Genomic DNA, 57,137 nt, shown 5'->3' with positions numbered 1-57,137 from the left:
CGGGCGGCCTGGCCGCGCGCCGGGAGCTCCTTGCCCTCGGTGGTGAAGGAGGACAGCGTCGTCCCGTTCGCACAGACCAGGTTCTTGCCGTCCAGCATCGGGGCGCCCCAGCCCCCGGCACCCTGGCGCGGCTCACCGGTGGCGGCGGCCTTCCACAGCTCGTCCCCGGTGACCATCCTGTGGGCCGTCAGGGTGCGGCCGCCGAGGAAAACGGTGTAGTCGATGTCGCCGGGGGTCTTGAACTCGACGACGAGCGGGTCGATGGCGGAGGTCGCCTGACCCTCGATCTCCCAGGTCTTGGTCCCGGAGAACCTGGAGAACGCGCGCACGGTGCCTTCGGCCCCGAACACGACGAGCGTGGCGCCTCCCACGGCGGCCCGGGGCCCCGCGCCCGCGACGGCGGTGGCCGGCAGCGGCACCGTCCACTTCACCGTCCGCAGCTTCAGGTCGATCGCGCGCAGTCGGCCGCCCTGGGTCACCACGTAGACGCACTCCTCGTCCGCGGTCAGGATCCGGCCGACCTCCGCGCCCGGCATCGACCACTGGAGCTTGCCCGTGGAGGCCTCGTGGACGCGCAGCGCCCCGTGCGCGTCCGCAGCGGCGAACAGCGGCTCCTCCAACGCGAGGAGGCCGGCCGCCGGTGCGATGTCGGCCATGCGCCACTTCTCCCGGCCGTCGCGCGTCAGCCGGGCCGCCAGGCCGCCGTCCTTCGAGGCGAACATGACCACGTCGCGCAGCGACAGGGGGGTCAGGGTCGTGCCGTTCTCCGGCTTCGCCGCCACCGGCAGCGGACCCCACAGCGGTTCGGGGGCCTTCCCCGACTGCGCGGCGGACAGCGGCAGCGGCTCCGCGCCGCCGGCCAGCCCGGGCACGTTCGGGGCCCGCTCCTCGCCGCGCAGCAGCCACCAGGCCCCGGCGCCGCCGCCCGCGGCCAGGACCCCGCCCGCGGCCAGCGAGATCCGCAGCAGCCGCCTGCGGGAGGGGCCGGTTCCGGGCTCCTGTACGAGGAGGGTGGCCTGCCGCTCGGCCTCGGTGCCGCGGCGGGCGATGTCCTTGGCGAGCGGCCCCGTACGCCACACCCGGTCGGCGCCGCGCGGCGGGGCGAAGGCGCCGGCGATCTGCTCGGGCGTCGGGCGGTAGGCGGGGTCCTTGGCGAGGCAGGGCGCGATCAGCGCGCGCAGGTCGTCGGGAACACCGCCGAGTTGGGGCTCGCCGTGCACCACCTCGTACTGGACGGCCGCCACGTGCGTCCCGTCGAAGGCGCGCCGCCCGGTCGCCGCGTAGGCGAGCACCGCGCCCAGCGAGAACACGTCCGCGGCCGGGCCCACCCGCCGGCCGAGCACCTGCTCGGGGGCCCCGTAGCCGGGGGTGACCGGGACCTGGCCGGTGGTGGTGAGCGTCAGCCCGTGCTCGGGGCGCGCGATGCCGAAGTCGATGACGCGCGGCCCCGCCGCGGTGAGGACGATGTTGGCGGGCTTCAGGTCGCGGTGGACCAGCCCGGCCGCGTGGATGTCCCGGAGGGTGGCGGCGAGGGAGGCGGCGAGGGCGCGCATGCCGTCCGGGTCGAAGGGCCCGTACCGCTGGACGGCGTCGTCGAGGGTGGGTCCGGACAGGAACTCGGTGGCGATCCAGGGCCGGTTGCCGTCCTCGCTGTGCGCGTTCAGGACGCGGGCGACGCCGGGGCTGGTGACGGCCTGGGCGGTGTGTGCCTCGCGGACGAAGCGCTGGGCGAGGTTCGGGTCGTGGGCGAGCTCCGGCAGCAGCACCTTGACCGCCGCGGTCCGGCCGTCCGCGTCCCGCCCGAAGTAGACCTTGCCCATGCCGCCGGCGCCGAGCACGCCGAGGAGGCGGTACGGGCCCAGCCGGACCGGGTCGCCGTGGCCGAGGGGTTCCATGGGTGCTGCTTCCTGTCTGGGCCCGGCCGTCAGCGTTCGACGGGCAGGCCGGTCGGTTCCTTGATGCGCTTCATGATGATCTGCGAATTGACCTCGGTGACCCCCGAGAGGGCCGTCAGCTGCTCGATCCACAGGCGTTCGTACGCGCGCAGATCCGCGACGGCGATGCGCAGCAGGCAGCCCGGGCTGCCGAACAGGCGGTAGGCCTCGATGACGTCGGGGATGTCCTGGAGGGCGGCCTCGAAGGCCTCGACGGCGGCCCGGTCGCGGCGCACCTCCACCGAGACGAGCACCTCGAAGCCGCGGCCCACCGCCTCGGGGGAGATCACGGCGCGGTAGCCCTGGATCACCCCGTCCTGTTCCAGTTGGCGGACCCGGCGCATGCAGGGGGAGGGGGTGAGCCCCACGCGCTGGGCGAGCTCCTGGTTGCTGAGGCGCCCGTCCGCCTGGAGCTCGCGCAAGATATCCCGGTCAATGGCATCCATCACGCAATTATCACCCATCGAATGTTACGAGACGGGTCAAAGACGCAATCGCATTGCGCGTAGATCTCCCTATCATTGCTGCTTTCAGCACATACGTACGAGGGAAGGGCGGCCACGGCCATGGGACGGATCGTCGTCATCAGCACCGGTGGGACGATAGCCAGCCGCTGGCAGGGCTCCGGCTTCGCGGCGGACGCCGACGGCAGCGAGGTCATGGCCACGGCGCCGCTGCCCGAGGGCATCACCGTCGAGCTGGTGGACCTGTTCAGCGTGAACAGCCCCCGGCTGACCACCGCCCACCAGCTCACGCTGCTGCGCACCGTGCACGAGGTGCTCGCCGACCCGGACGTCGACGGCATCGTCGTCACGCACGGCACCGACACCCTCGAGGAGTCGGCCTTCCTCGTCGACCTGCACCACCACGACCCGCGCTCCGTCGTGTTCACGGGCTCCCAGCGGCCCATGGGCACCGCCGACGGGGACGGGCCGGGCAACCTCTACGACGCGCTGCTCACCGCCGCCACCACGCGCGGGCTGGGCGTGCTGATCGCCTTCGCGGGCCGGGTGCACGCCGCGCGCGGCACGGTGAAGACGCAGGCCGTGGCGCTGGACGCGTTCGCCGATCCCTCCAAGGAACTGTTCGGGAAGATCGGCTTCGGCAAGGTCACCGTCCTGCGCGAACCGCAGCGGCCCGAGCCGCTCCCGCTGCCGGCGATGCCGGAACTCCCGCCGCGCGTGGACGTGGTGGTGCACCACGCCGACGGCGACCCGGTGCTGCTGAACGCCGCCGTCGAAGCCGGCGCGCGCGGCGTCGTCCTGGTCGGGACGGGCGCGGGCAACGCCACCCCGGAGATCGTGGACGCCGTCAAGGCGGCCGTCGGACGCGGCGTGCTGGTCGCGCTGACCACGCGCGTCGTGGCCGGGCCGGTCACCGAGATCTACACGCACGGCGGCGCGGTCGACCTGGTCGCGGCCGGCGCCGTGCCGACGGGGACGCTCCGGGCCGGCCAGGCGCGCATCGCCGTCCTCTCCGCCCTCCTGGGCAGCGACGACCCGGCGGAACAGACCCGGCTGCTGCACCAGACCCTCTCCGCCACCGGATCGGTACTGGTCGAGGCGTAGGCCCGAACGCGGTTGTCGGGGCGGCGCGGCGCTGACAAGATCCGCGCCATGCACACCTTCACCGCGCCCGACGGCACCGAGCTCGCCTATCACGTCACCGGCGAAGGCCCCCCGCTCATCTGCCTGCCGGGCGGGCCCATGCTCGCCTCCTCCTACCTGGAGGAGCTGGGCGGACTGTCCGCGCACCGGCAGCTGATCCGGCTGGACCTGCGGGGCACCGGAAGCTCCGGCATACCGCAGGACCCGGCGAGCTACCGCTGCGACCGGCTCGTCGACGACGTGGAGGCCCTGCGGGAGCACCTCGGTCTCGACCACCTCGACCTGCTGGCGCACTCGGCCGGCGCGAACCTCGCCGCGCTCTACGCCGCCCGCCACCCGCGGCGCATCGGCCGGATGGCGCTGATCACCCCGAGCGTCTTCGCCGTCGGCATCGAGGTCACCGGCGAGATGCGGCTGCGGGCCGCGCGGCGGCACTCCCACCAGCCGTGGTTCGCCAAGGCCTACGCCGCCCTCGAAGCCATCCTGGCCGGACACCCGACCCCGGAGAACTGGAACGCGATCGAGCCGTTCTCGCACGGCCGTTGGGACGCCGCGGCCCAGACCCGCAAGGAGGCCGAGGACGCCCTGCGGAACAACGAGGCCGCGGCCGTCTACGGCAGCGAGGGCGCCTACGACCCGGCCGCCACCCGGGCCGCGCTCGAAGAGTTCGACCGGCCCGTCCTGCTGCTCGCCGGCAAGAGCGACCTGGGCGCCGTGCCGGAGGTCGTGGCCCGCTACGCGGAGCTGTTCCAGGACCCCCGGCTGGTCGTGCAGCGCCGCGCCGGGCACTTCCCGTGGCGCGACGACCCGGCGGCCTTCACCGCCGAGGTCGTTCAGTTCCTGGGCTGACCCGACGCGAAGGCCGCCAGGATCCGGTCCGCCGCCGAGGTGGCGGTGGTGGCGCCGGCCCGGACCGACTCCTCCAGGGCCGGCGCGAGATCCCGTACGGCAGGGTCCGCCCGCAGCCGCTCCAGCAGCTCGTCGCGGACCATCGACCAGGTCCACTCCACCTGCTGGGCCGCCCGCTTCGCCGCCAGCCGGCCGCCCGCGTCCAGCAGGGTCCGGTGCTGTTCGAGGCGGTTCCACACCTCGTCCAGCCCGGCCGACTCCCGGGCGCTGCACGTCAGGACCGGCGGGGTCCACGCCGCGTCGGCGGGGTGCATCAGGCGCAGCGCGCCCGACAGTTCACGGGCCGCCGCCTTCGCGTCGCGCTCGTGCGGGCCGTCCGCCTTGTTCACCGCCAGGACGTCGGCCAGCTCCAGGACGCCCTTCTTGATGCCCTGCAACTGGTCGCCCGTACGGGCCAGGGAGAGCAGCAGGAAGGAGTCCACCATCCCCGCCACCGTGGTCTCCGACTGGCCCACTCCGACCGTCTCGACGAGGACCACGTCGTAGCCCGCCGCCTCCATGACGATCATCGATTCCCGGGTGGCCTTCGCGACCCCGCCCAGCGTCCCCGCCGAAGGCGAGGGCCGCACGAAGGCCGCCGGGTCCACCGAGAGCCGCTCCATCCGCGTCTTGTCGCCGAGGATGGAGCCGCCCGTACGCGTGGAGGAGGGGTCCACGGCCAGGACCGCGACCCGGTGGCCCAGCCCGGTCAGCATCGTGCCGAACGCGTCGATGAAGGTGGACTTCCCCACGCCCGGCACACCGCTGATGCCGATCCGGCGCGCGTTCCCCGCGTGCGGGAGGAGCTCGGTCAACAGCCGCTGGGCCAGCGCCCGGTGGTCCGCCCGGGTGGACTCGACGAGGGTGATGGCGCGCGCTATGTGCGCGCGCTTCCCGTCGAGCACGCCCTTCACGTACACGTCGATGTCGATCTTCGGGGGCATGCTCCCGGCCGCCTACAGCTCGTGGCCCAGGTCCGCGGCGAGCCGCGTCACCAGGTCGTGGGCCGCGTCCGGGATGACCGTTCCGGGCGGGAACACCGCCGTCGCGCCCATCTCCAGCAGCGTGGGGACATCGGCCGGCGGGATGACCCCGCCCACCACGATCATGATGTCCTCACGGCCCTCCTCCGCCAACTGCTCGCGCAGCGCCGGTACGAGGGTCAGGTGGCCGGCCGCCAGCGACGAGACGCCCACCACGTGGACGTCCGCCTCGACGGCCTGGCGGGCCACCTCCGCCGGGGTCTGGAACAGCGGGCCGACGTCCACGTCGAAGCCCAGGTCGGCGAAGGCCGTCGCGATCACCTTCTGGCCGCGGTCGTGCCCGTCCTGGCCCATCTTGGCGACCAGGATGCGCGGACGGCGCCCTTCCGCCTCCTCGAACCGGTCGACGAGGGCACGGGTGCGCTCCACGGACGGGGACTCGCCTGCTTCGGTGCGGTACACACCCGAGATCGTACGGATCTGGCTCGCGTGCCGCCCGTACACCTTCTCCAGTGCGTCGGAGATCTCACCGACGGTGGCCTTGGCGCGCGCCGCGTCCACCGCCAGCGCGAGCAGGTTGCCCTCGCCGCTCGCGGCCGCGTTCGTCAGCGCCCGCAGGGTGTCCTGCGTGACCGCCTCGTCGCGCTCCTCGCGCAGCCGCCGCAGCTTGGCGATCTGCTGCGCGCGCACCGAGGAGTTGTCGACCTTGAGGACCTCGATCGCCTCGTCGTTCTCCACGCGGTACTTGTTCACGCCGATCACCGGCTGGCGGCCCGAGTCGATCCGGGCCTGCGTACGGGCCGCGGCCTCCTCCACGCGCAGCTTCGGGATGCCCGCGTCGATGGCCTGCGCCATACCGCCCGCCGCCTCGACCTCCTCGATGTGCTGCCAGGCCCGCCGCGCCAGGTCGTAGGTCAGCTTCTCGACGTACGCGCTGCCGCCCCACGGGTCGATCGACCGGCAGGTCCCCGACTCCTGCTGGAGCAGCAGCTGGGTGTTGCGGGCGATGCGCGCCGAGAAGTCCGTCGGCAGCGCGAGCGCCTCGTCGAGGGCGTTGGTGTGCAGCGACTGGGTGTGGCCCTGGGTCGCCGCCATCGCCTCGATGCACGTGCGCGTCACGTTGTTGAAGACGTCCTGCGCGGTCAGCGACCAGCCCGAGGTCTGCGAATGGGTGCGCAGCGACAGCGACTTGGCGTTCTTCGGATCGAACTGCTTCACCAGGCGCGCCCACAGCAGGCGGGCCGCGCGCAGCTTCGCGACCTCCATGAAGAAGTTCATGCCGATCGCCCAGAAGAACGACAGGCGCGGCGCGAACGCGTCCACGTCCAGCCCCACCGCCTGCCCGGCGCGCAGGTACTCCACACCGTCCGCGAGGGTGTACGCCAGCTCCAGGTCGGCCGTGGCACCGGCCTCCTGGATGTGGTAGCCCGAGATGGAGATCGAGTTGTACCGCGGCATCTTCTGCGAGGTGAACGCGAAGATGTCGGAGATGATCCGCATCGAGGGCTTGGGCGGGTAGATGTAGGTGTTGCGGACCATGAACTCCTTGAGGATGTCGTTCTGGATGGTCCCGGCGAGCTTGTCGGGGGAGACGCCCTGCTCCTCCGCCGCCACGATGTACAGGGCGAGGACCGGCAGCACCGCGCCGTTCATCGTCATCGACACCGACATCTTGTCCAGCGGGATCCCGTCGAACAGCTGCCGCATGTCGTAGATCGAGTCGATCGCCACGCCCGCCATGCCGACGTCACCGGTGACGCGCGGGTGGTCGCTGTCGTAGCCGCGGTGCGTCGGCAGGTCGAAGGCCACCGACAGGCCCTTCTGGCCGGAGGCCAGGTTGCGCCGGTAGAAGGCGTTCGACTCCTCGGCCGTGGAGAAGCCGGCGTACTGCCGGATCGTCCAGGGTTGGTTGACGTACATCGTCGGGTACGGGCCGCGCAGGTACGGGGCCACGCCCGGGTACGTCTGAAGGAAGTCCAGGCCCTCGGTGTCCCGGCCGGTGTACAGCGGCTTGACGCCGATGCCCTCCGGGGTCTCCCACAGCAGGTCCGCGGCGGCGGTGCCGGTGGACTCCTTCACCGAGGAACGCCACTGGTCCTCGGAGACGCCGGCGGAGGCGGCGGGTCCGAGCGCGAGCTCGGAGAAATCGGGGATGCTCATGCGGGCACTCCCATCCGGTCGAGTACGGAGGACAGCACGGCGACGGCGTCACAGCCGGCGAAGACGTACTCGTCCACGGAGGCTTCCGCGGTGCCGGGCCGGCCGGCGAGGAACACGGTCGTGGCGCCGGCCGCGCGCAGCGCCCCGGCGACCGCCGCGGCCTGCTCCTCGTAGAGCGCGTCGCTGGAGCACAGCACGGCCATGCCGTCGGCGCCGCTCGCGGCGTAGGCCGCGGCGGCCGTCTCCGCGTCCACGGAAACGGGGTCGTGCACGGGCTCTATGCCGCCCGCCTGGAAGAGGTTCGAGGCGAAGGTGGCCCGCGCGGTGTGCGCGGCCGCCGGGCCCAGCGCGGCCAGGAAGATCCTCGGCCGGGCGCCGGTCGCCGCCAGGTGGGCGTCGCTCCGGGCGCGCAGCGCCTCGTAGGCCTCGTCGCGCCGGACGCGGGGCAGCCCGCCCGCGGGCGCCGCCGGGGCGGGCTCGCGTACGACCGGCTTCTCCGACAGCAGCGGGAACTCGCTGACCCCGGTGATCGGTTCGCGGCGCTTGGCCAGCTTCTTCGAGCGCTCGGCCCAGGTGGCGGCGAGCCGCTCGGCGACCAGCCCGGAACGCAGCGCGCCGGCCATGCCGCCGGCCTTCTCGACCGTACGGAAGAACTCCCAGGCGGCGTGCGCCAGTTCGTCGGTCAGCCGCTCGACGTAGTACGAGCCGCCCGCCGGGTCGATCACGCGGGCCAGGTGCGACTCCTCCAGCAGGATGGTGGAGGTGTTGCGGGCGATGCGGCGCGCGAAGGCGTCCGGCAGGCCCAGCTCGTGGTCGAAGGGGAGCACGGTGACCGAGTCCGCGCCGCCCACACCCGCGGCCATGCAGGCCACGGTGGTGCGCAGCATGTTCACCCACGGGTCGCGGCGGGTCATCATCACCGGCGAGGTCACCGCGTGCTGGAGCTGGGCACCCGCCTCCGGGGCCCCCGAGGCCTCGGCGATACGGGCCCACAGACGGCGCGCGGCGCGGAACTTCGCGATGGTGAGGAACTGGTCGGCCGTGGCCGCGTAGCGGAACTCCAGCTGCCCGAGGGCCGCTTCGACGCCCAGCCCCGCTCCGGTCAGCGCGCGCAGGTAGGCGACACCGGTGGCCAGGGACAGCCCCAGCTCCTCGGCGGCGCTGCCTCCGGCCTCGTGGTACGGCAGGGCGTCCACGGTCAGGGCGCGGATCCCGGGCCACCCGGCGGCGGCCTCCCGGGCCAGCTCCACGGCGCCGGCGAGCTCCAGCTCCTCGCCCGTCCGGGCCTCGTGGCCCAGCGGGTCGGCACCGAGCGAGGCGCGGGCCGCCGCGGGGGCGACCTGGCGCTCGGAGTACTGCGCGAGCAACGCCCGCGCGGCCTGCGCGTATTCGGCCCCGGCGTCCAGCGAGACCGGGGCGAGGTCGAGGTAGACCCCCTCCAGCGCCCGGGCGAGGCCGTCGACGGGGATCCCGCCCCGGCCCACGGTGAGCCACAGGGAGGTGACCCCGTTCTCGAGATCGGCGAGGGCCGCCTCGTTCACGCGTACGGGATCGGAGCCCGCGAGGCGCTGGCGCACGTCCCAGCCGTTCGCGGTGGTGCCTTCCGGCCTGCCACCCCGAACGAAGGGGGCGAAGCCGGGAAAACCGGTGTCGGGAGCCGACCCGTCGGGCGGCGCGGTGTACAGCGGGCGGGTGGTGAGCCCGTCCTCGAGCGGGGTGGACAAAGCGTCTTCTGCGGCCTCGCCGGAGGCTTCCTTGCCCGACTTGCGCAGTACGCCTTCTACAAGGCGCTGCCACTGCTCATGCGTCGCGTCAGGGAACTCGGCGGCCAGGGAGAGCCCGTCGTCAGGCAGGACCGTCATGGCTCGAATGCTAGGGGGGCCGCTCAGGCGGGCACCATACCGCCGGGTGTGATCTCGCCCTCTCATGACATACTAAAAGGATCACGGAATACCCGGCTGAGCAGCACCGTTGCGGCTGCTTCCGGGAGTACGGCCGGACCGGCGTGCGGGGTCACGATCCGCTCCGGGTCGTCGCAGACGTGGGAGAGCGCCGTCGCGGCGCCCCGGATCTCCTCCAGGTACCGCTCGTCCAGAACGCTCGCCAGCTCGGTCACGACCATGACCGCCGGATTGAAGACATCCAACAGAAGGGCCGCCGCGCGGCCCACGGCGCGGGCGCGCTCGCGCAGCAGCCCGTCGGCCCGCGGGTCGCCGGTGGCGGCCGCGTCCACGAGCAGGTTGACGGACGGGTCCGGCACTATCCCGCGGCGCACGGCCTCGGCGCCGAGCGCCAGGTCGGAGGCGGTCGCCTGGAGGCAGCCCGTACGTCCGCACGCGCAGGGGGTCTGAGAACCGGGCACCGGCAGGTGGGCCACGTCCCCGGCGGCCGCGCCCGGGCCCTGGTGGAGGGTCCCCTCGATCCCGAAGGCGGCGTCGACGACATTGCCGATGAAGAGGTGCACCAGGCTGCGGCGGGCCTCCGGCCGGCCGAAGAGGATCTCGGCACGCGCGACGGCCCGGGCGTGGTTGTCGACCCGCACCGGCAGCCCGCCGAGCGCGGCGGACAGCTCGGCGCCGAGCGGCTTCTGCCGCCAGTGCAGTGCGGGGTGGTGCACGACGACCCCCTCGTCGGGGCGGACCCACCCGCCGAGGGCGGCGCCGACCCCGAGGAGGGGGCGCCGGGGGGTTCCGAACTCGCGTAGGAACCGGCCGAGTTGGCCGGCGATCTCGGCGGGCAGTCCGGCCGGGGGGAGGCCGTCGTGCGGGAACGACCGCCGGGCGAGCAGGTGCCCGCGCAGGTCGACGAGGCTGAAGGTCGAGGACGGCACTCCGATGTGCAGCCCGGCGACGACGGGCCCGCCGACGGCGCCGGTGTGCAGGTCCAGGGGGATCCGCGGCCGCCCCACCCCGCCGCCGGGACCGGGCAGCTCGCGCAACAGCCCGCTGCGGAGCAGCGCGGTCGCCTGCCGGGACACGGCGGCGGGACTCAGCCCCGACAGCCCCGCGATGTCGCTGCGGGCGACCGGGCCGTGATCCAGCACGGTCCGCAGCACGGCGGAGGCGTTGGCGGCCGCCCGCCGGTCACCGGTCATACGCGTCACGGGGTCTCCTCGGGGGCGGGGGGCATGCCCCGATCATGCCGGTCCCCTGCCCGGCCCCCTGCGGGGTGCTCGGCGTGGTGTCAACTCCCGCCCCCCGAACCCCCGCTCCTCGAACGCCAGGCGGCGCTGCAGATGCCGGGTGCGGCGCCGTGTCCTGGGGCTCCGCCCCAGACCCCGCTCCTCAAACGCCGGAGAGGCTGGTTTTGCCTCCGGCGGCGCCTCAATCGCCGGCGAGGCTGATTCTTCGCTCCTGCCGTCCGTTTGACGCGGCAAGATGGGCCAGAGGGCAATGCCACCCCCCAGCCAGCACGTCGAGGCTCCCCTACCGAGCCCACCCAGCCCCCCGCCGGACCCACCCAGCCCCCCGGCGGACCCATCCGGCTCCGCCGGGCACAACCAGCCCCGCCGGGCACATCCAGCCCCGCCGGCGTTTGAGGCGCGGGGTGCGGGGCGGAGCCCCGGTCTTGTGGCCGCACATGGGGGCTGAGGGCGGGCACATCCAGCCTCGCCGGCGTTTGAGGCGCGGGGTCTGGGGCGGAGCCCCAGGGGGGTCCGGGGCGGTGGCCCCGGTTTCGGGAAGGGGCGGGGTGGGGGAGTGGGCGCCCCGCAGGGGCCGGACGTGGCGGGCGCGTTGCACGACCGTGAAATCCAGCCACGGCTTTCGGCCGCGGAACAAGCCGGCAGGAGCCCGGGATTCCGAGAAACCGGCAGGTCGGAGCCGTGGCCCCACCCCGGACAGGGGTTCGGAGCCGCCCCCCACCCGGGGGTTGACCGCACCCGGCACCGCTGACAGGCTCCGCGTCATGACCGCGAACGAACTCCTCGCCCCGCGGCTCCACACCCCCGGCCTCCGCACCGCGCCGGGCGCGTGTCCGGGCCGCTGTCCGGCCGTCTCGCGCCGAGCCTGAGCACAGCTCCGCAGCCACCGCGCCACTGAGCCGCCGGGCCGCGCCGCCCCACCCGCGCACCGCACGACGCCGCCCCTCCGGGCCGACCGGGGGGCCTCCGCGCCCCCGGTCCTCGCCCCGTCGCCAGTGGCGCGTCGTCGCGCCCCCGCACCCCGTCCGCATCCGCGTACCTCCATTTCTTCCGCTGCGGAAATAACCCTGCAGCCCTGCCCAGGGAGCCCCCATGGCCACCGCAACGCCCACCGCCCACACCCTCACCGTGACCAAGATCGGCGGCCGCATCGGCGCCGAGATCGGCGGCGTACGGCTCGGCGGCGATCTCGCCGCCGAGACCGTCGCCGGGATCCGGGCCGCCCTCCTCGCCCACAAGGTCGTCTTCTTCCGCGGCCAGGACCACCTCGACGAGGCCTCCCACGAGGCCTTCGCCCAGCTCCTCGGCACCCCGGTCGCGCACCCCACCGTCCCCTCCGCGGACGGCCGTTACGCCCTCGGCATCGACTCCCACCACGGCGCCCGCGCCAACCAGTGGCACACCGACGTCACCTTCGTCCCCGCCTACCCCGCCTTCTCCATCCTGCGCGCCGTCACCATCCCCCCGTACGGCGGCAACACCCTCTGGGCCAACACCGCCACCGCCTACAGCAACCTCCCCGCCCCCCTCCGGACCCTCGCCGACGGCCTGCGCGCCGTCCACTCCAACGAGTACGACTACGCCGCCCTCAAGCCCGACGCCCTGCCCGAGGCCCTGGCCCAGTACCGCGAGGTGTTCACCTCCACCAAGTTCCTCACCGAACACCCGGTGGTCCGCGTCCACCCCGAGACCGGCGAACGGACCCTGCTGCTCGGGAACTTCGTCCAGCGCATCGACGGCTTCACCGGCCGCGACTCCCGCGTCCTCCAGGACCTCTTCCAGGCCCACATCGAGAGCCCCGAGAACACCGTCCGCTGGCAGTGGCGGGCCGGCGACGTCGCGATCTGGGACAACCGCGCCACCCAGCACTACGGCGTCGACGACTCCGACGACCACGAGCGCACCCTGCGCCGCGTCACCGTCGACGGCGACGTCCCGGTCGGCCCCGACGGCGAGCCCTCCCGCCTGCTCAGCCCGGAGGCCGTCCCGGACCCCGCCTTCGGCATCGCCTCGGGCGCGTCGACCACCGAGTCCTGACCGGCCCGCGCGGCCGGGGCCCCGCCCGGGCCCCGGCCGGGCCCCGGGCCCCCGGCCCCCCGAACCGACACCCGTACGAAGCCCCAGGAGCCCCCGTGCCCCAGCTGCTCGCCGTCACCGGCAGCCCCTCCACCCACTCCCGTACCGCCGTCGTCGCCGATCACGTGCTGCGCCGCCTCTCCCACGCCGGCTTCGACACGGCCCACCTCGCCGTCCGCGAGCTGCCCACCGCCGACCTCCTCTCCGCCCGGCGCGGCGAGCCGGAGATCCGCCGGGCACTCGAAGCCGTCGCCGCCGCCGACGGCCTGGTCATCGCGACCCCGGTCTACAAGGCCTCGTACACCGGCCTGCTCAAGGCCTTCCTCGACCTGCTCCCGCAGGACGGCCTGGCCGGCAAAACGGTTCTGCCCCTGGCCACCGGCGGCAGCCTCGCCCATGTCCTGACCCTCGACTACGCCCTGCGCCCCGTCCTCTCCGCCCTCGGCGCCCGGCACGTCACCGCCGGCCGCTTCGTCCTCGACTCCTCCGTCGAACGCGGATCCGGCCCCGACCGGCTGCGGCCCGAGGCGGAGCTCGACCTCTTCCAGGCCGTCGACGAGTTCGCGGACGCCCTGCGCGCCGCGAACGCCACCGCCACCGCCCTCACCGCCACCCCGTAACGCAGCCCGCCCCCCGAGACCCACACCCAGCCAAGGACCCGTCATGCCCGCAGCACGCCTCTCCACCTCCACCTCCCGACGCCAGTTCCTGACCCTGCTCGGCATCTCGGCGGCCGCGGTGAGCTGCGGCACGGCCACCGCCACCGGCGGCGGATCCGGCGCGGGATCCGGCTCGCAGATCAAGACCCTCAAGTACCAGGGCTCGGTCGGCCAGGTCTCGCTGCCCGAACTCGCCGCGGATCTCGGCTACTTCGAGGACGTCAAGCTCGAATGGGTCGGCAACACCACCAGCGGCCCGCAGGACATCCAGACCGCCGCCACCGGCCAGACCCACTTCGGCAGCGCCTTCAACGGCGCGGTCATCAAGCTCGCCGCGGGCAAGGCCCCGATCAAGGCCGTCATCTCCTCGTACGGCTCCGACCAGTACTCCTACGCCGGCTACTTCGTCCTCGAGGACAGCCCGATCCGCTCCGCCCGCGACCTGATCGGCAAGAAGGTCGGCATGAACACCCTGGGCGCCCACTACCAGGCCCTGCTCGACACCTACCTCAGCCGCAACGGCCTCTCCAAGGCGGACGCCGCCAAGGTCGAACCCCTGGTCATACCGCCCGTCAACACCGAACAGGCGCTGCGCGCCAAGCAGATCGAGGTCGGGGTGCTCACCGGCATCCTGCGCGACAAGGCCGTCGCCTCCGGCGGCATCCGCCCGCTGTTCACCGACGTCGAGCTGCTCGGTCCGTTCAGCGCGGGCACGTACATCATGACCGAGCGCTTCATCAAGCAGAACCCGGACACCGTACGGACCTTCACGACCGGCGTGGCCAAGGCCATCGAGTGGTCCCGCACCACCCCGCGCGAGGAGGTCGTCGCCCGCATGACGGAGATCGTCAAGAAGCGCGGCCGCAACGAGGACACCACCGCCCTGCAGTACTGGCGGTCGTACGGGATCGCCGAGACGGGCGGCCGGATTCCCGACAAGGAGTTCCAGCTCTGGCTCGACTGGCTCGGCGAGCGCGGCGAGATCAAGCCGGGGCAGTTCAAGCCGTCCGACCTCTACACCAACGAGTTCAACGCGTACGGAAAGGGATGACGGCCGCCATGGCGAAGATCGTGTTCGACGGAGTGGTCAAGAACTTCGGGGACTTCACCGCCCTGGACGGCATCGACCTGGAGATCGGGGCGGGGGAGTTCGTGGTCGTCGTGGGCCCCAGCGGCTGCGGCAAGTCCACCCTCCTCGACCTCCTCGGCGGGCTGTCGGCCCCGACGGCCGGGCGGATCCTGCTCGACGGCAAGCCGGTCACCGGGCCGGGGCTGGACCGGGGCATCGTCTTCCAGCAGTACGCGCTGCTGCCGTGGCGCACCGCCCAGGGGAACGTCGAGTTCGGACTGGAGGCCACGGGCGTGCCGCGGCGGCAACGTGCCGCCCGGGCACGGGAGTTCCTGGACCTCGTCGGCCTGACCGGCTTCGAGGACCGGCACCCGCACCAGCTGTCCGGCGGCATGCGCCAGCGCGTGGCCATCGCGCGCTCGTTGGCCTACGACCCGGACGTGCTGCTGATGGACGAGCCGTTCGCCGCGCTCGACGCACAGACCCGGGAGTCCCTCCAGGACGAGCTGCGGCGCATCTGGCAGAGCACCGGCAAGACCGTCGTGTTCATCACGCACGGCATCGAGGAGGCGGTCTACCTCGGGCAGCGGGTGGCCGTCATGACCTCCCGTCCCGGCCGGGTCAAGGAGGTCGTCCCCGTCTCCTTCGGCGACCGCGACGGACTGCTGGGGGAGGCCCTGCGGTCCAGCCCGGAGTTCGCCCGCTACCGGCACGAGATCTGGAACCTCCTCCACGACGAGGTGGCCCGCGCCCAGCAACTGGAGAAGGAGGCGGCAGCCGCATGACCACCGGAACCGACACCCCGACCCTGACCACCCCCAACCCGCCCCCGGCCACCGCCGAGTACGCGGGAGCCCCCGCCGAGCCGATCCCGCCCACCGTCGAGCCGAGCCCCGCCGCTGCCGACCCGTCCCCGGCCGTTGCCGGCCCGGCCCCGGCCACGGGCAGGTCCGCCCCGCCCACCGGCGAGCCGAGCCCCGCCGCTGCCGGCCCGTCCCCGGGCGTTGCCAGCCCGGCCCAGGGCACGGGCAGGTCCGCCCCGCCCACCGGCGAGCCGAGCTCCGCCGCTGCCGGCCCGTCCTCGGCCGCTGCCGAGGCGGCCCAGGGCACGGACAGGTCCACCGACGAGCCGGGCTCCGCCGCTGCCGGCACGGCTCTGGCTGCCGACGAGCGGGCCTCGGCCCCCGCGCCGACCGCGGTGTCCGGCGCGGTGGGCGTCCGTACGAAGGCCGCGGCGCGCGGCGTCGTACGCGTACTGAAGGGCGTCGTCCTGCGGACCGCCGCGGTGCTCGCGCTCGTCGCCCTCTGGGAGATCGCCCCCCGCGCGGGTCTGGTCGACGCCACCTTCCTGCCGCCCATCAGCGAGGTGGCCGTCGCCTGGTGGGAGCTGGCCGGTGACGGCCAGCTCGCCGACCACACCCAGGCCAGCCTGATCCGCTCCCTCGGCGGCTTCGCGATCGCCGTGGCCGTCGCCGTCCCGCTGGGCCTGCTCATCGGCTGGTACCGGCCCCTCGCCGACTTCCTCGGCCCGCTGCTGGAGGTCTTCCGCAACACCGCCGCCCTCGCGCTGCTCCCGGTCTTCGTCCTCCTTCTCGGCATCGGCGAGACCTCGAAGGTGTCGATCGTCGTCTACGCCTGCCTCTGGCCCGTGCTCCTCAACACCATCAGCGCCGTACGGAACGCCGACCCCACCCTGGTCCGGCTCGCCCGGTCGATGGACCTGTCCACGCCCCGTCTGTTCCAGAAGGTGATCCTCCCGGCCTCCGTCCCGGCGATCTTCACCGGCATCCGGCTCGCCGGCGCGGTCTCGATCCTCGTTCTCGTGGCCGCCGAGATGATCGGCGCGAAGGCGGGGCTCGGCTATCTGATCAACGCCTCGCAGTTCAACTTCGCGATCCCGCAGATGTACGCGGGCATCATCACGATCTCCGCGATCGGCGTCGCCTTCAACCAGCTCCTCGTCACCGTGGAACGCCGCCTCAGCCTCTGGCGCGTGCCGGCGGCCTGACGGCGCGGCTTAGGGATCGGGGCTCCGCCCCGCACCCCGCGCCTCAATCGCCGGCGGGGCTGGATTTTGCTCCCCTCGGCTGTCGGGTGCGGCTTACGGATCGGGGTTCCGCCCCGGACCCCGCGCCTCAATCGCCGGCGGGGCTGGATTTGCCCCGCGCCTCGATCGCCGGCGGAGCCGGATCGGCCCCCGTACGACCACCGAAACCCCGCGCGGAGCGCTCCGCGCGTCCATCGACCCCAGGAAACGCCATGCCCGCACCCCGGACCCTCCACCTCAACGCCTTCCTCATGAACGCCGGACACCACGACGCCGCCTGGCGCCACCCCGGCAGCAGCCCCGAGCGCGTCACCGACCTGCGCTACTTCCAGGAGCTGGCCCGGCTCGCGGAACGCGGCCGGCTCGACTCCATCTTCTTCGCCGACGGCCTCGCCCTCTGGGGCAAGGCCCGCTACAACGCCCTCGGCGGCTTCGAGCCGCTCACCCTGCTCTCCGCGATCGCCGCCGTCACCGAGCACATCGGGCTCATCGCCACCGTCTCCACCACCTTCAACGAGCCCTACAACCTCGCCCGCAAGTTCGCCTCCCTCGACCACATCAGCGGCGGCCGCGCCGGCTGGAACATCGTGACCTCCGGCACCCTCGACGAGGCCCGCAACTTCAACCGCGAGGAGCACCTGGAGCACAGCCTCCGCTACGACCGGGCCCGCGAGTTCCTCGACGTCGCCACCAAGCTCTGGGACAGCTGGGAGGACGACGCGATCGTCCTCGACAAGGAGCACGGCATCTACGCCGACACCGACAAGCTTCACCCCGCCGCCCACCGAGGCGAGTACTTCGGCGTCGCAGGCCCCCTCAACGTGCCGCGCTCCCCGCAGGGGTACCCGCTGCTCGTGCAGGCGGGATCCTCCGAGTCCGGAAAGGAGTTCGCGGCCCAGTACGCCGAGGCCGTCTTCACCGCCCAGCAGACCCTCGCCGACGGCCAGACCTTCTACAAGGACCTCAAGTCCCGCCTGGCCAGGTTCGGCCGCGCCGAGAGCGACCTGCTCGTCCTGCCCGGCATCGCCCCCGTCATCGGCTCCACCGAGGCCGAGGCGAAGGCCCTGGAGCAGGAGCTCACCGACCTCCAGGTCCCGGAGTACGGCCTCGCCCAGCTCTCCGGCATGCTGGGCGTGGACCTCACCGGGCTGCCCCTCGACGGCCCGCTGCCGGACCTGCCCGAAGAGCGCGACATCAACGGCAACAAGAGCCGTTTCACCCTCGTCGCCGAGCTCGCCCGCCGCGACGGCCTCACCCTGCGCGAGCTGATCGCCCGCCTCGGCGCCGGCCGCGGCCACCGGGTCTTCGCCGGCACCCCCGAGCAGATCGCCGACCAGCTGGAGGAGTGGTTCACGCAAGGGGCCGCCGACGGCTTCAACATCATGGCCCCCGTACTGCCCACCGGCCTCGCCGACTTCGTCGACCACGTCGTGCCGATCCTCCAGCGGCGCGGCCTCTTCCGCACCGAGTACACCGGCTCCACCCTCCGCGAGAACTACGGCCTGCCGCGGCCGGCCAACCGCCACACCCGGGAGACCGTATGAGCGATCACCTGGCCGACGTCCTCGTCGTCGGCGGCGGCCCGGCCGCCACCTGGGCCGCCCTCAAGGCGGCCGGGGCCGGGGCCTCCGTCGTCCTCGCCGACAAGGGCTACTGCGGTACGAGCGGCGCCACCGCCGCCGGAGGCACCGGTGTCTGGTACGTCCCGCCCGAGCCCGCCGCCCGCGAGGCCGCCATGGCGAGCCGCGAGGGCCTCGGCGGGTACCTGGCCGACCGCCGCTGGATGACCCGCGTCCTCGACGAGACCTACGAGCGCGTCAACGAGCTGGCCGGCGAGGGCCGTTACCCCTTCCCCACCGGACCCGACGGCAAGCCGCTCCGCAACGGCCTCCAGGGGCCCGAGTACATGCGGCGGATGCGCATCCGCATCCGCCGCGCCGGGGTGCGGATCCTGGACCACAGCCCGGTCACCGAGCTGCTCGCCGACGCGGACGGCGCCGTCGCGGGCGCCGCCGGCTACCGCCGCCAGGCCGGCGGTCCCTACCGGGTCCGGGCCGGCGCGGTGGTCCTTGCCACCGGCGGCTGCGCCTTCCTCAGCGGGGCGCTCGGCACCCACACCAACACGGGGGACGGCGCGCTCTTCGCCGCTGAGGCGGGCGCGGAGCTGTCCGGCATGGAGTTCTCCAACGCCTACGGGATCGCCCCCGAGGGCACCTCCGTCACGAAGACGGCCTTCTACTCCTTCGCCACCTTCTACCAGGAGGACGGCCGGGTCCTGGAGGGCGCCGCCAGCCAGGGCGGCCGCTCGGTCATCGCCCGCGAACTCCTCACCGGCGCCAAGGTGTACGCCCGCCTCGACCGCGCCGACGAGCCGGCCCGGGCCGCCATGCGCCGGGCCCAGCCCAACTTCTTCCTCCCCTTCGACCGCCTCGGCATCGACCCCTTCACCGACCGCTTCTCCGTCACCCTGCTCGCCGAGGGCACCGTCCGCGGCACCGGCGGCATCCGCATCACCGGCGACGACTGCGCCACCGGTGTCCCCGGCCTGTACGCCGCCGGGGACGCCGCCACCCGCGAGGAGATCTGCGGCGGCTTCACCGGAGGCGGCAGCCACAACGCCGCCTGGGCCATCTCCTCGGGCAGCTGGGCAGGCCGGGGCGCGGCCCTCCACGCCCTCTCCCTGGGCTCCGGCCGGGCGGCACACCGCGCGCTGACCCCCACCGGGGGCGCCGGGCTGCGGCCCACAGGCACCCCCGGCCGGGCCGGCGGGCACCGGGACGCCGTGGCCCTCGTACAGGCGCAGGTGCTCCCGTACGACAGGAACTACCTGCGCCACGGCACGGTGCTGGCGCAGTCCCTGCGGACCCTCGACGCGGCCTGGGCCGAACTGCGCACCTCCCTGTACGGGGACGGCGCGGAGCAGGTCCGGGCGCGGCAGGCCGCGGCGATGACGGCGCACGCGCGCTGGATGTACGCGGCCGCGCTGGCCCGGCCGGAGTCCCGGGGGATGGCCCGGCGCCTGGACCATCCGGCGCAGGACCCGGCCCTGCACCACCGGATCACGGTGGGCGGCCTGGACCGGGTGTGGACCCGGCCCGAGCGCCGGACGGAGGTGGCGGCGTGATCGAACTGGTGTCGGCGGAGCGCTGCATCGCCTGCGACAAGTGCGTCGAGGTGTGCCCGACCAACGTGTTCGAGCGGGGGCCCGAGGGCATCCCGCTGCTCGCCCGGCAGGAGGACTGCCAGACCTGCTTCCTGTGCGAGGCCAACTGCCCGGTGGACGCGCTGTTCGTGTCCCCGCTGACCCGGCCGGTGCCGGAGGATCCGGCCGTACGGGACGAGGCCGGGCTGGCGGACCGAGGGCTGCTCGGGAGCTACCGGCGCGAGATCGGCTGGGGCGAGGGGCGTACGCCCGGATCGCTGCGGGCGGTCGGCCCGTCCCTGGCGCCGGCGGCGGCGCCGATCACCTCGTGAGCGCGGGGGCGGACCGCTACGGACCGCCCCCGCACCCTTTTCGTCAGACCGTTCAGACCGTCAGGACGATCTTGCCGCGGGTGCGGCCCGTGGCGCTCAGCTCCCAGGCCCTGGCCGCCTCGGCGAGCGGCAGCGCGTGCTCGACGTTGACGGTGAGGCGGCCCGTGTCGGCCAGCTCCGCCAGGAAGGTCAGGTCGGCGGTGTCGGGGCGCACCCACAGCTGGTGCGCGCCCTTGGCGGCGGCCTCGTAGTCGGCGATGGAGACGACCCGGTGGCGCTCCTTGACCAGGGTCTGGAGGACCTCGACGACGTTGTCCCCGTAGAAGTCCAGGCCCGCGTCCACCCCTTCGGGCGCCAGCTCGCGGATGCGGTCGGCCATGCCCTCCCCGTACAGGACCGGTTCGGCGCCGAGCGAGCGCAGGTAGTCGTGGTTGTGGGCGCCGGCCGTGCCGATGACGCGCAGGCCGAGGGCGACCGCTATCTGCACGCCGAAGGAGCCCGTGCCGCCCGCCGCGGAGTGGATGACGACGGTCTCGCCGGCCTTGAGGCCCACGCGGGTGAGCGACTGGTAGGCGGACAGCCCGGCCAGCGGGATGCCGGCGGCCTGCTCGAAGGTCAGCTCGCGGGGCTTGCGGGCCAGGGTCCGAACGGGGGCGGAGACCAGCTCGGCGTAGGTGCCGAGCTCCACCCACTCCTTGCGGACGTAGCCGTACACCTCGTCGCCGACGGCGTAGTCGAAGGTGTCCGGCCCGACCGCCTCGACGACACCGGCGACGTCCCAGCCGGGTATGACCGGGTATCGCACTTCGAGGATGGGGTCGAGGTAGCCGGCGGCGAGCTTCCAGTCCACCGGGTTGACCCCGGCCGCCTTGACGCGGACGAGGACCTCGCCGGGGCCCACCTTGGGGTCCGGGGTGTCAACCAGCGTGAGATTGTCGGCAGTTCCGTATGCGCTGTACGCGATGGCCTTCATGATCGGCATAGTACCCCTACCCCGTACCCCCATGTCCACGGGATCCGCTCAGGCGGGCAGGGTGTTGCGGTGCGAGCGCCGCCGGGCCGCGCTGAAGAGCGCCTGGATCTGGGCGCCCGACTGCTCGACGTCGTCGAGCGGCGAGGGGAAGGGCAGCCGCACGTCGCGGTGGCCGCGCCGCTCCTCCAGCCGCAGGGTGATCCCGTACCGGTCCATGGCCACCGGCAGCGCGCGGACGACCGTCGCGGCGGGCAGCGGGTGGACCAGGCGCAGCAGCAGGGTGACGAGGTCCGCGTGGTCGTCGAGGAGGTGCGTGAGCATGCCCGCCTCGTACGGGGCCAGTGGGTCGGGGCGGGCCGCGTCCAGCTCTTCGAGGCCGACGTACGCGATGCCGTCCGCGGTCTCGAGGACGGCCCGGCCGAACTCCACGCAGGTGGAATCGGCCGCGTCGTCGACGTACGGGGTCAGCAGGCGGCCCAGCAGGGTGACGCGGGCGCGCACCCGGTCCCGAACGGGAGTGGGGGCGACGTCGGTGAACTCCAGCCGGATCGCGGGCCGCTCCTCGGCGTCGCCGCCGGGCTCGGCGGGGTGCAGGTGGAGGCGGCCCATCGGGTCCGTGCCGTCGAGGTGGCGCACCTCGGTGCGCAGGCCGTCGGTGACCACGGTCAGGGAGTGGGCGGCGGCCAGGACCGAACGGACCCGCTCGGCGTCGGTGGGGCGGACGGGCCGGGCGGTGGGGGCAGGGGCGGGGGCACCGGACATGCGCATGCGGATCTCTCCATCGTCCCGAAGTGCGGGCGGCTTAGTTAGGTATGCCTAACCTAACCTATTCCGCTCGTGGGGAGTAGGGCGGGCCGGTCCGGGACCGCTCGTGTCGTTGTTGGGCTGAACGGGTGAAACGAGAGAGGATGGGGGGATGCACATGAAGCGCACGGCCGAGGCGGCCCGGTGAGCAGGTACGACGTCACCGACGAACAGTGGGAGGGGCTCGCGCAGGTGGTCCCCCTGCGCAGTCGCAACGAATGGCCCTCCCGGGTGGACCACCGCACGATCCCCGCGGCGTCCGGCACGTCGGCGGCGGCCGAGCAGCGGCGCTTCGTGGTGCTCCGGGTCCAGATCTTCGCCGACGCGCGGGAGGTGGCGGAGTACCTGATCGCGCAGATCCCGGTGCTGCTCGATCTGACGGGCGCGGACAGCGAAGTGGCCAAGCGGATCCTCGACTTCAGCAGCGGCGTGGTCTTCGGACTCGGCAGCGGAATGCACCGGGTGGACCGCAACGTCTTCCTGCTGGCGCCCGTCGGGACCGAGGTCGAGGGGATCGCGGCCGCGGCCGTCCCCCGATCGTAGGAAGGTCCCGCCGCCGGAACGGTTCGCCGGCCCCGCACGGGGTCCGGTGACCCGTACCGTCCGGCGCATGAACCCCCAGCCCGAAGCTGCCCTGTTACCCGCCGCCCCCGAAACCGCCGGGCTCCGCCCGCCCGGACCGTCCCCCGCGGCCTCCGCCGTGCCGGCGCAGGCCGGGCCCGGGAGGCCCGCCGACTCCGCAGGGCCCGCCCGGCGGACGCGACACCGGCCCGTCGTCACCGAGTTGCGGCTCTCCGCCTTCGGGCCCCACCGCGGCGCGGCCTTCCGGCTGGGGGAGGTTACCCTCTTCGCCGGGCCGAGCGGCAGCGGCAAGTCCCAGGCCCTGGCCGCCTACGAGGCGCTGGCCGTACTGGGGTCCGGGGCCACCCTGGAGCGGGCCTTCCCCGACCCGGGCCTGCGCGTCCCCGAGCTCGCCGTCCCCGACGCCGGGCGGCGGCGCGGATTCCGCATCGGCTGTACAGTCGACGGCCCCGCCGGTCCCGTCCGCCTCGACCTCGCCGTCCAGGCCGAGCCCGCTCTGCGGATCGTCGGCGAACGGCTCTCGCAGGACGGGCAGGTCCTGCTCACCACCGCCCTGCGCGACCCCGCCCGCCCCTCCGTACAGGCGGCCTGGCTGACCGGCGGCGCCACCGGGGTCACCAGGGCCCCTCTCCCCGACGACCGGCTCGGCACCGCCCTGCTCCCGCTCCGCGTCGCCGGGGCCACCCCCGGCCAGCGGCAGGTCCTGGCAGCCGCCGAGCAGGTGGTCGTGGCCCTGCGCTCGGTGTTCCCCTGCGACCCCGACCCGGAGCGGATGCGCCGCCCCGTCCCGCCGGGGGAGGGCCGGCTGCGGGGCGACTGCGCCAACCTGGCCGACGTACTGCGCCGGACCCGCCACGAATGCGGCACCCGGCACGGGCTGCTGGCCGCGGCGGCCCGGACCGGCTGCGCCGGCCCCGTCACCGCCCTGGAGGTACGGGCCCCCGCGGGCGGACCCGTCACGGCGGTGCTGGAGCGCGGCCCCGCCCGGCCCGCCACGGAACTGGCCCGCCTCGGCGCGGGCGAACTCCGCTTCCTCGCGCTGGCCCTGGTCCTGCTGACCGGCCCCGGGGTGCTCGCCATGGACCCGGCCGCCGAACTGCTCTCCGCGCAGCAGGCGCTGACGGTGCTGGCCGACGGCCTCGACCGCGGCCTGGACCGGCGCCAGGGCGCGGAACTGCTGCGCCTGGCCCAGCTGGCCGGGGCGCACGGCCACATCCGGCTGGTGGCGGCGGTGGGGGAGGACCTCGCGGACCTCGCCCGAGGCCTCCCGGGCGTCACGGTGGTAGACCTGACCCATGGACGAGGCGAACGAGGCGAACGAGGCGAACGAGCCGGACAAGGCGAGCGGGCCGGGCGGAGCGCCTGACGCGCACGGCGAGCGGCTGGACCAACTCCAGCGGCGGCTCGCCGATTTCGCGGCGGCGCGCGGCTGGGAGCCGTACCACACGCCCAAGAACCTGGCGGCGGCGCTGAGCGTGGAGGCGGCCGAACTGGTCGAGATCTTCCAGTGGCTGACCCCGGAACAGTCGGCGGCGGTCATGGAGGAGCCGGAGACGGCCCATCGCGTGACCGACGAGGTGGCGGACGTACTCGCGTATCTGCTGCAGTTCTGTGAGGTTCTCGGGGTGGATGTGCTGGATGCGCTCGCCGCGAAGATCGAGAGGAACGAGGTCCGCTTCCCGGTGACGGGCCCTCAGGCACCGAATCGTCACTCTTCGGAGTGATGGACACTTCCACAATCACGTTTGTGTCCACATTTTCCGAATACCCCTGGCTTTACTGACTCGTTGCCCTCACTCTGGGTAGTGGTGAGAACGGCGGGATGTCGTGCGGACGGGGGACGGCATATGGATGCGGTACGGCTCATCGCGGCCGGCCGGCACGCGCTGGCACAGAGCGGGGCTGCGTGGGACATCGTGGGCGAGGCCTGGCAGGCCCAGGCGCTCGCGCAGGGCGTCGGGGGCTATCTGGCGGTCACCGGGCCGCCGGAGCTCAGATCGGAGGCGAGGGGACTGGGGGAAGCGGGCAGCAGAGGCTGCGGTGTCATCGACAGGGCGGCCCTGCGCGGAGAGGGCAGCGCGCCCGAGTATCCGCCGCGGGCGGCCCGGCTGACGGAGGTGTCGGATGTCCGCCAGGCGCTGCTCGGACTCCAGGCGCTCCTCGGCGAAGTGGGCATAGCCCTGGTCGGGGTGGCCTGCGGGACGGACGAGGAGGCCCTGTACTGGCAGTGCATAGAGTCGATCGACGCGGCGGACGAGTCGAGCGACCGGGTACGGGCGCTCCTGCGCCGGATGGCCGTGCGCGAGCGGGGTTCCGCCTCGGGCGTGGCCTGAGCGGGGCGGTAGGAGGGTCCCGCCGCGCGCGACGGGACCCGCACGGTCAGTACGACCGGTAGGAGGGGCGCTCGCCCTCGACGGCGGTGGTGGCGGTGTCCGGGGTGCCGGGAGCGCGGTCCGTGGAGGACTGGAGGTCGGCGTCGAGCTGCGAGAGGTCGGCGTTCAGCGCCGCCATCAGCTCTTCCATCTGCTGGAGCAGGCCCTTCGGCGCGCTGCCCTGGGCGGGTGCCGCGGACTCCTGGCGTGCATGGTCGTGCGCTGCCTGTCCGGTCTGTCCGTCCTGTCGGCAGGTCTCCGGCACGGACTCATGGGACATGGCGGCCTCCTCGGCCCTGGCCCTTCCGGTGCGGAAGGGGGCGGTGAACGCACCGGCGAAGGGCCGCCGGCGCGCGGGCCGGGCGGTCCGGCTCCGTCCGAGCCAACGATCCCCATCCGGGCTGGTCACTGGCGGGGCCTGCGGTGGACCGCCCGGTTGACGCAGATTCACCCGGCCGGGGTGGGACGCGGGCGCCTCCCCGAGGCGGTCCGGCGAGGCAGGATGGGTACATGGATCTTCGCATTTTCACCGAGCCCCAGCAGGGCGCGAGCTACGACACCCTCCTGACCGTCGCCAAGGCCACCGAGGACCTGGGCTTCGATGCGTTCTTCCGCTCCGACCACTACCTGAAGATGGGCTCGGCCGACGGCCTGCCCGGTCCCACCGACGCCTGGATCACCCTCGCGGGCCTGGCCCGCGAGACCCGCCGGATCCGGCTGGGCACGCTGATGACGGCCGGGACCTTCCGGCTGCCCGGAGTCCTCGCCATCCAGGTGGCCCAGGTTGACCAGATGTCCGGCGGCCGGATCGAACTCGGCCTGGGCGCGGGCTGGTTCGAGGAGGAGCACAAGGCGTACGGCATCCCCTTCCCGGCGGAGCGGATGGCCCGCCTGGAGGAGCAGCTGGCCGTCATCACCGGCCTGTGGGCCACCGAGGCCGGCGCCACGTTCGACTACGCGGGCACCCACTACCGGGTGGAGAACTCGCCCGCGCTCCCCAAGCCCCTCCAGGCCAAGGTGCCCGTCCTCGTCGGCGGCCACGGAGCCCGGCGCACCCCGCGGCTCGCCGCGCGGTACGCGGACGAGTTCAACATGCCGTTCGCGTCGATCGCCGACAGCCAGCGCCAGTTCGGCCGGGTCCGGGAGGCCGCCGAGGAGACCGGGCGCAAGGCCGACGACCTCGTCTACTCCAACGCCCTCGTGGTCTGCGTGGGCAAGGACGACGCCGAGGTGGCCCGCCGGGCCGCCGCCATCGGCCGGGACGTGGACGAGCTCAAGGCCAACGGCCTGGCCGGCTCCCCGGCCGAGGTCGTGGACAAGATCGGCGCCTACGAGGCCATCGGCTCCTCCCGCGTCTACCTCCAGCTGCTCGACCTCGACGACCTGGGCCACCTGGAGCTGATCTCGGCCCAGGTGCTCTCCCAGCTCGGCTGAGCCGGGAGCCCGCACCGATGCCTCGCGCGTCCGGCCCGCTCGCCGAAGCCCTGTCCCGCAGGACCGTGCTCCTGGACGGCGGGCTGAGCAACCAGCTCGCCGAGCAGGGCTGCGACCTGTCCGGCGGCCTCTGGACGGCCCGGGTGCTCGCCGAGCGCCCGGACCAGGTGGAGGCCGCCCACACGGCGTACGCACGGGCCGGCGCCGAGGTGCTGATCACCGCCAGCTACCAGATCGGCTACGAGGCCTTCGCCGCCCACGGCCACGACCGCGCCGCCACCACCGCCCTGCTGCGCCGCAGCGTCGCGCTCGCCGCCCGTGCCGCCGACGCCGCCGACCACGAGGTGTGGGTGGCCGCCTCCGTGGGCCCGTACGGCGCGGTCCTCGCGGACGGCTCCGAGTACCGCGGCCGCTACGGCCTGGGCGTGCGCGAGCTCGCCGCCTTCCACCGGCCCCGCGTCGAGGCCCTGCTCGCCGCGGGCCCCGACGTCCTCGCCCTGGAGACCGTTCCCGACCCGGACGAGGCCGAGGCCCTGCTCACCGTCCTCGCGGAGACGGGCGCCCCGGCCTGGCTGAGCTACACCGTCGCCGGCGGACGCACCCGCTCCGGTGCGCCCCTCGCCGGGGCCTTCGCCCTCGCCGCGGGGTCCGCGCAGGTCATCGCCGTCGGTGTCAACTGCTGCGACCCGGGGGACGTCCTGCCCGCCCTCGAAGCCGCGGCCGCCACCACCGGCAAGCCGCTCCTGGCCTACCCCAACGACGGCTCGATCTGGGACGCGACCACCGCCACCTGGCACACCCCCGCCACCCCGCCCCCCTGGCCCACCGAAGCCTGGCAGCGCACCGGCGCCCGCCTCATCGGGGGCTGCTGCCGCATCGGCCCCGACCGGATCGCGGAACTGGCCCGGGAGCGCGGCGAATCGATCATGTGACGTGACGTCAACTCTGGCCATTCGTAGGCGAGTTCCAGTCAAAGGCCGCCCCTTCCGCAGTCGGGGCGGCTGACAGGAGCCACCCGTGAGGGCACGATGCTCCGACACTGGACGGGGGTCGAGATGAGCGCTGCCGAAATCGGAACGGAACTCGAAGACCAGGCTGGCCCAGGGGGCCAGGAAGACGAGGCCGGAGCGGAACTGGCGCTGCGCGTCTTCCACGGGGACGAGCGCTGGGGCTGGGAGTTCGTCCAGCCACCCGAACCGCCGCCCCACCCCGAGGCCCAGAACCCGCCCGTGTACAAAGAGCCCTCCGACGCCGAGGTGCGCTCCGCGCAGGAGCGGGTCACAGGCGGCCGCAACACCACGGGCTTCGGCTGCCTGACCCTGATCGCGGGCGGCGCGGCGTACGCGGGCGCCGGTGCGGGCGGTGGGGCCGTCGCCGTGCTCCTCATCATCGTTCTGATCGTCGCGACCTCGCCCAACTCCAGGCTGCGAGCCGCGCGGCGCCGCCTGCAGTCCGACCGGGAACGCGCCCAGCGCGACTACGAGGAGCGCAGGCAGGCCTGGCAGAACCGGCTCGACGCCCACCGCGCCGAACACCTGCGCCACAACGAGACGCTGGACACCTGGTTCCCGATCTCCCTCGCCTCCGGCCCCAGCCGGATCGACGTCTTCGGCGGCACCGGCAACGGCTGGGCCAGCCTCCTCGCCACTCTGGGCGGACCGATCCTCGGCGGCGGCCGGCCGGTCGTCGTCCTGGACCTCACCCAGCAGGCAGTGGCCCTGGAACTGGCCGGTCTGGCCGCCCGGCGCGGGGTGAGCGTCGGCCACGTACCCATGCCCGGCGCGCTGCTCGGCATGGACCTGCGCGAGGAGTTCACCTCGGAGGAGCTGGCGGAGACGCTGGCGGAAGCGCTGGCGACCATGCGCCCGCCCGGCGCGGACATCGACCTCCACACCATCGACGTCGACGTGGTCCAGACCGTCACCGACCTGCTCGAAGGACCGGTCACCCTGGCCCGCCTCGCCGCCGGACTGCGCGTCCTGCTCCGCGTCTACGACGCGGACCCGCAGGCACCGGGCCCCCTCAGCCCCTCCGAGATCGAGTCGATCACCCGGGCCATCGACCTCGTCGGCCAGGGCGAACGCGTCCAGAACGAGCTCCGCTACGTACGGGCCCAGACCGAACTGCTGACGAAGGCGGAGGCGGCCGGCACCCCCGACACGCCCGCGGCCGCCTGGTGGAAGCCCGGCAGCCTGACCGTCGTCACGACCGAGGACCACGTCCACCGGCGCAAGGACCTCACCGACCGCTTCGTCTTCTTCCGGCTGCTCCACAGCCTGCGCAAGCGCGCGGTCACCGCCGACTCGGGCACGCTCGTCGTCGCAGGGGCCGACCACCTGGGCCGCGAGGCCCTCGAAACGATGGCACGCCAGGCGCGGACCGCGGGCGTCCGGCTGGTCTTCCTCCTGGAACACCTGCGGGAGGCGGCCGTCCAGGTCGCCGGCGGATCCGACAGCGCGACCGTGTTCATGCGCATGGGCAACGGCGAGGAGGCCAAGGCCGCCGCCCAGTTCATCGGCCAGGACCACAAATTCCTCGTGAACCAGCTCACCCGACAGGTCGGCGAGACCCTCACCGAGGGCCGCGGCACCAGCTACACCTACCAGCGGGGCGTCTCCGACACCGACGGGTTCAACCGGGGCGGCTCCTCCGGCTGGAGCGGCCTGAGCCACAACTCGGGCAGAACCTGGGGCACCTCGCGGTCCACCACCACCTCCCTCTCCCGCAGTTGGCAGGACTCCACCAACACCTCCACCGCCCGCTCCACCACCAACGGCGAGAACCTGAGCAGGGTCTACGAATTCACCGTCGAACCCACCCAACTCCAGGCCCTGCCCCCCACCGGACTCCTTCTGGTCGAGACCGGGCCGCACGGCCGCCGGGTCGTGTTCGGCGACTGCAACCCCGGCATCAGCCTCCTGCCCCGGCGGGCGTCGCAGCCCCGCGCGAGCCTGACGTGACACCGGCTGACGGAGCCCTGGCCGGGCCCGCTGCGCTCTATGCCCACCGCTTCCACCGGCTGCTCACCGTGCCTCGCAGGCCCGAGGTCCTGCACGCGGAAGACCGTACGGCCGCGCAGCTCACCGCGGCGGTCACCGCCGCCCACGCGGTGCTCGGCCACCACGCGGAAGGCGGCCCGACGGGGCTCGCCGCCGCCTGGATACGCCCCGGCCCGCACCGGCCCATGCACTTCCTCGTCGGCGGAGCCCCCTACTTCCCGCCCGCCGGGGACGAACCCCGCACGGCTGCGGAACGCCCGCTGAGCTACCCGCCCGGGGCCACCGCCCGGGACGTCCCGCCCGGCGACGCCGCCGTACTGCTGGAGGGGATGGACCACTGGCTGCCCTGCCTCGGCTCCCACGACGCGCTGCGCATGGGCGACGACGAGCGCGCCCTCCCGACGGAACGCCGCGGCTCGTTCGACGACGCCGTGGCCCACCTGCCGGACGCCTTCGCCTGGCTGGTCCTGGCCGAGCCCGTCCCGTACGAGCGCCTGGAACAGGAGCGTGCCGCCCTGTCCGTGCAGCTTCCGCGGCTACGCCAGCGGGAGAACTCCGCCGCGGACCGGGTGGCGGCCGAACGGGCCGAGGCTCGCTACCGCGAACTGACGCGGGCGCTGGCCACCGGCGTGTGGAACGTACGCGTCCTGGTCGGCGGCCGACGGCCCGAGTCGGCGCTCGCCTCGGCGGCGCTCCTGTGCGGCTCTGGCGACCTCGACGACCTGCCGTACGTCCTCGTACCGGCGCGGCGCCCCGTGTCGCTGGCCGAGGCACTGACCGCCGCCCACCCGGACGGCCCCGCACCGCCGGGTGCCTCGCCCTTCATCGCCCCCGCCGAACTCGTAGCCGCCCTCGCCCGCCCCCCGGCGCGGGAACTGCCCGGAATCCGCACGGTGGCCCCCAACCGCTTCGACGTCACGGCCGACGACGCGGGCGCGGGCTCCGACGGTTTCCTGGTCGGTGACATCCTCGACGAGTCGCTCTCCGTCGCCGGCTCCCTGCACGTCTCCCGCTCCACCCTCAACCGGCACGCCTTCGTGTGCGGGGCCACCGGCTCGGGCAAGTCCCAGACCGTCCGCTCCCTGCTCACCGCCCTGTCCACCCACGAACGCCCCGTCCCCTGGCTGGCGGTGGAGCCCGCCAAGGCCGAATACGCGCGGATGGCGGGCCGCCTGGCAGCCGCGGACGGCCCCGAGCGCACCCGGCGGGTCACCGTGATCCGGCCCGGCGACGTGGACGTCGCCCCCGCCTCCCTCAACCCGCTGGAGCCCGAGCCCGGCTTCCCGCTGCAAAGCCACGTCGACCTCGTACGGGCCCTGTTCCTCGCGGCGTTCGAGGGGCACGAGCCCTTCCCGCAGGTCCTCGCGCGTGCGCTGACCCAGTGCTACACCAACGCCGGGTGGGACCTCGTCACCGGCGAGCCGCGCCCCGCCCACAAGCCGAAGTTCCTGCTCGCCGAGCCCGACCGGCCGCGCACCGCCGCCTACCCCGCCCTCGGAGACCTCCAGGCCACCGCTCAGCGGGTGGTGGAGACCATCGGCTACGGCAGGGAGGTCACAGCCGATGTCCGCGGTTTCGTCGACGTCCGGCTCGGCTCCCTGCGCGAGGGCACCCCCGGCCGGTTCTTCGAGGGCGGCCACCCGCTCGACATCGCCGGGCTGCTCGCCGGCAACGTCGTCCTCGAGCTGGAGACCATCACCAACGACCAGGACAAGGCCTTCCTGATCGGCGCCGTCCTCATCCGCGTCGTGGAGCACCTGCGCGTCCACCACGGCGCGGGCGGAGTGCCGCTGCGGCACGTGCTGGTGGTGGAGGAGGCGCACCGACTGCTGAAGAACGTGGAGGACGGTCCGGCGGCGGCAGCAGTCGAACTGTTCGCCTCACTGCTCGCGGAGATCCGCGCGTACGGCGAGGGCGTGGTGATCGTCGAGCAGATCCCCAGCAAGATCCTGCCCGACGTGATCAAGAACAGTGCGCTCAAGATCATGCACCGGCTGCCCGCAGCGGACGACCGGCAGGCGGTCGGCGCCACGATGAACCTCCAGGAAGACCAGAGCGAGAACGTCGTAGCCCTGCGTCCGGGCCGCGCGGCGGTCGCCGCCGACGGCATGGACCGTCCGGTCCTGGCCGCCGTTCCCTACGGCGAACACGACGAGTCGGCTGCCGACGCCGGCACCGCACCGCCATTGCTGGCCGCACGCAGCCCACTGTGCGGCGAGGCCTGCCGCCGCAGCCCGTGCACCCTGCGCACGATGAACGAAGCCCGGCACCGTTCCGACATCCCGCACGCCCTGCTCTGGGCGGAGGCCGCAGCCGCCGCACTCGCCATGGGCATGCCCGCGCCCGAGCCCTCCGGGGAGCTGCGCACCAGCCTGACCCGGTGGCCCGCGCGCGACCTCGACTGCGCCCTGGTCTACATGGTGGAGCGGGCGGTCGCTGCCCGCGAGCCGCTGATGCGGGACGAAGTCGACCCGGGCGACTTCGCGGCGCGACTGTCGGCCGTGCTCCACGCGGACCTGGCCGGCACCCCGCCGCCGGCGGACGACCCGCGCCGCTACGCCTACGCCAACTACCGCTTCCGGGACGTGCTGGAGGTCATCCACCACGCCCGCCGCGCCCGTCCGGACGGCCCGCACACCTATCCGGACCATGCCCCCGACTGGGCGGCCCGCGGCCTGGTCCTGACCGGTACCACGCCGACGGACCACTTCACCCAGATCGCCGCGCTGGCGGGCTACGGCAGTGACAAGGCCCACGGGCGGGTCGGCGACGTCACCCGCAGCGGTCTGCGCGGGGCGGTCCTGACCGCCACGGGCGGCCTGACGGAGGCCCACGTCCGCAGGGCGTTCCACCTGGCGTGCGCCGGCCCTCGGCTGCTGCCGGTGCTGGACCAGATCGCGGAACGGATCGCGCGGCAGTGCGCGGAGGGAAGGGGAGCTCGATGACGCTTGACGGATCGTCCAGCGACCTTGTCGCGGACCTGACCCCGCCGCCGGAACCGGCGGACACGGGCGGTGGGGACAGCGCACCCGACGCCCGCGCCGACGGGGGCGGCGGCACGGACGGGGGCACGGAGACGTCCGGAGAACGCTCCGGGGAAGGCTCGGCGGAGGACGACCGCTGGTCGGGCGTGGAAGGTTTCTCGTTCCCGTTGTACGGCGGCTCCACGGCGGACGGCGCGGACGCCGCGACGCCCGTTGAGGGTTCCCAGAGCGGGCCGGCGACCGACACGGCCGATGCCCCGACCGGCAAGACCGACAAGCCGTTGGACACCGAAGACCAGAACAACCGTCCGGATCAGCCCGGCCAACCGCCACGGTCGGACGCCCCTCGGCCGGGCGGCTCCGGGACGGGCGACGAGACCCGGGTGATCACAGATCCGCCGGCCGAGCCGCCGACCGGGCCGCCGGGTGGCGCGGCCGGCACCGACCAGCCCCGCAAGCCCGTCCCGCAGGGCCCCGAGACCGCCGGACCGCGAGCAGGCTCCGGCGAGCAGCCCAGGGGGGACCAGCAGCAACCGGGTGCCGCGCCGGACGCAGCGAGCACGCAGCCGGGGCCGGAGCAACAGACCCGGGACAGCGGCACCACTTCCGACCAGGCCCGGCAGCAGCCGCACGGCGCGGGGACCGCCTCCGATCAGGCCCTGCCCCGGCAGGCGGACCCGTCCGTACAGGGGCGGGAACGGGCACTGGAGCCCGAACCGGCATCCCAGCGGCAGCCCGGGGCCGCCCCCGCCGACCGCCAGAACGAGCAGCCGGGACAAGCCCCCGCCGAGCGCGGTGCCGCCGCGGCCGACGCCGGCGCCGGCGACCGCTCCACGGAGCCGGACGGCACCTCCGGCGGGACGGCCGACACGTCCAACCCCCTGCAGGAACTCGATCAGGCGCTGGTCGGGGTGGTCGAGATGGGAACCGAGGCCGGCGAAACCATCACGGAAGCGGTGGGCGGCATGGCCGCAAGCGCCGTGTCCAGCCTCGAAGCGGCGGGCGCCGAGGCCGGCTCCGACCGCCGCCGGGCCACCGCCCACGCGGACTACGAAGCCGACCCGGGCCCGGCCGGTGATGCCGCGGATGGGGGTGCGACGGACTACGCGGATCCGAGTGATGAAGCGGGCACTGCACCTGCCGAATCCCGAAACCGGGAGTCGGACGGAACTCCGTCCGTAGCAGCGGACGGAGTTGCTGGCGAAGAGTTGGGCGACGCAACGCCTGCAGAGCCGGACGGGCCGGACGGGCCGGACGAGCCGGATGGGCCGGACGAGCCGTCGGGGCCAGACGGCTCGGGGGAGGCGCTGTGGGCCGAGGTCGGTCCCCTCCGCCGGTCCGCCCGTACACCCCTCGAAGGCGAAGACATCCTGATGGGGGAGGAGCATGGGCTCCAGTCCCGGACGAGCGGCAGTTTCGACGTCGACTTCACCGGTGAAACCTGGGATCCGAGTGCGAGGTACCTGTGGACGATCGATGAGCGGGGGATCAACCTCGCTCCGGAGCGGACGAGATGGCCCGAATCCCAGCGGCGCGTCATCTGCCACACCAACTTGAGCGATACGGCGTCGATCGGCGGAGAGGCCTGGTTCGACAGGGACGGGACGGTGACCATCAACGCCGGCTCGGGAAGGTTCGGCGATGGCGCCGGGATCACGGCATCGCAGTGGGACGCCGCAGTGAGTGCATGGGGAGCGCTGGACCACCCCGTCAACCCCATCCCCTACGGCAAGAGGAAGTGACATGAAGGTCTGGCAGTTGTATTCCGCGTGCCGCGACAACCTGGAGGCCATAGAGCTGGCCGCGCCGGACGTCGAATGGCGTGTCGAGTACGAGTTGTTGCGGGGCGCACCGGAATGGCTGCGCAGGGGTGAGGAGCAGAAACTCGACTACGAGCTTCCCGCTGCCTTCTGCCGGAAGGTTCTGGGCGGGGTGAGCGACCGCTACCACGAGTCCGACGGGTACATTCGCGTCGCGCGTATCGACCCCGCAGCGGGTGAGCTCTCAGCAGTCGATGTGTTCGACCGCTACGGAGGGGTCTTTCTGGAAGACGTCAATGAAGCGGGGCTCGCCGAGATCCCACAAGCCTAGGGGGTGACCACAACAGCCGCACGGAAAACCGGAGGCGTCGGAGTGGTGTGACCAGCAACAATCGGCCGTGTGTTCCTGACGATCTCCACCACCGGCTCCCCCGACCGTCCCGCCACCGACCTGGGCTACCTGCTGCACAAGCATCCCGGCAGGGCGCAGGCGTTCTCCACGTCCTACGGCACGGCCCACGTGTTCTACCCCGAGGCCACGGCCGAGCGCTGCACGGCCGCGCTGCTCCTGGAGGTGGACCCCGTCGCGCTCGTGCGGCGCGGGCAGGGCAAGGGCCGGGGCGGGGCGCCCGACGCCGCGCTCGCGCAGTACGTCAACGACCGCCCGTACGCCGCCTCCTCGCTGCTCGCCGTCGCGCTCAGCGGGGTCTTCCGCAGCGCGCTCAAGGGTCAGTGCGCCGCCCGCCCGGTACTGCCGGAGCAGGCACGGCCGCTGCGCGTCGAGATCCCCGTACTGCCCGCGCGCGGCGGGGCGGAGCTGGTGCACCGGCTGTTCGACCCGCTGGGCTGGGACCTCGTACGGGCCGAACCCGTACCGCTCGACCCGCAGTTCCCCGAGTGGGGGGACTCCCGTTACGTACGGCTCGTCCTGGAGGGCGGGCTGCCGCTCGCCGACGCCCTGCGCCAGCTGTACGTCCTGCTGCCCGTCCTCGACGACGCCAAGCACTACTGGATCGCCCCCGACGAGGTCGACAAGCTGCTGCGCGCCGGAGAGGGATGGCTCGCCGCCCACCCGGAGAACGGCCTGATCAGCTCCCGCTACCTGGCCCGCCACAAGCGGCTGACCCAGAACGCCCTGGAGCGCCTGGAGCTGGTCCGCCTCGCCGAGGCCGACGGCAGCGAGGTCGAGGAGCTCGACAACGCCGTCGACGAGAACCGCGACACGGAGGAGCGGCCCGTGCCGCTCGCCGTGCAGCGGCGCGACGCGATCCTCGCCGCGCTGCGCACCGCCGGAGCCGCCCGCGTCCTCGACCTGGGCTGCGGACAGGGCCAGCTGGTGCAGGCGCTGCTCAAGGACCCCGCGTACACCGAGATCGTCGGCATGGACGTGTCCGTGCGGGCCCTGAACCTCGCGGCCAGGCGGCTGCGGCTGGAGCGGCTGGGGGAGCGCCAGAGCGCGCGCGTCCGGCTGCTCCAGGGCTCGCTCTCCTACACCGACAAGCGGCTCGCCGGCTACGACGCGGCGGTGCTCAGCGAGGTCGTCGAGCACCTGGACCCGGAGCGGCTGCCCGCGCTGGAGTACGCGGTGTTCGGCTCGGCCCGCCCCCGCACGGTCCTCGTCACCACCCCGAACGTCGAGTACAACGTCCGCTGGGAGAGCCTGCCCGCCGGGCACGCCCGGCACGGCGACCACCGCTTCGAGTGGACCCGCGAGGAGTTCCGCGCCTGGGCCGCGGCCGTCGCCGCCCGCCACGGGTACGAGGTCGCGTTCGTGGCCGTCGGCGACGACGACCCCGAGGTCGGCCCGCCGACCCAGATGGCCGTCTTCACCCAGACCGACACCACCGACACCACCGGCACCACCGACACCCCGAAGGAGGGTGAGGCAGCATGACCGCCACCGACGGCCACCGCGTACTTCCCGTCACCGACCTGTCCCTCGTCGTCCTGATCGGGGCCACCGGATCGGGCAAGTCCACTTTCGCCCGCAAGCACTTCAAGGCCACCGAGGTCATCTCCTCCGACTACTGCCGCGGCCTGGTCAGCGACGACGAGAACGACCAGAGCGCCAGCAGGGACGCCTTCGACGTCCTGCACTACATCGCCGGCAAGCGGCTCGCCGCCGGCCGGCTCACCGTCGTCGACGCCACCAGCGTCCAGGCGGACGCCCGCCGGCAGCTGGTGCAGCTCGCCCGCGAGCACGACGTCCTGCCCATCGCCGTCGTCCTCGACATGCCCGAGCAGGTCTGCGCCGAACGCAACGCGGCCCGCCCCGACCGCGCCGGCCTGCCGCGCGCGGTCATCCAGCGCCACCGCCGCGACCTGCGGCGCTCGCTGCGCGGCCTGGAACGCGAGGGCTTCCGCAAGGTGCACGTGCTGCGCTCCGTCGAGGAGGCGGAGAACGCCGAGGTCGTCCTGGAGAAGCGCTTCAACGACCTCACCCACCTCACCGGCCCCTTCGACATCGTCGGTGACATCCACGGCTGCTCCTCCGAGCTGGAGACCCTGCTCGCCAAGCTCGGTTACGAGGACGGGGTCCACCCCGAGGGACGCACCGCCGTCTTCGTCGGCGACCTCGTCGACCGCGGTCCCGACAGTCCCGGAGTGCTGCGCCGCGTCATGGGCATGGTGAAGTCCGGCAACGCCCTGTGCGTGCCCGGGAACCACGAGAACAAGCTCGGCCGTTACCTGAAGGGCTCCAAGGTCCAGCGGACCCACGGCCTCGCCGAGACCATCGAGCAGCTGGAGAAGGAGCCGGCGGAGTTCGTCGAGGAGGTGCGGGAGTTCATCCGCGGCCTCGTCAGCCACTACGTGCTGGACGGCGGCAAGCTGGTGGTCTGCCACGCCGGCCTGCCCGAGAAGTACCACGGCCGCACCTCCGGCCGGGTGCGCTCGCACGCCCTCTACGGGGACACCACCGGCGAGACCGACGAGTTCGGCCTGCCCGTGCGCTACCCGTGGGCCGAGGACTACCGCGGCAAGGCGGTCGTGGTCTACGGCCACACCCCCGTCCCGAACACGGCCTGGATCAACAACACCATCTGCCTCGACACCGGCGCGGTCTTCGGCGGGAAGATGACCGCCCTGCGCTGGCCCGAGCGCGAACTGGTCGACGTACCGGCCGAGAAGGTCTGGTACGAGCCGGTCAAGCCGCTGGCCGCGGAGGCGCCGGGCGGACACGACGGACGCCCGCTGGACCTGGCCGACGTCCACGGGCGCCGGATCGTGGAGACCCGCCACCTGGGCAACGTCAACGTGCGCGAGGAGAACGCGGCCGCCGCGCTGGAGGTCATGAGCCGCTTCGCCGTGGACCCGCGGCTGGTCCCGTACCTGCCGCCGACCATGGCGCCGACCGCGACCTCGCGGGAGGATGCCCGCGGCGGAGCCGCTGATGGGTACTTCCTGGAGCACGCGGCCGAGGCCTTCGCGCAGTACCGCAAGGACGGCATCGCCCAGGTCGTGTGCGAGGAGAAGCACATGGGCTCCCGCGCCACGGTCCTGGTCTGCAAGGACGCCGACGCGGCCCGCGAGCGCTTCGGCGTCGACGGCCCGACCGGCTCGGTCTACACCCGCACCGGGCGGCCGTTCTTCAAGGATCCCGAGGTCACCGAGGAGGTCCTGGCCCGGCTCCGCGCGGCGGTCGCCGACACCGGCCTCTGGGACGAGCTGGCCACCGACTGGCTGCTGATCGACGGCGAACTCCTGCCCTGGTCCCTGAAGTCGGGCGGCCTGCTGCGCAGCCAGTACGCGGCCGTCGGCGCGGCCTCCCGCGCCGTCTTCCCGGGCGCCATCGCCGCCCTGGAGGCGGCCGCCGGCCGGGGCGTCGACACCGGCGACCTGCTGGAGCGCCAGCGCGGCCGGGCCGCCGACGCGGCGGCCTTCACCGAGGCCTACCGGCGCTACTGCTGGACCACCGACGGGCTGGACGGCGTACGGTTCGCGCCGTTCCAGCTGCTGGCGGCGGCCGGGCGGTCGCTGGCGGCCGTACCCCACGACGAGCAGCTGTTCTGGCTGGACCGGCTCGTCGCGGCCGACGAGGCGGCGGGCACCGGGCTGCTGCGCCGGACCGGCCGGATCCTGGTGGACACCGCGGACGAGGACTCCGTACGGGCGGGCACCGACTGGTGGCTGGAGCTGACGGCCGCCGGCGGCGAGGGCATGGTCGTCAAGCCGCTCCAGGCCTACGCCCGGGACGGCAACGGCCGCCTGGTCCAGCCGGGGGTCAAGGTGCGCGGACGCGAGTACCTGCGGATCATCTACGGCCCGGAGTACACCCGCCCCGACCACATGGAGAAGCTGCGCGAGCGGCACCTCGGGCACAAGCGCTCCCTCGCCCTGCGCGAGTACGCGCTCGGGCTGGAGGCGCTGGACCGGCTGGCGGCGGGGGAGCCGCTGTGGCGGGTCCACGAGGCCGTCTTCGCGGTGCTGGCCCTGGAGTCGGAGCCGGTCGACCCCCGGCTCTGAGCCGCCGGCCGCCGGGTAAAGCGAGATCCTCCGTACGGCCGCTAATTAGGTCGTATGGGGGAACTTTCGGCGAGAACTCCGGGAAACCCACCGGCGGGATCGTTCATCCAGGGCAGCGGAATGTCCGCGACCCTGGAAGGACGGAACGTCACCTATGAAGATGACCGCGCGCGGAAGCATTGCGGCGCTCATGACCTGTATGGCCGCGGCCGGCGCGGCCACCCCGGCCGTGGCCGACTCGGTGCCGGTGGGTGTCCCGCTGGACGCCGTGGAGACCGCGCTGGGCGTGGACACGCCGCACCTGGCCACCGGGGTGCCGGTGCCGATCGTCGGGGCGCCCGAGGCGCCCCGTTTCCACAAGGGGGAGATGCTCCCCACCCCACTGCTCCCGGTGCTGCCGGTCGGCTCCGAGCTCGGCAGGACCCTCGTCACCACCCCGGTGCCGAACCTGCTCGGCGAGCCGGAGACGGACGGCGAGGGCTCGCTGGAGGCTCCGGCCACCGACCTGCTGGCCCGGACCCCCGGCCTGGTCGCCGGCGGCCTGCTGACGATGCCGGACGCCTCCAACTCCGGGGTGCCGAACGTGAAGGCGCCCGAGCTGGGTCTGATCGCACCGGAGCTGACCGGGGCGCCGGCGGCCGTCCTCGGCCTCGCCCTGCCCCGCTGAGCAGACACCAGGTCAAAAGGCCGCCCGGTCTGCGAACGTGTACGGCATGGGATTCCATGTCGATTCCGAGACCGGGCGGCTTCGCCGCGTCATCCTCCACCGGCCCGACCTGGAGCTGAAGCGGCTCACACCGAGCAACAAGGACGCGCTCCTCTTCGACGACGTGCTGTGGGTGCGCCGGGCCCGCCAGGAGCACGACGGCTTCGCGGACGTGCTGCGCGACCGGGGCGTGGCGGTGCACCTCTTCGGCGACCTGCTGCGCGAGGCCCTCGACATCCCGGAGGCGAGACACCTCGTACTGGACCGGGTGTTCGACGAGAAGGCGTACGGGCCGCTCGCCACCGACCACCTGCGGGCGGCCTTCGACGGGCTGGGCTCGGAGGCGCTGGCCGAGGCGCTGGTCGGCGGGATGACCAAGCGCGAGTTCCTGGAGCGGCACACGGAACCGGTGTCGGTGCGCTTCCACGCGATGGAACTGGACGACTTCCTGCTGGGGCCGCTGCCCAACCACCTGTTCACCCGGGACACCTCCGCCTGGATCTACGACGGGGTGTCCATCAACGCGATGCGCTGGCCGGCCCGGCAGCGCGAGACCGTCCACTTCGAGGCGATCTACCGGCACCATCCGCTGTTCACGTCCTCCGGGGCCTTCCACTACTGGTCGCAGGGCCAGGCGGACTACCCGTCGACGATCGAGGGCGGCGACGTGCTCGTCATCGGCAACGGCGCGGTGCTCATCGGGATGAGCGAGCGGACCACCCCGCAGGCGGTGGAGATGCTGGCGCGGGGCCTGTTCGCGGCCGGGTCGGCGACGAGCATCGTGGCGCTGGACATGCCGAAGCGGCGGGCCTTCATGCACCTGGACACGGTGATGACGATGGTGGACGGAGATACGTTCACTCAGTACGCGGGGCTCGGCATGCTCCGCTCCTACACGATCGAGCCGGGCGCCGGGGCGAGCGAGCTGAAGGTGACCGACCACCCGCCGGAGCACATGCACCGGGCCATCGCGGCGGCGCTCGGGCTGGACTCGATCCGGGTGCTGACCGCGACGCAGGACGTGCACTCGGCGGAGCGCGAGCAGTGGGACGACGGCTGCAACGTGCTGGCCGTCGAGCCGGGGGTGGTGGTCGCCTACGAGCGGAACGTGACCACCAACACGCACCTGCGGAAGGAGGGCATCGAGGTCATCGAGATCCCGGGCAGCGAGCTGGGACGCGGCCGCGGCGGGCCGCGCTGCATGAGCTGCCCGGTCGAGCGCGACGCGGTGGCCTAGGCCGCCGGCCGGGTGAGGGGAACGGGCGCGGCGGGGGCGGTGGCGGTCGCATGAGGCCGTGATCACTTTTCCGTATATCAATGCAATGGATCGTATAGACTTCCATCATCCCCTGTCACCGTGACGCTGGAGCGATCCCATGGCCCTCGACCTCGCAGGCCGCAATTTCCTCAAGGAGCTCGACTTCACCGCCGACGAGTTCCGCGGCCTGATCGAGCTCGCCGCCGAGCTCAAGGCGTTCAAGAAGGCCGGCACCGAGCAGCCCCTGCTCCAGGGCCGGAACATCGCGCTGATCTTCGAGAAGACCTCGACGCGCACCCGCTGCGCCTTCGAGGTCGCCGCCGCGGACCAGGGGGCCCGCACCACCTACCTCGACCCCTCCGGCTCCCAGATGGGCCACAAGGAGTCGGTCAAGGACACCGCCCGGGTGCTCGGCCGGATGTTCGACGCGATCGAGTACCGGGGTGACAGCCAGGACACCGTCGAGGAGCTCGCGGCCTTCGCCGGCGTGCCCGTCTTTAACGGCCTCACCGACGACTGGCACCCCACCCAGATGCTCGCGGACGTCCTCACCATGACCGAGCACTGCGCCAAGCCGCTGGAGCGGATCTCCTTCGCCTACCTCGGCGACGCCCGCTTCAACATGGGTAACTCCTACCTCGTGACCGGCGCGCTGCTGGGCATGGACGTACGGATCGTCGCGCCGCGGGCCTACTGGCCGGCCGAGTCCGTGGTCGCGGCGGCGCGCGAGCTCGCCGCGCGCAGCGGGGCCCGGATCACCCTCACCGAGCAGATCGACGAGGGCGTGGCCCAGGCCGACTTCGTCATCACCGACATCTGGGTGTCCATGGGCGAGCCCAAGGAGGTCTGGGACGAGCGGATCGCGGCCCTGTCCCCGTACGCCGTGACCATGGACGTACTGCGTGCCACCGGCAACCCGGACGTGAAGTTCATGCACTGCCTGCCGGCCTTCCACGACCTCGGCACCAAGGTGGCCCGGGAGATCCACGAGCAGCACGGGCTGGAGTCGCTGGAGGTGACGGACGAGGTGTTCGAGTCGGCGCACTCGATCGTCTTCGACGAGGCGGAGAACCGGCTGCACACCATCAAGGCCGTGCTCGTCGCCACGCTCGCGAAGCCCGGCGCATAGTCATACCGCCTCTCGCGCCGCCGGTCAGACCGCGGCGGGCCGCGCCGGCAGGGTGAACCACACCGCCTTGCCGCGCGCGGTCGGGCGGTGCCCGCAGGCGGAGCTCAGGGCGCGGAGCAGCAGCAGGCCGCGGCCGTGCTCCTGCCAGGGATCCGGATGGGCCCCGTCCGCGCGGGCGGTGAGATCGCCGGGCGGTTGCGGGTCGCCGTCGTGCACCTCCACCCGGAAGCCGCTCGCCGGCAGCTCCACGACCAGCTCGATCGGCATCCCGGAGCCGGTGTGCTCCACGGCGTTGGCGACCAGCTCGGCGGTCAGCAGCTCCGCCGTGTCACTGTCGGTGGGCGCGTCGGTGTCGGCCAGCGCGGTACGGACCAGGGCGCGGGCGAGGGGTACGGCGGCCGTCGTGTGGGGCAGGACGATCCGCCAGGCGGAGGCGTCGGGCATGAGCGGTGGCGTCCCTTCCGGGAGGCGGGGCAGGGGGAGGAAGCGGGAGAGCTCCTGGTTTCAACCATACGAAGCCGAAATCCGCCCCCGTAGAGCACCCCGGCGCAACCGCGGAGGACCACGGTCGCCCGGGGCTCAGGACCTTCGGTGCGTGTGGCGGCCGCCCCCACCCGGATGTCGCGCTTCTGTGACGGCGGTCACGTTCCAGTGATACCGTCGTGCGTGTGAGCCCCTTCACCGGTTCCACAACAGCGACCGAACGGTGGCACCACCTCCGGGTGACCCGGCAGGACGGCGTGGCCACCGTCACCTTCGACCGCCCCGACAAGCTGAACGCGCTCACCTTCGGTGCCTACGCCGACCTGCGCGATCTGCTGGCCGAGCTGTCCCGCGAGCGCTCCGTACGCGCCCTCGTGCTCGGCGGCGAGGGGCGCGGCTTCTGCTCCGGCGGCGACGTGGACGAGATCATCGGCGCCACCCTCGCCATGGACACCGCCCAACTTCTCGACTTCAACCGGATGACCGGCCAGGTCGTCCGCGCCATCCGCGAATGCCCCTTCCCGGTGATCGCCGCCGTGCACGGGGTGGCAGCCGGGGCCGGAGCCGTCCTCGCGCTCGCCGCCGACTTCCGCATCGCCGACCCCAGCGCCCGCTTCGCCTTCCTCTTCACCCGCGTCGGCCTCTCCGGCGGCGACATGGGAGCCGCCTACCTGCTGCCCCGCGTCGTCGGCCTCGGCCACGCCACCCGCCTGCTGATGCTCGGCGAGCCCGTACGCGCACCCGAGGCCGAGCGGATCGGCCTGCTCAGCGAGCTCACCGAGGAGGGCAAGGCCCACGTACGGGCCGCCGAACTCGCCGCGCACCTGGCCTCCGGCCCCGCCCTCGCCTACGCCCAGACCAAGGCGCTGCTCACCGCACAGCTCGACATGCCGCTGGCCGCGTCCGTCGAACTGGACGCGGCCACCCAGGCCCTGCTGATGAACGGCCAGGACTACGCGGAGTTCCACGCGGCCTTCACCGGGAAGCGGCCGCCCCAGTGGAAGGGCAGGTGACCGGATGTCCGCGCACGCCCTGCGGGTCGCGGTCGTCGGCGGGGGACCGGGCGGGCTGTACGCCGCCGCGCTGCTGGCCCGCCAGGGCCACGCCGTCGAGGTCCGGGAACGCGGCGCACCGGACGAGACCTTCGGCTTCGGCGTGGTCCTCTCCGACGAGACCCTCGGCGGCATCGAACAGGCCGACACCGTCGTCTACGCCGCCTTGAGCGCGGAGTTCGTGCGCTGGGACGACGTGGACATCGTCCACCGCGGCCGGATGCTGACCTCCGGCGGCCACGGATTCGCCGCACTCGGACGGCGCCGCCTGCTGGAGATCCTCCACGAACGCTGCGCCGGCCTGGGCGTCCGGCTCCACTTCCGCACCGGGCCGGTGGCCGCCGAAACCCTGCGCGCCTCGTACGACCTGGTGGTCGCGGCGGACGGGGTGCACAGCGCCACCCGGGAGGCCGGGGCCGCCCACTTCCGGCCGACCGTCACGAGCGGGCGCTGCCGCTACATCTGGCTCGCCGCCGACTTCGCCTTCGAGTCCTTCCGCTTCGAGATCGCGGAAACCGAGCACGGGGTGATGCAGCTGCACGCCTACCCCTACTCGGCCGACTCCTCCACGGTGATCGTGGAGATGCGGGAGGAGGTGTGGCGGGCGGCGGGCTTCGACCTGTGCGACGAGACCGAGTCGGCGGCCCGCTGTGCCAAGATCTTCGGCGAGGCCCTGCGGGGCCGGCCGCTGCGCGGGAACCGCTCCGCGTGGACGGACTTCCGCACCGTCGTCAACGCCCGCTGGTCCCACGGCAACGTGGTCCTGCTCGGCGACGCCGCGCACACCGCCCACTTCTCCATCGGGTCCGGCACCAAACTCGCCGTGGAGGACGCCCTCGCACTCGCCGGAGCGGTGGCCGCGGAGGCGGACGTACCGGCGGCCCTCGCGGCGTACGAGGCGGCACGGCGCCCCGCCGTCGCCAGCACCCAGCGGGCGGCCGCCGCCAGCATGCACTGGTTCGAGGAGATCGCCGGATACGTGGCACAGCCCGCCCGGCAGTTCGCCTTCAACCTGCTCACGCGCAGCCGCCGGGTCACGCACGACAACCTGCGGCTGCGCGACGAGCGGTTCACGCGCGCGGTGGAACGGGACTTCGGCTGCCCGGAGGAGGACCCGCCCGGCTCGCCGCCCGGGACGCGTACCCCGCCCATGTTCACCCCCTTCACCCTGCGGGGGCTGACCCTGCGCAACCGGGTCGTCGTCTCACCGATGGACATGTACGCGGCCGAGGAGGGCGTCCCCGGGGACTTCCACCTCGTGCACCTGGGCGCCCGCGCGCTCGGCGGGGCGGCGCTGGTGATGACGGAGATGGTCTGCGTCAGCGCCGAGGGCCGGATCACCCCCCGCTGCACCGGGCTCTACACCCAGGAGCAGGCGGCGGCCTGGCGGCGGATCACCGACTTCGTCCACACCTCCGCGCCCGGCACCGCGCTCGGCGTCCAGCTCGGGCACTCGGGGCGCAAGGGCTCCACCCGCGTGATGTGGGAGGGGATGGACGAACCCCTGCCGCACGGCAACTGGCCGCTGGTGGCCGCCTCCGCGCTGCCCTACCGGCCCGGCGTCTCGGCGGTCCCGCGCGCCCTCGCCGAGGCCGACCTGCCGGCGCTCCGCTCCGAGTTCGCGGCGGCCGCCGTCCGCGCCGCCGACTGCGGGTTCGACCTGCTGGAACTGCACTGCGCCCACGGCTACCTGCTCTCCGGGTTCCTCTCCCCGCTGACGAACCGGCGCACCGACGCCTACGGCGGCCCCCTGGAGAACCGGCTGCGCTTCCCGCTGGAGGTCTTCGACGCGGTGCGCGCCGTCTGGCCCGCGGACCGCCCGATGACGGTCCGGCTCTCGGCCACCGACTGGGCGCCGGGCGGCACCTCGCCCGAGGAGGCGGTGGAGATCGCGGCCGCGTTCGCCGCCCACGGCGCGGACGCCATCGACGTCTCGACCGGCCAGGTCGTCGCGGACGAGGCCCCGGAGTACGGGCGCTCGTACCAGACGCCCTACGCCGACCGGATCCGCAACGCGCTCGGCGTCCCCGTCATCGCCGTCGGCGCCCTCTCCTCCTGGGACGACGTCAACTCCCTGCTCCTGGCCGGCCGAGCGGACCTCTGCGCCGTCGGCCGCCCGCACCTCTACGACCCGCACTGGACCCTGCACGCGGCCGCCGACCAGTCCTACGAGGGCCCCGCCGCGCCCTGGCCCGCCCCGTACCGCGCGGGCAGCCGCAAGCCGCCTACCGGTCGGGGTTGAGGCACTCGTGGCACAGGCACGGCTCGGGATGGTGCCAGTCGAGCCAGCGCGCGCTGCGCAGGTCCCGCGCGTGCCGCTCCATGAAGAGCGCCGACTGCGCCGCGTCCGCCTCGGCGCTCTCGCCGCAGAACCTGGACCATTCGGCAGCGCGCAGCACCGCCGGGCTGCGGACGAACTTCGTGCGGAACGTGTGCAGATGGCGGGCGTGGACGTACGCGCTGACATGGCGCCGCGCGTTGCGGGGCCGGCCGACGACCATGCAGTAGTCCCCGTCGACCACATCGTGGACGTACACCTTGGCGCCGCCCTTGAACGTCTTCGTGCCCGGGCGCTGCCCCTGACCGCCCTCCCCGCAGCGGCGCCACTCGACCACGTTCGCCACGAGCATCCAGGCCGGTTCGAGGGGCTCGTCGGGCTCGTCCTCCGCGCTCACAGGACGGCGATCTCGGCGCGGTCCTCGACCGGGGTGTAGCCCAGGCGCAGGTAGATGCCGTTGCTGGTGGGGTTGGCCAGGTCCGTGAAGAGGAGGACCTCCGAGGCGCCGGCCGCGTACGCCGCTTCGCTCGCCGCGTGGGTCACGCCGGCGGCGTAGCCGCGGCCGCGGAGCGCGGGCGGGGTGTAGACCGGGCCGACGCGGGCGGCCGAACCGATCGGGCGGGTGAAGGAGGCCAGCGAGACGGGGGCGCCCCCGTGCTCCCAGAGCAGGATGCCGCCGTACGAGAGCCGGTCGCGCAGGGCCGTCTCGGAGGCGCCGCCCGGGATCCGGACCTCCACGTGGAAGGCCTCGATCCACTCCAGCAGCAGCGGTAGATCGGCCTCGGTGGCGGGCCGCGCCCGCCCCGGCGGGGCGGGATCCGGGGCGACCAGCCCGGCCAGCCGGTACAGCCGGTTCTCCTCGGTGACCCGCGTGGGGCGGCCCCAGGCCCGCGCCAGCGCCTCCGCGTCCGGGCGGCGGGCGTTGATCCCGTCGAGGCCCGCGAGCAGCGGCTCGGTGGCGAGCGCGTCCCCGAGCGCCCGGACCGCCTCCTCGGGCAGCGCGCCGAGCTGCAGCGGGAACGGCGGGGTGCAGAGCAGGCCTGCGGACACGGAGCCGTCCGCCCCGGTCCACCAGCCGAAGAGGGGGTCGTCCTCTCCGTAGGCGTGGATCCCCTGCCGCTCCAGCCTGTCGGCGACGGTCAGCAGGAGGGTGTTGGGGACGGGCTGCGCGCGCACGGCCGGAGCGGCCGCGGCCAGATAGGCGGCGAGGTCAGAGGTGAAGGTCCAAGTCATGGCCCATCCTGGCGCGCCACCGGATCCGCATGCGACCGCTTTTCCGGGTCAGGGCTGCGCGAACCGCCCGCCGAGATCCCGCAGCCGGGCGTGGAGCTCGGCGAAGACGGCGGCCGCGCGGTCGCCCGGCCAGTCCGCCGGGAGCAGCTCGTGCGGCAGGCCCGGGTCGGCGTAGGGGAGGCGGCGCCAGCTGTCCAGGGCGAGCAGATAGCCGCGGTACGCCTGCTCCGGGCTCGGCTCCGGGCCCGACTGGAGGGCGCGCAGGGCCGGTTCGTGCAGATCGAGGAACTCCTCGTGCTGCTTGGCCAGGGCGGTCAGGTCCCACCAGCGGGCCACGGCCTCCGCGGTCGGCGCGAAGCCGAGGTGGGCACCCCGGAACAACTCCACGTACGGGGTCAGGTGCAGTCGCTCCAGCGTGTGCTCCGTCTCCTGCGCCAGCCCGGCCGGGGCGATCCACACGCCCGGCGCCACGGCCCCGAAGCCGAGCCGGGCCAGCCGGGAGCGCAGCAGGTGCCGCTTGTGCCGCTCCTGCTCCGGGACGGAGAACACCGCCACCAGCCACGCGTCGGAGGGCGGCGGGCCGCCGTAGATCCGCCGGTCGCCGTCGTCCAGCAGCTGCCGCGCCTCCTCGGAGACCTCGTACGCCGCCGAGCCGTCCGCCGCGCGCGCGGGCAGCAGGAAGCCGCGCCGCTTCAGCCGGGACACCGACGAGCGGACCGACGGGGCGTCCACGCCGGCCGCGCCCAGCAGGCGGATCAGCGCGGAGACCGGGACCGGGCCCTCGAAGGCCCGCCCGTAGGCTCCGTAGAACGTGACGATCAGGGATCGCGGGGTGTGCTGCTCGACCACGGGTTCACTCTAGATCGCGCAGCCGGAAGCGTTGCAGCTTGCCCGTCGCGGTCCGGGGGAGCGCGGGCACGAAGACGAAGGAGCGCGGGCACTTGTGCGGGGCCAGCTCGCCGCGCATGAAGGTGCGCAGCTCCTCGTCCGTGAGCACCACACCCTCACGTGTGACGGTGTACGCGACCACGATCTGCCCGCGTCGCTCGTCCGGGCGGCCCACCACCGCGGCCTCCACCACGTCCGGGTGGCGCATCAGGGCCTCCTCCACCTCCGGGCCCGCGATGTTGTAGCCCGCCGAGATGATCATGTCGTCGGCGCGGGCGACGTAGCGGAAGTAGCCCTCCGGATCGCGCACGTAGGTGTCGCCGGTCAGGTTCCAGCCGTCCCGCACGTACTCGCCCTGCCGCGGATCGGCCAGGTAGCGGCAGCCCACCGGGCCGCGCACCGCCAGCAGCCCCGGCTCGTTGTCGGCGACCGGCCGGCCGGAGCCGTCCACGACCCGGGCCTGCCAGCCCGGGACCACCCGTCCGGTCGTACCGGGCCGGATGTCCTCGTCGGCGGCGGAGATGAAGATGTGCAGCAGCTCCGTGGCGCCGATGCCGTTGATGATCCGCAGGCCGGTGCGCTCGTACCAGGCCCGCCAGGTCGCGGCGGGCAGGTTCTCCCCGGCCGAGACGCAGCGGCGCAGCGCGGAGAGGTCGTACACGCCCACCTCGTACGGGCCCAGCGCGTCCAGCATCGCCCGGTAGGCGGTCGGCGCCGTGAACAGCACCGTCACCCGGTGCCGGGCGAGGGCCGGCAGCAGGTGCCGCGGGGCGGCCTCCTCCAGCAGCAGCGCGGACGCGCCCGCCCGCAGCGGGAACACGACCAGCCCGCCCAGGCCGAAGGTGAACCCGAGCGGCGGGCTGCCGGCGAAGACGTCGTCCGGGCGGGGCCGCAGGACCGTACGGGAGAAGGTGTCGGCCACCGAGAGGAGGTCGCGGTGGAAGTGCATGCAGCCCTTGGGGCGCCCGGTGGTGCCGGAGGTGAAGGCGATCAGGGCGACGTCGTCCGCGGAGGTCTCCACCGCCGGGAACGGCACCCCGTCGTGCCGCTCGGCCAGCCGCAGCAGATCGTCCGGGTCCTCGCCCCCGTACGGGGTGATGCGCAGCCCCGGCACCTCGGCCTTGACCAGGTCGTCCAGCACCCCGGTGTGGCAGACGGCATGGCTCACCCGGGCCATCGCGCAGACCGTGGCCAGCTCCTGCGCCCGCTGCTGGGGCAGGACGGTCACCGCCACCGCTCCCGCCTTCATCACCGCGAGCCAGCAGGCGGCGAGCCAGGGGCCGGTCGGTCCGCGCAGGAGCACCCGGTTGCCGGGGACCACGCCGAGATCGACAGTGAGCACGTGGGCCAGGCGGTCCACGCGCCTGCGCAGCCCGCCGTACGTCCACGTCTCGCCGGCGCCGTTGCGGAAGGCCGGGCGGTCGGGCCCGAACCGGTCGATGGTGGCGTCCAGGAGCTCGGCCCCGCAGTTCAGGCGGTCCGGATAGGCCAGTTCGGGCAGCTCGAAGAGGAGTTCCGGCCAGCTGTCGGCGGGCGGCAGGTGGTCGCGGGCGAAGGTGTCGGCGTGAGCGGATGGCTTGAGTTCCAAGGCGGGTTCGCCCCCTTGCAACGGTCCGGGGTGTGGGGTGGAGCCGGCCGTGCCGTGCCTGTTGCCCCACGAGCGTATCGTGATGGTGACGGCAGTCAACAGGACGCGATAGATGCGGGGACATTCGGATGACCGGATTCGCGCTCGGGGTGGACCAGGAGGACTGGTGCGGGCAGTTGCGCGCACTGGCGGCCGGGCGGCTGAGGCCGCTGGCCGAGAAGGGGGAGCCGGGGCGCGTCAACCGGCCCCTGCTGGCGGAGCTGGGCGAGCTCGGCCTGCTGGAGCGGGTGTTCGCGTCGGGCGCGCTGGACCTGTGCCTGCTGCGCGAATCCCTCGCCTACGGCTGTACGGAGGCCGAGACGGCCCTCGCCCTCCAGGGGCTCGGCGCCCACCCCGTCCTGCGGGCGGGCAGCGCCGCGCAGCGGGAGCGCTGGCTGCCGGCGGTGCGCGCCGGGCGGGCGGTGGCGGGCTTCGCGCTGAGCGAGCCCGGGGCGGGCTCGGACGCGGGGGCGCTGGCACTGGCGGCCGTACCGGAATCCGGGGGGCGCGGCGGGTGGCGGCTCAGCGGGGAGAAGTGCTGGATCTCCAACGCCCCGGAGGCGGATTTCTACACCGTGTTCGCCCGAACGGGTGAAGGCCCGGGCGCGAAGGGGGTATCCGCCTTCCTGGTCCCGGCGGACCGCCCCGGACTCGGCGGCGAACCGCTCGACATGCTGTCCCCGCACCCCATCGGCTCCCTCACCTTCGACGGGGTCCCGGTCACCCGCGAGGACCTCCTCGGCGAGCCGGGCCAGGGCTTCCGCGTGGCGATGCGGACGCTCAACCTCTTCCGGCCGAGCGTCGGCGCGTTCGCGGTGGGCATGGCCCGGGCCGCGCTCGACGCCACGCTCGCCCACACCGCCGGCCGGGCCGCCTTCGGCGGGACCCTGAGCGACCTCCAGGCGGTGGCGCACCGGGTCGCGGAGATGGCCACCCGCACGGAGGCGGCCCGCCTGCTGGTCTACGCGGCGGCCGGCGCCTACGACCGCGACCCCGCCTCCCCGGAGGTCCCGCGCCGGGCGGCCATGGCGAAACTGCTGGCCACGGAGACGGCCCAGTACGTGGTGGACCACGCGGTCCAGCTGCACGGCGCCGTGGCCCTGAGGCGGGGCCACCTGCTGGAGCACCTCTACCGGGAGGTGCGGGCGCCCAGGATCTACGAGGGGGCGAGCGAGGTGCAGCGCGGCATCATCGCGAAGGAGCTGTACGGGTCCCTGCGGGCGAAGGCGGCGACCCGATGAGCCCGGACGGATCGGGCCGGCTGGACCGCATCAACCCGGCGGAACTCTCCCCGCCCACGGGCTTCTCCCACGCGGTGGCGGCGACGGGCACCCGGCTGGTGTTCCTGGCGGGCCAGACCGCGCTGGACGGCGCGGGCAAGGTCGTCGGGGCCACCCTGCCGGAACAGTTCGAAGTGGCCCTGACCAACCTCCTGACGGCCCTGGCGGCGTCGGGCGGGACGCCGGCGGATCTGGCGCGGGTGACGGTGTACGCGGTGGATGTGGCGGACTACCGGGCACACGCCGCCGAACTGGGCCGCATCTGGCGCCGCTTGGCGGGCCGCGACTACCCGGCGATGGCCGTCATCGGCGTCGTCCGCCTCTGGGACGACCGCGCCCTGATCGAACTGGACGGGGTGGCGGCCCTCCCGTAGCCCGCTCCCCGGGACGGCCCCGCCGGTCGGACCGGCGGGGCCGTGCTCGCCCTTCGCGTCGCCGGGCCGCAGGCCGGCCGCCCCGGAGCTGCCGGCTCCCCGGGTGGCTAGCCGCGCGTGCGGCGGCGGTACTCCGGCGTGGGGACGCCGCCCACGCCCCAGTTCTCCAGGGCGACCTCGTCGATGAGGACGAAGGTGGTCGCCGGGTCCTTGTCGAGGACCTTCACCAGGAGGTCGGTGACCCCCGCGATGATCTCGGCCTTCTGCGCGGCGGTGGCGCCTTCACGGGTGATCCTGACGTTGACGTACGGCATGCGGATGTCCTTCCGGAACGGGGTGGTCGGGGATCTTCGGAGGGGGCCGGGCGGTCAGGAGCGACCGATCACGTGGCCGCCGTCCACCCGCAGGGCGTGCCCGGTGACGAACCCGGCGCCCGCCAGGTACAGCACCGCCTCGGAGATCTCCGAGACCTCGCCGACCCGGTTCAGCAGGTGGAGCCCGCCGAAGGCGTCCACGTCGGAGTCCGCGTGCAGCGGCGTGCGCACGACTCCGGGCGCGACGAGGTTCACGCGGATGCCCTCCGCCGCGAGCTCGGCGGCCAGGCTCCTCGTCAGCGCGTGCACCCCCGCCTTGCTGACCACGGGCGCGGAGGCCGGGAAGCCCGCGATCGCGTGGTCCACCAGGACCGTGCCGATGTTGACGATGCTGCCGCCGCCGCCCTGCGCGCGCAGCGCCCGTACGAAGGCCTGGGTGGTGAGGTAGGTGCCCTTCAGGTTGCCCGTCAGGTAGCCGTCGAGCTCCTCCGCGGTGACCTCGGTGAACGGCCTGGAGGCGAACGTGCCCGCGTTGTTGACCAGGACGTCGATGCGACCGAAGCGGTCGAGCGCGGTACGGACGAGGGCCTCGCCGGTCCGCGGATCGGCGATGGTGCCCGCCACCCAGGCGGTCCGCTCCGGGTGGCCCAGGCCGGCCGCGGCCTTGGCCAGGCGGTCGGCGTCCCGGCCGCCCAGGACGACGTTCGCGCCGCTCGCCAGGAAGGCGCGGGCGATGTCGAGGCCGATGCCGCTGGAGGAGCCGGTGACGAGCGCGGTGGTGGTGCCGGTGTCGGTCATGGTGCGTGTGCCTTTCGTGGCTGGGCCGGACGGTTCGTCCTGCTGACACCGAAAACGTACGAGCCGCCAACTCATAAGACCACGACGTAGTTTGGAGCATGTGATAATCCCCGGTTATGGATGTGGATCTGCGTGACCTGGAGCTCCTGGAGGCGACCGCCGAGGCAGGCTCCCTGACCGCCGCCGCCGAGCGGCTCTACGTCAGCCAGCCCGCCCTCAGCCAGCGGCTGACCCGCCTGGAGGCCCGGCTCGGCATGCGCCTCTTCGACCGCAAGGGCCGCCGGTTGATCCCGAACGCCGCAGGCCGCCGACTGCTGGTCGCCGCCCGCCAGATCCTCGGCGAACTGGAGTCGGCCTCCCGCGACCTGCGGGACATCCGCGACGGCCGCGACCGGCGGGTCCGCTTCGCCGCGCAGTGCAGCACCACCTTCCCCTGGCTGCCGCCCGTGCTGCGCGCCTTCCGGGCGCGCGAACCCGACATCGAGGTGCGGATCGAGACGGTCCCGGACGACGCACCGATCCCGGCGCTCCTCGCCGACCGGATCGACGTCGCGCTGATCACCAAGCCGGACCTGCAGATGGACCGGGTGTCCCTGACCACGCTGTTCGACGACGAGATGGTGGCCGTGGTGCCCGAAGGGCACCCGTGGGCCTCCCGCGAGCACCTCACCGCCCGTGACTTCGATGGCGCCGACCTGGTCCTGTACGACTTCTACGACCAAAAGCGCATCCCGTCGATGCCGCTGCCCCTCCCCACCGGCGCCCGCCCCGCCCGGATCACGACCATGCCGGTGGTGACGGACCTGGTGGTCGAGATGGTGGCGGGCGGCCAGGGCGTGACGGTGCTGCCCAACTGGGTGGCCGCCCCGTACGTCAGCTCGCACGGCCTCGCCCTGGTCCGCATCGGCGCGCGCCCGCTGACCCGCACCTGGTACTGCGCCACCCGCCCGGGCCCCCGCCCGCCCCACCTCGACGCCTTCGTCGAGGAGCTCGTCTCACGGCTCAAGCGCCCGGTCCGGCACGTGCGTTGAAGGGCCGGCGCAGCAGTCGGGCGGCCGGGATGACGAACTGATGGGTGCACAGGTCTTGCCAGTGCAATTTCACATTACTATGTTACAGCTCACACCGCGGCACGTTAATCCCCGTCAAACGCCGTGTGACCCGGGGCGGTTCACCCGTCCCGGGGCCGTTCGCGCACCACCCCCCACCCCACCCTCTCCAAACAGGAGTCCTCGGTGCTCAAGCACAGAGCTGTGCGTTCGTCCCTCCTCGCCTCCGCCGTCGCCGTGACGCTCCTCGCCACCGCCGGCCAGGCCGCCACGCAGGCCGCGGAACCGGGGACCACCGCCGCCGTCGCACCCGGCGCGACGGCGCCCGGCGCCTTCTCCGGCGCGCCCGCCGCGAATCCCTTCGACGAGGTCGACCGTCTCGCCCACCCCCAGGAGCCGAAGCCGGCCTCCGCCCTGGCCCCCGGCGGCGCGGCCGTCACCGGACAGGTCCCCGGCGCCGTGACGCCCGCCGCCCCGCCCGCCGCGAGCACCGAGAAGAGCCGCTCCGCGGCCCAGGCCGCCCCCACCGCGCGGAGCCTCGCCGTCGCCGTCCCCTGCACGCTCGACGGCATCACCGGCCTGTCCCCGGAGCAGTTCGCCGACTTCCTCGCCGACCAGGCCGTCCTGGCCGACGGCTGCCTGCGCGGCCTCATCTGGACCTGGGACGCCCGCCTGGCCCCCGTCATGTCCGACGCCCACGTCCAGGCGGTGTCCCGCCGGATATCCGGCCTGGCCGCCGCCCATGACGGCCGCAACTCCTCGCACCTGGAGGAGATGTTCACCTACCTGCACGCCGCCGTGTACCACGACTTCTCGCGCGACGAGATCGACCTCACCGACGCCGCGACCGTCGACGCGATGCGCCGCGCCATCGAGGCCTTCGGCAACGCCCCCCACAGCTTCGACGTCACCGCCTCCAACGCCCGCACCCTGCGCGAGGCCCTCTACGCCGCCGGCCCGGGCCTGCGCCAGCACCAGCTCGGCCTCGTCAAGAAGGTCCTGGCGACCATGGACGCGTCGCACCCCGAGACCCACAAGGACCAGACCTGGGGCGGTGCGGCCCTCGCCGCGCTCACCGTCAACTACCTCGGTGTCTACCCCGGCAACCAGGACTCCGCCTTCCACGCCGCGGTGAAGGCCGACCCCTCCTACCGCGCCGCGTTCAAGGCCTTCGCCGGCTACACCCACCTCAAGGGCACCGCCAACGCCTGGGTGACCCGCGACGCACTCGGCGAGTACGGGCGCTTCGGCCAGATCGACGGTCTGCGCGACCAGATCGTCCCCGACCTCGGCTCCCTCCTCGGGTCCGTCAAGGCGGACTGGGGCAACGGCAGCGAGCAGTGGGCCAAGATCGTGTCCTGGCTCAACACCTACGAGGCCTGCAAGCCGTACGGCGTGTGCAAGGAGGACATCGAGAAGATGCTCTTCCCGAACACCTACACCTACGACAACGGCGGCATCAAGGTCCGCACGGCCCTCGACCGGGCCACCGTCGACCAGCTCTACTACGCGAGCAAGCAGGTCAAGGCGCAGTACCACCGTGTCCTCGGCACCGACCAGCCGCTCGCCGGCGACCCCAACAGCACCCTGAACATCGTGCTGTACGCCTCCCGCGCCGACTACGTCACCTACCAGACGATGCTGTACGGCTACGGCACCAACAACGGCGGCATGTACATCGAGAACGGCGCCACCTTCTACACCTACCAGCGGCGCGTGCCCCAGGACTCCTCCCTCACGCTGGAGGAGCTCTTCCGCCACGAGTACACGCACTACCTCAACGGCCGCTACGCCGTCCCCGGCTTCTTCGGCGAAGGCCCCTGGTACGAGGGCGACCGTACGACCGCCATGGACGAGGGCACCGCCGAGTTCTTCGACGGCGCCACCCGCGACAACGGCATAGCCGTCCGCAAGTCCCTGGTCAAGGGCGTCATCAGCGACACCGCCGGCGGCGGCCCGCGGATGTCGGTCGAGCAGCTGCTGAACGCCACGTACGACGGCGACGGCTTCCGCTTCTACAACTACGCGGGCACCTTCTTCGAGTTCCTCTGGACCGAGAAGCCCTCCCTGCTGCGCGAGATGTACACGCACCTGCGCAACAACGACGTGGCCGCCTACGACGCCTGGCGCCACCGGATGGGCGCGGACACCTACCTCCAGCGGGACTACGACCGCTTCCTGGACGCGCAGATCGCCAAGGTGGACCAGCTCTTCGTCCCGAACACCTCCTTCACCCCCAACGAGCGGCTGCGCGACTCGGCGCTCGCCTCGGTGAAGTCGGCCTTCGCCACCGCCACGTACAACACGCCGGACTGCGTCGAGAACGGTGACGCGGGCAAGCGGCGCTTCACCTGTACGGGGCGGATCACCGCGAACCTGAAGAACTGGCGCAGCGAGGACCAGAACTTCAAGGACATGTCCGAGACGGTCGACTACTTCCTCCTCGACCGGGCCGGCGCGGCCTCGAACAACCTGGCCGACATGAACTGCTCCTTCGGCGCGCCGGAGATCTGGTCCAACAAGGTCGCCGCGACGTCGAGTTACAGCTGTGAGGGCCCGCTCCGCAGCTGATCCCCACCGGACCGGTCCCGGTTGCGGGACCGGTCTGGGCAGGCCCTAAAGAATGTGACATATTACTGCCGTGCTCAAGACACAGTCTCCCGACGTCGTGATCATCGGCGCCGGCGTCGTCGGAGCGGCCTGCGCCTATTACGCGGCCCGCGCCGGACTCTCCGTGGCCGTGGTCGACCGGGGCCCGGTCGCGGGCGGCACCACCGGCGCCGGCGAAGGCAACCTGCTCGTCTCCGACAAGGACGCGGGCCCGGAACTCGACCTGGCCCTCCTCTCGGCCGGGCTCTGGCACGAACTCGCCGCCCTCCTCCCGCAGGAGATCGAGTACGAGCCCAAGGGCGGCCTCGTCGTCGCCCCGGACGAGGCTTCGCTCGACGCGCTGCGGAACTTCGCGGAAGGCCAGCGCAAGGCCGGTGTCGAAGCGGCCGAGGCGGGGGCCGACGACCTCCGCGCGCTGGAGCCGCACCTGGCCCCGGGCCTGGCCGGCGGCTTCCACTACCCCCAGGACGCCCAGGTCCAGCCCGCCCAGGCGGCGGCCCGGCTGCTGGCCGCCTCGGGCGCCGAGGTGCACCTCGGCGAGGAGGTCACGGAGGTGCTCCTGGACGAGGCGGGTGCCGTGCGGGGCGTCCGCACCCCCCGGCGCGAACTCATCGCTCCCTCGGTGGTCAACGCGGCGGGCACCTGGGGCGGCCACATCGCCTCCCTCGCCGGGGTCGACCTCCCGGTCCTGCCACGCCGGGGCTTCGTCCTGGTCACGGAACCGCTGCCGCGCGTCGTCCGCCACAAGGTCTACGCCGCCGACTACATCGCGGACGTCGCCAGCGGCTCGGCGGCACTGCAGTCCTCGGCGGTCGTCGAGGGCACTCCCTCGGGCCCGGTCCTGATCGGCGCCACCCGCGAACGCGTCGGCTTCGACCGCTCCCTCTCCACCGAAGCCCTGCGCCGCCTCGCCTCCCAGGCGGCAGCCCTCTTCCCGTTCCTGGCGGACGCCCGCGTCCTGCGCACCTACCACGGCTTCCGCCCCTACCTCCCGGACCACCTCCCGGCCATCGGCCCGGACCCCCGCCGCCCCGGCCTCTACCACGCCTGCGGCCACGAGGGCGCCGGCATCGGCCTGGCCCCCGCCACCGGTACGCTCATCGCAGCCGCCCTCACCGAAGCCGAACCCGCCGTGCCCCTGGCCCCGTTCCGCCCGGACCGCTTCACGTGACCGGGGCCGCCTTCCCGCTGCGCGGAGCCTTTCCCCCACCCCGCCCCTTCCCGAAACCGGGGGCTCCGCCCCCCGGCCCCCGCGCCTCAAACGCCGGCGAGGCTGAGTGTGCCCGGCGTAACTGGCCAGGTGCGGCTCAAGGATCCGGGGCTCCGCCCCAGACCCCGCGCCTCAAACGCCGGCGAGGCTGGAGTTTGCCGGGCGCGGCTGGATTTTGCCCGGCCGGTACTGGAGTTTGCCCGGCCGGGACTGGATGTGCCGGCCGGTACTGGAGTTTGCCCGGCCGGGACTGGATGTGCCGGCCGGTACTGGAGTTTGCCCGGCCGGGACTGGGTGTGCCGGCCGGTACTGGAGTTTGCCCGGCCGGGACTGGATGTGCCGGCCGGGACTGGATGTGCCGGTCGGGGGTCGGGGACGGGGTGGGGTGTCGGCCGGGGCGAAAAAACGAAAAAATAGGGCGCACGCCGCGCCCCCCC

General features: G+C 73.5%; 48 protein-coding genes (1 of these 48 only partly in view). 32 read left to right on the top strand and 16 right to left on the bottom strand.

Annotation, left to right across the window (positions count from 1 at the left end; genetic code table 11):
* Both ACFTXQ_RS05195 and ACFTXQ_RS05190 read right to left on the bottom strand, forming a co-directional pair.
* Positions 1-1,895, bottom strand: partial view of a protein kinase gene (locus ACFTXQ_RS05195; RefSeq protein ID WP_382636016.1) — the 5' portion only. It extends 217 nt beyond the left edge of the window; 1,895 of the gene's 2,112 nt are visible here — the first part of the coding sequence; the start codon lies at positions 1,893-1,895; the stop codon falls past the left edge of the window.
* Between the two features lie 29 nt (positions 1,896-1,924).
* Entirely contained in the window at positions 1,925-2,380 is a 456-nt protein-coding gene (locus ACFTXQ_RS05190; protein ID WP_382636015.1) for an Lrp/AsnC family transcriptional regulator, read from the bottom strand.
* 120 nt (positions 2,381-2,500) lie between these two features.
* Between ACFTXQ_RS05190 and ACFTXQ_RS05185 the strand changes: the two genes are divergently transcribed.
* Together ACFTXQ_RS05185 and ACFTXQ_RS05180 are read left to right on the top strand one after the other, a co-directional pair.
* Positions 2,501-3,502, top strand: a complete 1,002-nt coding sequence (locus tag ACFTXQ_RS05185) for an asparaginase (RefSeq protein ID WP_382636013.1) — start codon at positions 2,501-2,503, stop codon at positions 3,500-3,502.
* A 48-nt stretch (positions 3,503-3,550) separates the two neighbouring features.
* Complete coding sequence (locus ACFTXQ_RS05180; RefSeq protein WP_382636011.1) at positions 3,551-4,390, top strand: alpha/beta fold hydrolase; 840 nt, start codon at positions 3,551-3,553, stop codon at positions 4,388-4,390.
* Here the strand turns inward: ACFTXQ_RS05180 and meaB are convergent.
* The 4 genes from meaB to ACFTXQ_RS05160 all read right to left on the bottom strand — a co-directional run bounded on the left by meaB (position 4,375) and on the right by ACFTXQ_RS05160 (position 10,666).
* The gene (gene meaB, locus ACFTXQ_RS05175) at positions 4,375-5,373 is read right to left on the bottom strand and encodes a methylmalonyl Co-A mutase-associated GTPase MeaB (protein ID WP_382636010.1); all 999 of its coding nucleotides are present in this window, start codon (positions 5,371-5,373) and stop codon (positions 4,375-4,377) included. The two genes, ACFTXQ_RS05180 and meaB, sit on opposite strands and share 16 nt — an antisense overlap.
* A 12-nt stretch (positions 5,374-5,385) precedes the next feature.
* A complete protein-coding gene (gene scpA, locus ACFTXQ_RS05170; RefSeq protein WP_382636009.1) occupies positions 5,386-7,572 on the bottom strand; it encodes a methylmalonyl-CoA mutase in 2,187 nt (728 codons plus the stop codon).
* Entirely contained in the window at positions 7,569-9,434 is a 1,866-nt protein-coding gene (gene mutA / locus ACFTXQ_RS05165) for a methylmalonyl-CoA mutase small subunit (RefSeq protein ID WP_382636007.1), read from the bottom strand. The genes scpA and mutA overlap by 4 nt, the downstream gene beginning before the upstream one ends.
* 62 nt (positions 9,435-9,496) lie before the next feature.
* Entirely contained in the window at positions 9,497-10,666 is a 1,170-nt protein-coding gene (locus tag ACFTXQ_RS05160; protein WP_382636260.1) for an ROK family protein, read from the bottom strand.
* Positions 10,667-11,806: 1,140 nt separating this feature from the next.
* Here ACFTXQ_RS05160 and ACFTXQ_RS05155 point away from each other — a divergent pair.
* From ACFTXQ_RS05155 to ACFTXQ_RS05120, 8 genes are all read left to right on the top strand, one after another.
* The gene (locus ACFTXQ_RS05155; protein WP_382636005.1) at positions 11,807-12,751 is read left to right on the top strand and encodes a TauD/TfdA dioxygenase family protein; all 945 of its coding nucleotides are present in this window, start codon (positions 11,807-11,809) and stop codon (positions 12,749-12,751) included.
* A gap of 95 nt (positions 12,752-12,846) precedes the next feature.
* Positions 12,847-13,410 carry an NADPH-dependent FMN reductase gene (gene ssuE / locus ACFTXQ_RS05150; protein WP_382636004.1) on the top strand — a complete coding sequence of 188 codons (564 nt, stop codon included), beginning with the start codon at positions 12,847-12,849 and terminating at the stop codon, positions 13,408-13,410.
* Positions 13,411-13,453: 43 nt separating this feature from the next.
* Entirely contained in the window at positions 13,454-14,500 is a 1,047-nt protein-coding gene (locus tag ACFTXQ_RS05145) for an ABC transporter substrate-binding protein (protein ID WP_382636002.1), read from the top strand.
* A gap of 8 nt (positions 14,501-14,508) precedes the next feature.
* Entirely contained in the window at positions 14,509-15,303 is a 795-nt protein-coding gene (locus ACFTXQ_RS05140; protein ID WP_382636000.1) for an ABC transporter ATP-binding protein, read from the top strand.
* Complete coding sequence (locus ACFTXQ_RS05135) at positions 15,300-16,526, top strand: ABC transporter permease subunit (RefSeq protein ID WP_382635998.1); 1,227 nt, start codon at positions 15,300-15,302, stop codon at positions 16,524-16,526. Before ACFTXQ_RS05140 ends, ACFTXQ_RS05135 begins: the two co-directional genes overlap by 4 nt.
* Positions 16,527-16,777: 251 nt before the next feature.
* Complete coding sequence (locus ACFTXQ_RS05130) at positions 16,778-18,109, top strand: LLM class flavin-dependent oxidoreductase (RefSeq protein WP_382635996.1); 1,332 nt, start codon at positions 16,778-16,780, stop codon at positions 18,107-18,109.
* On the top strand, positions 18,106-19,689 hold the full coding sequence (locus tag ACFTXQ_RS05125; RefSeq protein WP_382635994.1) for an FAD-binding protein: 1,584 nt from the start codon (positions 18,106-18,108) through the stop codon (positions 19,687-19,689). The genes ACFTXQ_RS05130 and ACFTXQ_RS05125 overlap by 4 nt, the downstream gene beginning before the upstream one ends.
* Positions 19,686-20,039, top strand: coding sequence for a 4Fe-4S binding protein (locus tag ACFTXQ_RS05120; RefSeq protein ID WP_382635992.1), 354 nt, complete (start codon positions 19,686-19,688; stop codon positions 20,037-20,039). Before ACFTXQ_RS05125 ends, ACFTXQ_RS05120 begins: the two co-directional genes overlap by 4 nt.
* A 52-nt stretch (positions 20,040-20,091) precedes the next feature.
* Here ACFTXQ_RS05120 and ACFTXQ_RS05115 read toward each other — a convergent pair whose 3' ends face one another.
* Together ACFTXQ_RS05115 and ACFTXQ_RS05110 are read right to left on the bottom strand one after the other, a co-directional pair.
* The gene (locus tag ACFTXQ_RS05115) at positions 20,092-21,012 is read right to left on the bottom strand and encodes an NADP-dependent oxidoreductase (protein WP_382635990.1); all 921 of its coding nucleotides are present in this window, start codon (positions 21,010-21,012) and stop codon (positions 20,092-20,094) included.
* 48 nt (positions 21,013-21,060) lie between these two features.
* Positions 21,061-21,780, bottom strand: coding sequence for a DUF2470 domain-containing protein (locus ACFTXQ_RS05110; RefSeq protein WP_382635988.1), 720 nt, complete (start codon positions 21,778-21,780; stop codon positions 21,061-21,063).
* 180 nt (positions 21,781-21,960) lie between these two features.
* Here ACFTXQ_RS05110 and ACFTXQ_RS05105 point away from each other — a divergent pair, with 180 nt between their 5' ends.
* The 4 genes from ACFTXQ_RS05105 (at position 21,961) to ACFTXQ_RS05090 (ending at position 24,731) form a co-directional block, all read left to right on the top strand.
* A complete protein-coding gene (locus tag ACFTXQ_RS05105) occupies positions 21,961-22,359 on the top strand; it encodes a cell division protein SepF (protein WP_382635986.1) in 399 nt (132 codons plus the stop codon).
* A 67-nt stretch (positions 22,360-22,426) separates the two neighbouring features.
* A complete protein-coding gene (locus tag ACFTXQ_RS05100) occupies positions 22,427-23,764 on the top strand; it encodes an ATP-binding protein (RefSeq protein ID WP_382635984.1) in 1,338 nt (445 codons plus the stop codon).
* On the top strand, positions 23,694-24,122 hold the full coding sequence (locus ACFTXQ_RS05095) for a nucleotide pyrophosphohydrolase (protein WP_382635982.1): 429 nt from the start codon (positions 23,694-23,696) through the stop codon (positions 24,120-24,122). Before ACFTXQ_RS05100 ends, ACFTXQ_RS05095 begins: the two co-directional genes overlap by 71 nt.
* Before the next feature lie 123 nt (positions 24,123-24,245).
* Positions 24,246-24,731: a DUF6099 family protein gene (locus tag ACFTXQ_RS05090; RefSeq protein ID WP_382635980.1), complete on the top strand. Its 486-nt coding sequence runs from the start codon at positions 24,246-24,248 to the stop codon at positions 24,729-24,731.
* A gap of 46 nt (positions 24,732-24,777) precedes the next feature.
* Here the strand turns inward: ACFTXQ_RS05090 and ACFTXQ_RS05085 are convergent, their stop codons facing one another.
* Complete coding sequence (locus tag ACFTXQ_RS05085; protein ID WP_382636276.1) at positions 24,778-25,050, bottom strand: hypothetical protein; 273 nt, start codon at positions 25,048-25,050, stop codon at positions 24,778-24,780.
* 230 nt (positions 25,051-25,280) lie between these two features.
* Between ACFTXQ_RS05085 and ACFTXQ_RS05080 the strand changes: the two genes are divergently transcribed.
* From ACFTXQ_RS05080 to argF, 11 genes are all read left to right on the top strand, one after another.
* Entirely contained in the window at positions 25,281-26,204 is a 924-nt protein-coding gene (locus tag ACFTXQ_RS05080; RefSeq protein ID WP_382635978.1) for an LLM class F420-dependent oxidoreductase, read from the top strand.
* Between the two features lie 17 nt (positions 26,205-26,221).
* Complete coding sequence (mmuM, locus tag ACFTXQ_RS05075; protein ID WP_382635976.1) at positions 26,222-27,136, top strand: homocysteine S-methyltransferase; 915 nt, start codon at positions 26,222-26,224, stop codon at positions 27,134-27,136.
* 123 nt (positions 27,137-27,259) lie between these two features.
* Complete coding sequence (locus ACFTXQ_RS05070) at positions 27,260-29,164, top strand: hypothetical protein (RefSeq protein ID WP_382635974.1); 1,905 nt, start codon at positions 27,260-27,262, stop codon at positions 29,162-29,164.
* Entirely contained in the window at positions 29,161-32,148 is a 2,988-nt protein-coding gene (locus tag ACFTXQ_RS05065; protein ID WP_382635972.1) for an ATP-binding protein, read from the top strand. The genes ACFTXQ_RS05070 and ACFTXQ_RS05065 overlap by 4 nt, the downstream gene beginning before the upstream one ends.
* Positions 32,145-33,929: a hypothetical protein gene (locus ACFTXQ_RS05060; RefSeq protein ID WP_382635970.1), complete on the top strand. Its 1,785-nt coding sequence runs from the start codon at positions 32,145-32,147 to the stop codon at positions 33,927-33,929. Before ACFTXQ_RS05065 ends, ACFTXQ_RS05060 begins: the two co-directional genes overlap by 4 nt.
* Before the next feature lies 1 nt (position 33,930).
* A complete protein-coding gene (locus tag ACFTXQ_RS05055; protein WP_382635968.1) occupies positions 33,931-34,278 on the top strand; it encodes a hypothetical protein in 348 nt (115 codons plus the stop codon).
* A 69-nt stretch (positions 34,279-34,347) separates the two neighbouring features.
* Positions 34,348-35,841, top strand: a complete 1,494-nt coding sequence (locus ACFTXQ_RS05050; RefSeq protein WP_382635967.1) for a 3' terminal RNA ribose 2'-O-methyltransferase Hen1 — start codon at positions 34,348-34,350, stop codon at positions 35,839-35,841.
* Positions 35,838-38,411 carry a polynucleotide kinase-phosphatase gene (locus ACFTXQ_RS05045; RefSeq protein ID WP_382635965.1) on the top strand — a complete coding sequence of 858 codons (2,574 nt, stop codon included), beginning with the start codon at positions 35,838-35,840 and terminating at the stop codon, positions 38,409-38,411. Before ACFTXQ_RS05050 ends, ACFTXQ_RS05045 begins: the two co-directional genes overlap by 4 nt.
* A gap of 160 nt (positions 38,412-38,571) precedes the next feature.
* Positions 38,572-39,078 carry a hypothetical protein gene (locus ACFTXQ_RS05040; protein ID WP_382635963.1) on the top strand — a complete coding sequence of 169 codons (507 nt, stop codon included), beginning with the start codon at positions 38,572-38,574 and terminating at the stop codon, positions 39,076-39,078.
* A 46-nt stretch (positions 39,079-39,124) separates the two neighbouring features.
* Entirely contained in the window at positions 39,125-40,354 is a 1,230-nt protein-coding gene (locus tag ACFTXQ_RS05035; RefSeq protein ID WP_382635961.1) for an arginine deiminase, read from the top strand.
* Positions 40,355-40,493: 139 nt separating this feature from the next.
* On the top strand, positions 40,494-41,504 hold the full coding sequence (argF, locus tag ACFTXQ_RS05030; protein WP_382635959.1) for an ornithine carbamoyltransferase: 1,011 nt from the start codon (positions 40,494-40,496) through the stop codon (positions 41,502-41,504).
* A 24-nt stretch (positions 41,505-41,528) separates the two neighbouring features.
* Here the strand turns inward: argF and ACFTXQ_RS05025 are convergent, their stop codons facing one another.
* Entirely contained in the window at positions 41,529-41,948 is a 420-nt protein-coding gene (locus tag ACFTXQ_RS05025) for an ATP-binding protein (protein ID WP_382635957.1), read from the bottom strand.
* Between the two features lie 224 nt (positions 41,949-42,172).
* Between ACFTXQ_RS05025 and ACFTXQ_RS05020 the strand changes: the two genes are divergently transcribed.
* Positions 42,173-43,000 (top strand): enoyl-CoA hydratase family protein, encoded by an 828-nt coding sequence (locus ACFTXQ_RS05020; protein ID WP_382635956.1) that lies wholly within the window; start codon positions 42,173-42,175, stop codon positions 42,998-43,000.
* Between the two features lie 4 nt (positions 43,001-43,004).
* Entirely contained in the window at positions 43,005-45,281 is a 2,277-nt protein-coding gene (locus ACFTXQ_RS05015; protein WP_382635954.1) for a bifunctional salicylyl-CoA 5-hydroxylase/oxidoreductase, read from the top strand.
* Here the strand turns inward: ACFTXQ_RS05015 and ACFTXQ_RS05010 are convergent.
* From ACFTXQ_RS05010 to ACFTXQ_RS04995, 4 genes are read right to left on the bottom strand one after another with little or no spacing between them, the layout of a single operon-like run.
* Entirely contained in the window at positions 45,265-45,714 is a 450-nt protein-coding gene (locus ACFTXQ_RS05010; protein WP_382635952.1) for a hypothetical protein, read from the bottom strand. The two genes, ACFTXQ_RS05015 and ACFTXQ_RS05010, sit on opposite strands and share 17 nt — an antisense overlap.
* Positions 45,711-46,550, bottom strand: coding sequence for a GNAT family N-acetyltransferase (locus tag ACFTXQ_RS05005; RefSeq protein WP_382635951.1), 840 nt, complete (start codon positions 46,548-46,550; stop codon positions 45,711-45,713). Before ACFTXQ_RS05005 ends, ACFTXQ_RS05010 begins: the two co-directional genes overlap by 4 nt.
* A gap of 48 nt (positions 46,551-46,598) precedes the next feature.
* Positions 46,599-47,399, bottom strand: coding sequence for a PaaX family transcriptional regulator C-terminal domain-containing protein (locus tag ACFTXQ_RS05000; protein WP_382635949.1), 801 nt, complete (start codon positions 47,397-47,399; stop codon positions 46,599-46,601).
* Positions 47,400-47,403: 4 nt separating this feature from the next.
* On the bottom strand, positions 47,404-49,026 hold the full coding sequence (locus ACFTXQ_RS04995; protein WP_382635947.1) for an AMP-binding protein: 1,623 nt from the start codon (positions 49,024-49,026) through the stop codon (positions 47,404-47,406).
* Between the two features lie 128 nt (positions 49,027-49,154).
* Here ACFTXQ_RS04995 and ACFTXQ_RS04990 point away from each other — a divergent pair, with 128 nt between their 5' ends.
* Together ACFTXQ_RS04990 and ACFTXQ_RS04985 are read left to right on the top strand one after the other, a co-directional pair.
* On the top strand, positions 49,155-50,306 hold the full coding sequence (locus tag ACFTXQ_RS04990) for an acyl-CoA dehydrogenase family protein (RefSeq protein WP_382635945.1): 1,152 nt from the start codon (positions 49,155-49,157) through the stop codon (positions 50,304-50,306).
* Positions 50,303-50,719, top strand: coding sequence for a RidA family protein (locus tag ACFTXQ_RS04985; protein WP_382635943.1), 417 nt, complete (start codon positions 50,303-50,305; stop codon positions 50,717-50,719). The genes ACFTXQ_RS04990 and ACFTXQ_RS04985 overlap by 4 nt, the downstream gene beginning before the upstream one ends.
* 107 nt (positions 50,720-50,826) lie before the next feature.
* On the opposite strand, the gene ACFTXQ_RS04980 is transcribed toward ACFTXQ_RS04985, so the two are convergent.
* Positions 50,827-51,033 (bottom strand): 4-oxalocrotonate tautomerase family protein, encoded by a 207-nt coding sequence (locus ACFTXQ_RS04980; protein WP_382635941.1) that lies wholly within the window; start codon positions 51,031-51,033, stop codon positions 50,827-50,829.
* Positions 51,034-51,087: 54 nt separating this feature from the next.
* The gene (locus ACFTXQ_RS04975) at positions 51,088-51,831 is read right to left on the bottom strand and encodes an SDR family NAD(P)-dependent oxidoreductase (protein ID WP_382635939.1); all 744 of its coding nucleotides are present in this window, start codon (positions 51,829-51,831) and stop codon (positions 51,088-51,090) included.
* Positions 51,832-51,947: 116 nt separating this feature from the next.
* On the opposite strand from ACFTXQ_RS04975, the gene ACFTXQ_RS04970 reads away from it, so the two are divergent.
* The 3 genes from ACFTXQ_RS04970 to ACFTXQ_RS04960 all read left to right on the top strand — a co-directional run bounded on the left by ACFTXQ_RS04970 (position 51,948) and on the right by ACFTXQ_RS04960 (position 56,661).
* Entirely contained in the window at positions 51,948-52,862 is a 915-nt protein-coding gene (locus ACFTXQ_RS04970) for a LysR family transcriptional regulator (RefSeq protein WP_382635937.1), read from the top strand.
* Between the two features lie 204 nt (positions 52,863-53,066).
* Complete coding sequence (locus ACFTXQ_RS04965; RefSeq protein WP_382635935.1) at positions 53,067-55,451, top strand: collagenase; 2,385 nt, start codon at positions 53,067-53,069, stop codon at positions 55,449-55,451.
* Positions 55,452-55,521: 70 nt separating this feature from the next.
* Positions 55,522-56,661, top strand: a complete 1,140-nt coding sequence (locus tag ACFTXQ_RS04960) for an NAD(P)/FAD-dependent oxidoreductase (RefSeq protein ID WP_382635933.1) — start codon at positions 55,522-55,524, stop codon at positions 56,659-56,661.
* Positions 56,662-57,137: the final 476 nt, after the last annotated feature.

This window comes from Streptomyces sp. NPDC057010, assembly GCF_042673805.1.
Classification (GTDB): domain Bacteria; phylum Actinomycetota; class Actinomycetes; order Streptomycetales; family Streptomycetaceae; genus Streptomyces.
Note: the sequence above shows the minus strand (reverse complement) of the source record. Positions and strands in the feature narration are given on the sequence as shown.

Coding starts and splice junctions, on each gene's coding strand:
- ACFTXQ_RS05190 (WP_382636015.1), bottom strand. CDS start 2,380: ATGGATGCCATTGACCGGGATATCTTGCGCGAGCTCCAGGCGGACGGG.
- ACFTXQ_RS05185 (WP_382636013.1), top strand. CDS start 2,501: ATGGGACGGATCGTCGTCATCAGCACCGGTGGGACGATAGCCAGCCGC.
- ACFTXQ_RS05180 (WP_382636011.1), top strand. CDS start 3,551: ATGCACACCTTCACCGCGCCCGACGGCACCGAGCTCGCCTATCACGTC.
- meaB (WP_382636010.1), bottom strand. CDS start 5,373: ATGCCCCCGAAGATCGACATCGACGTGTACGTGAAGGGCGTGCTCGAC.
- scpA (WP_382636009.1), bottom strand. CDS start 7,572: ATGAGCATCCCCGATTTCTCCGAGCTCGCGCTCGGACCCGCCGCCTCC.
- mutA (WP_382636007.1), bottom strand. CDS start 9,434: ATGACGGTCCTGCCTGACGACGGGCTCTCCCTGGCCGCCGAGTTCCCT.
- ACFTXQ_RS05160 (WP_382636260.1), bottom strand. CDS start 10,666: ATGACCGGTGACCGGCGGGCGGCCGCCAACGCCTCCGCCGTGCTGCGG.
- ACFTXQ_RS05155 (WP_382636005.1), top strand. CDS start 11,807: ATGGCCACCGCAACGCCCACCGCCCACACCCTCACCGTGACCAAGATC.
- ACFTXQ_RS05145 (WP_382636002.1), top strand. CDS start 13,454: ATGCCCGCAGCACGCCTCTCCACCTCCACCTCCCGACGCCAGTTCCTG.
- ACFTXQ_RS05140 (WP_382636000.1), top strand. CDS start 14,509: ATGGCGAAGATCGTGTTCGACGGAGTGGTCAAGAACTTCGGGGACTTC.
- ACFTXQ_RS05135 (WP_382635998.1), top strand. CDS start 15,300: ATGACCACCGGAACCGACACCCCGACCCTGACCACCCCCAACCCGCCC.
- ACFTXQ_RS05130 (WP_382635996.1), top strand. CDS start 16,778: ATGCCCGCACCCCGGACCCTCCACCTCAACGCCTTCCTCATGAACGCC.
- ACFTXQ_RS05125 (WP_382635994.1), top strand. CDS start 18,106: ATGAGCGATCACCTGGCCGACGTCCTCGTCGTCGGCGGCGGCCCGGCC.
- ACFTXQ_RS05115 (WP_382635990.1), bottom strand. CDS start 21,012: ATGAAGGCCATCGCGTACAGCGCATACGGAACTGCCGACAATCTCACG.
- ACFTXQ_RS05110 (WP_382635988.1), bottom strand. CDS start 21,780: ATGCGCATGTCCGGTGCCCCCGCCCCTGCCCCCACCGCCCGGCCCGTC.
- ACFTXQ_RS05100 (WP_382635984.1), top strand. CDS start 22,427: ATGAACCCCCAGCCCGAAGCTGCCCTGTTACCCGCCGCCCCCGAAACC.
- ACFTXQ_RS05095 (WP_382635982.1), top strand. CDS start 23,694: ATGGACGAGGCGAACGAGGCGAACGAGGCGAACGAGCCGGACAAGGCG.
- ACFTXQ_RS05090 (WP_382635980.1), top strand. CDS start 24,246: ATGGATGCGGTACGGCTCATCGCGGCCGGCCGGCACGCGCTGGCACAG.
- ACFTXQ_RS05085 (WP_382636276.1), bottom strand. CDS start 25,050: ATGTCCCATGAGTCCGTGCCGGAGACCTGCCGACAGGACGGACAGACC.
- ACFTXQ_RS05080 (WP_382635978.1), top strand. CDS start 25,281: ATGGATCTTCGCATTTTCACCGAGCCCCAGCAGGGCGCGAGCTACGAC.
- mmuM (WP_382635976.1), top strand. CDS start 26,222: ATGCCTCGCGCGTCCGGCCCGCTCGCCGAAGCCCTGTCCCGCAGGACC.
- ACFTXQ_RS05070 (WP_382635974.1), top strand. CDS start 27,260: ATGAGCGCTGCCGAAATCGGAACGGAACTCGAAGACCAGGCTGGCCCA.
- ACFTXQ_RS05060 (WP_382635970.1), top strand. CDS start 32,145: ATGACGCTTGACGGATCGTCCAGCGACCTTGTCGCGGACCTGACCCCG.
- ACFTXQ_RS05055 (WP_382635968.1), top strand. CDS start 33,931: ATGAAGGTCTGGCAGTTGTATTCCGCGTGCCGCGACAACCTGGAGGCC.
- ACFTXQ_RS05045 (WP_382635965.1), top strand. CDS start 35,838: ATGACCGCCACCGACGGCCACCGCGTACTTCCCGTCACCGACCTGTCC.
- ACFTXQ_RS05040 (WP_382635963.1), top strand. CDS start 38,572: ATGACCGCGCGCGGAAGCATTGCGGCGCTCATGACCTGTATGGCCGCG.
- ACFTXQ_RS05035 (WP_382635961.1), top strand. CDS start 39,125: ATGGGATTCCATGTCGATTCCGAGACCGGGCGGCTTCGCCGCGTCATC.
- argF (WP_382635959.1), top strand. CDS start 40,494: ATGGCCCTCGACCTCGCAGGCCGCAATTTCCTCAAGGAGCTCGACTTC.
- ACFTXQ_RS05025 (WP_382635957.1), bottom strand. CDS start 41,948: ATGCCCGACGCCTCCGCCTGGCGGATCGTCCTGCCCCACACGACGGCC.
- ACFTXQ_RS05015 (WP_382635954.1), top strand. CDS start 43,005: ATGTCCGCGCACGCCCTGCGGGTCGCGGTCGTCGGCGGGGGACCGGGC.
- ACFTXQ_RS05005 (WP_382635951.1), bottom strand. CDS start 46,550: ATGACTTGGACCTTCACCTCTGACCTCGCCGCCTATCTGGCCGCGGCC.
- ACFTXQ_RS04990 (WP_382635945.1), top strand. CDS start 49,155: ATGACCGGATTCGCGCTCGGGGTGGACCAGGAGGACTGGTGCGGGCAG.
- ACFTXQ_RS04985 (WP_382635943.1), top strand. CDS start 50,303: ATGAGCCCGGACGGATCGGGCCGGCTGGACCGCATCAACCCGGCGGAA.
- ACFTXQ_RS04980 (WP_382635941.1), bottom strand. CDS start 51,033: ATGCCGTACGTCAACGTCAGGATCACCCGTGAAGGCGCCACCGCCGCG.
- ACFTXQ_RS04975 (WP_382635939.1), bottom strand. CDS start 51,831: ATGACCGACACCGGCACCACCACCGCGCTCGTCACCGGCTCCTCCAGC.
- ACFTXQ_RS04970 (WP_382635937.1), top strand. CDS start 51,948: ATGGATGTGGATCTGCGTGACCTGGAGCTCCTGGAGGCGACCGCCGAG.